This window comes from Acidovorax sp. Q11, assembly GCF_054950075.1.
The window spans coordinates 1-56,668 of record NZ_JBUDZG010000010.1 but is presented as its reverse complement, the minus strand read 5'-3'; the positions used below and the strand labels follow the sequence as shown (position 1 = coordinate 56,668).

The following is a 56,668-nucleotide window of genomic DNA, read 5'->3' as shown; positions in this document are numbered from 1 at the left end:
TGGCTGCAGCAAGGCGGTCGTCCTCAACCCCGCTGGCGACATCGCTGCGCAGCAAGGCCACATGGTCATCCAGGCCACGCTGCTGATGCTGATCATCATCGTGCCGGTGATTGCCCTGACCCTGTGGTTTGCCTGGAAGTACCGCCAGAACAACACCGCCAACACCGAAGACGACTACGACCCCGACTGGCACCACTCCACCTCGCTGGAGCTGGTGATCTGGACGGTGCCCCTCCTGATCATCATCGCCCTGGGTGCGCTGACCTGGATCGGCACCCACAAACTCGACCCCTACCGCCCGCTGGACCGCATCTCGGCCACCAAGTCGCTGGATGCGCAGTCCACGCCGCTGGAGGTGCAGGTGGTGGCCATGGACTGGAAGTGGCTGTTCTTCTACCCCGAACTGGGCATTGCCACGGTGAATGAACTGGCCGCGCCGGTAGACCGCCCCATTCTGTTCAAGCTGACGGCCACGTCCACCATGAACGCTTTCTACGTGCCCGATCTGGCCGGCATGATCTACGCGATGCCCGGCATGCAGACCGAACTGAACGCCGTGATCAACCAGCCCGGCGTGTACAAGGGCATGTCCTCGCACTACAGCGGCTCGGGCTTCTCGGGCATGACGTTCAAGTTCCATGGCCTGAGCCAGGTCGACTTCGAGCAGTGGGTGGCCCGGAACAAGTCCGAAGGCAAGCCCCTGACGCGCCAGGCCTACCTGGACCTGGTCAAGCCCAGCGAGCGCGACCCCGTGCAACGCTTTGCCAGCGTGGAAAACGGCCTGTACGACAAGGTGCTGAACCGCTGTGTCGAGGACGGCAAGATGTGCATGCACCACATGATGTCCATCGACGAGCGCGGCGGCGAGGCCTTCATGAAGGCCCAGGGCCTGAACCTGCCCCAGGACGTCTGCACCGTGGACAACGCCGCCCAGGTGGTAGCTGCCCTCGAAGCGCGCCACGCCACGGTCTACGACCGCACCCTCTCCCGCCAATGATCCGCGCATAAGAGACTGACGAACATGTCCACCTCACCCGTTGTAACCGAACCGCATTGGGCCCTGGGCCGAATCACCTGGGATTCCATACCGATGGCGCACGAGCCCATCGTGCTGTGGACCTTCATCGCCACCATGCTGGGTGGCCTGGCCGTGATGGCCGCCATCACCAAATTCAAGCTCTGGGGCCCGCTCTGGCGTGACTGGATCTGCAGCATCGACCACAAGCGCATCGGCATCATGTACATGATCCTGGGCCTGGTGATGCTGCTGCGCGGCTTTGCCGACGCCGTGATGATGCGCCTGCAACAGGCCATGGCCTTTGGCGACAACATGGGCTACCTGCCGCCACACCACTACGACCAGATCTTCACGGCCCACGGCGTGATCATGATCTTCTTCGTGGCGATGCCACTGGTCACGGGCCTGATGAACTACCTCGTGCCACTGCAGATCGGCGCGCGCGACGTGTCGTTCCCGTTCCTCAACAACTTCAGCTTCTGGATGACCACCGCCGGCGCCGTGCTGGTGATGGTGTCGCTGTTCTTGGGCGAGTTCTCCACCGCTGGCTGGCTGGCGCTGTCGAACCTGGGGGCCCAGAACCCGGGCGTGGGGCTGGACTACTACATCTGGGCGCTGCAGATAGCGGGGGTGGGCACGACGCTGTCGGGCATAAACCTGATCGTCACCATCATCAAGATGCGTGCGCCCGGCATGAACCTGATGCGCATGCCCGTCTTCACCTGGACGGCCCTGTGCACCAACGCGCTCATCGTGGCATCCTTCCCCGTGCTGACCGCTGCCCTGGTGCTGATGTCGCTGGACCGCTACGCGGGCACCAACTTCTTCACGAACGACCTGGGCGGCAACCCCATGCTGTACGTGAACCTGATCTGGATCTGGGGCCACCCCGAGGTCTACATCCTGATCCTGCCCTGCTTCGGCATCTTCTCCGAAGTGGTCGCCACGTTCTGCCGCAAGCGCCTGTTCGGCTACACCTCCATGGTGTACGCCACGGTGGTGATCACCATCCTGTCGTACCTGGTGTGGCTGCACCACTTCTTCACCATGGGCTCCGGCGCCAGCGTGAACACGTTCTTTGGCATCACGACGATGATCATCTCGATCCCCACGGGCGCGAAGATCTTCAACTGGCTGTTCACGATGTACAAGGGCCGCATCCGTTTCGAGCTGCCCATGATGTGGACCGTGGCCTTCATGGTGACGTTCGCCATCGGGGGCATGACCGGCGTGCTGCTGGCCGTGCCCCCGGCCGACTTCGTGCTGCACAACAGCCTGTTCCTGATCGCCCACTTCCACAACGTGATCATCGGCGGCGTGCTGTTTGGCCTGTTCGCGGGCATCAACTACTGGTATCCCAAGGCCTTCGGCTACAAGCTCGACCGCACCTGGGGCGTGCGCTCCTTCTGGCTGTGGGTGGTGGGCTTCTGGGTGGCGTTCGGTCCGCTGTATGTGCTGGGCCTGATGGGTGTCACGCGCCGTGCCAACCATTTTGAAGACCCGTCGCTGCAGATCTGGTTCGTGATCGCCGCCATCGGCGCCGCGATGATTGCTGCGGGCATCGCCTGCTTCCTGATCCAGATCGTGGTGAGCTACCTCAAGCGCGACCAGCTGCGCGACCACACGGGCGACCCCTGGGACGCACGCACGCTGGAGTGGGCCACCTCCTCGCCCCCGCCGAACTACAACTTCGCCTTCACGCCCGTGGTGCATGAGATCGATGCCTGGTGGGACATGAAGAAACACGGCTACCAGCGCCCGCTGAACGGTTTTGCGCCCATCCACATGCCCGCCAACACCGGCTCGGGTGCGGTGATCTCGGCGCTGTCGCTGGTGCTGGGTTTTGCACTGATCTGGCACATGTGGCTGCTGGCCGGTGTGTCGTTCGTCGGCGTGGTCCTGGCGTCCATCATCCACACCTTCAACTACAAGCGCGACTTCTACATTCCCGCCTCTGAAGTGACAGAGACGGAAAACCTCCGCACCCAACAACTGCGCGCCAGCCATGTCTGATATCCGTTACACCCCTGGCGCGGCAGGCGCCGCGAGCGCAGCCCTGCCGCTGCGCCAATACCACCCCGCACACGAGCCGCACCCCGAGAACGGCACGGCCCTGGGTTTCTGGCTCTACCTGATGAGCGACTGCCTCATCTTCGCCGCCCTGTTTGCCACCTATGGTGTGCTGGGCCGCAGCTATGCGGCGGGCCCCACAGGCGCGCAGCTGTTCGACCTGACGCTGGTGGCCATCAACACGGCCTTCCTGCTGCTGTCGTCCATCACCTTCGGCTTTGCCATGCTGCGCAAGCAGCAGAACGACGTAAAGGGCACGCTGGTGTGGCTGGCCGTGACGGGTTTCTTCGGTCTGTGCTTCCTGAGCCTCGAACTCTATGAGTTTGCCCACCTGATCCACCAGGGTGCCACGCCCCAGCGCAGCGCCTTCCTGTCGGCCTTCTTCACGCTGGTGGGCACCCACGGCCTGCACGTGACCTTTGGCCTGATCTGGCTGGTGGTGCTGATGGTGCAGATCGGCAAACACGGCCTGATCCACGAAAACAAACGCCGCCTGATGTGCCTGTCCATGTTCTGGCACTTTCTGGACGTGGTCTGGATTGGCGTCTTTACCTTTGTCTACCTGATGGGAGTGCTGTAAATGAGCGCCGCACAACACACGGCACATGCCGGACATGACCACCACGATGACCATGGCGACCACCATGGTGACGTGGGCCCCCACAGCAGCCTGCGCGACTACACGATCGGTTTTGTGCTGTCGGTCATCCTCACCGCCATCCCCTTCTGGCTGGTCATGGCCAAGGTGATTGCCGACCGCAATACCGCCGTGCTGGTGCTGGGCGCATTTGCCGTGGTGCAGATCCTCGTGCACATGGTGTATTTCCTGCACATGAACGGCAAGGTCGAAGGCGGCTGGACCATGCTGTCCACCATCTTCACGGTGGTGTTTGTGGCCATCGCCATCGCCGGCACGCTGTGGGTGATGTTCCACATGAACGCGAACATGATGCCCGAACACCCCACCCCCACACCACCGACGCACGAGGCGCCGGGCCACTCGACGCCCTGATGCCGTCCCACCCCACAGCCCCGGCCCCCCAGGCCCGGCGGCTTCGCCAGGCGGTGCTCGCGGTCGTGGGCATCGCCTTGTTTTTGGGCTTCATCGCGCTGGGCACCTGGCAGGTGCAGCGCCGCGCCTGGAAGCTTGCACTGATAGAGCGCGTGGAGCAGCGTGTGCATGCTGCCCCCGTGGCCCTGCCCCTCAGCCCGGAATGGCCCCAGGTGAGCGCAGCCAGCCACGAATACCTGCCCGTCACCGCGCAGGGCCTGTGGCTGCCCGAGAAAACCGTGCTCACCCAGGCCCTGACCGAGCTGGGCTCGGGCTTCTGGGTGATGACGCCCCTGCAGCTGGCCGATGGCACCCAGGTAGTGGTGAACCGGGGTTTTGTGCCGCAGGAGCAGCGCGCCCAGTGGCTGGCCACACCCCTGCCCGCCTCCGCTCCCACCACAGCAACCATTCAGGGCCTGCTGCGCATGAGCGAGCCGGACGGCGGATTCCTGCGCGCCAATGCCCCGGCCGAGCAGCGCTGGTACTCGCGCGACATCGCTGCCATGGGCCGCGCGCTGCAGCTGCCCCAGGCCGCCCCGTTCTTCATCGATGCGGGGTTGCCTCCAGCACCGGGTAACTCGGCCACCGACACCCGCTGGCCCCGCGCGGGCATGACGGTGGTCCGCTTCTCCAACAGCCACCTGGTCTACGCACTGACCTGGTATGGCCTGGCGCTCATGGTTGCGGGCGCAGGCTGGTATGTGGCACGCTACGAGCGCCGCCTGCGCGATGCACGCAGCAACGCACAACAGCCCGCCAGCCGCCACCCATGACCACCGCCCCGCGCGCAGAACCCGCCGCCACGCCGCCGCAGCAGCAACAGCAGCGCAGCCCGCGTGCGGCCGATGCAGCAGCGGGCATCAAGAACCTGCAGCAGTTGATCGAGCTGCGCTGGATTGCCGTGGTGGGCCAGGTGTTCACCATCGAGATGGCGCACTACAGCCTGAACCTGGCCCTGCCCCTGCGCGAGATGCTGCTGGTGGTGGGCTGCCTGGCCATGTTCAACGTGGTGAGCCTGCTGCGTCTGCGCACGGGGGTCACTGTGCGCACCGTCGAGCTTTTCCTGGCCCTGCTGATCGACGTGGCCGTGCTCACCGTGCAGCTGTACCTGAGCGGCGGCACCACCAACCCGTTTGTGTTCCTGTACCTGCTGCAGATCACCATCGGCGCCGTGCTGCTGCGCGGGGCCTACATCTGGTCCATCGTCGTCATCACGCTGTTGTGCTTTGGGGTGCTGGCCACGCACCACCTGCCGCTGGAGCTGCCGCAGGACCTGCACCAGGGGCTCTCCAGCCTGTATGTGCTCGGCCTGCTCGTGTGTTTTGTGCTCAACGCCACGCTGGTGGTCGTGTTCATCACCCGCATCAACCTGAACCTGCGCGAGCGCGACGCGCGACTGGCGGCTGCACGCCGCCGCCGCGTGGAAGAAGAACACATCGTGCGCATGGGGCTGCTGGCCTCGGGCGCGGCGCACGAACTGGGCACGCCGCTGTCCACCCTGGCCGTGATCCTGGGCGACTGGCAACACGACAAGCGCCTGGCAGACAACACCCCGCTGCAAGAGGACATCCGCGAGATGCAAGCCCAGGTGCAGCGCTGCAAGAGCATCGTGAGCGGCATCCTGCTGTCGGCGGGCGAAGCGCGTGGCGAGGAGTCGGTGCAGACCACCGTGTGCACCTTTGTCGATGCGTTGGCGCGCGAGTGGCGCAGCACGCGGTCGATGCCCACGTTCGAATACGACAACCAGTTCGGCGCCGACACGCCCATGGTGTCGGACACCACACTGCAGCAGATGGTTTTCAACGTGCTGGACAATGCCCGTGACGCCTCGCCCGACTGGGTGCGGCTGGCCGTCACGCGCAATGCCGATGTGCTGAACATCACCGTGACGGACCGGGGCCCTGGTTTTGCACCCGACATGCTGGCCAAACTGGGAACCCCGTACCAGTCCACCAAGAACCGCCCCGGCCACGGGCTGGGCCTGTACCTGGTGCTCAACGTGGCCCGCACGCTGGGCGGCAGCGTGGCGGCACGCAACCTGCCCGAGGGCGGGGCACAAGTGACCATCGAGCTGCCGCTGGCCGCCATTGCCCTGCCCGGCACAAAGACCTGAGAGGCTGAGAATCTTTTGTCCCAACCCGCCATGCACGCCAAAACACTCCTGCTCGTCGTTGCAAATGCTCGCCATAGCCCGAGCTATGGCTGTGCTTTACGCCTAGATCCGAAGCGTTTTCGCGCGCCTTTCGGGCTCGGCCAAAAAACTCTCAGCCTCTGAGCCATGCACACCGAAGACAACGCACACGATGACGACGACGGGCGCCTGCTGCTGATCGTGGAAGACGACGAGGCCTTTGCGCGCACGCTCACCCGCTCGTTCGAGCGGCGCGGCTACCGCGTGCTGCAGGCCGCCAGCCTGCCCGAGGTGGAAGCCCTGCTGGCCGACCACACGCCGGGCTACGCCGTGGTGGACCTGAAACTCAAGGGCGACGCCTCGGGCCTGGCCTGCGTGCAGCGGCTGCACGCGGCCGATGCCGACATGCTCATCGTGGTGCTCACGGGGTTTGCCAGCATTGCCACGGCGGTGGAGGCCGTGAAGCTGGGCGCCTGCCACTACCTGGCCAAACCTTCCAACACCGACGACATCGAGGCAGCCTTCGGGCTCAAGGAAGGCAATACCGAGGTGGAACTGACCAACCGCTCCAGCTCCATCAAGACGCTGGAGTGGGAGCGCATCAACGAGGTGCTGGCCGAGACGGGCTTCAATCTGTCCGAAGCCGCCCGTCGCCTGGGCATGCACCGGCGCACGCTCACCCGCAAGCTCGAAAAGAAGCAGGTGCGATAACGCCCACCGGCTCTACGCGGAGGCCGGTGCTGCCTCCAGCATCTGCCGCTCAAACGCCCGCAGGCGCTTGTAGATCGAGATCTGCTCCACCACCGTGCTCCAGTTGAGCACCAGGAACTGGAACGACTCCAGCACCTTGTCGAACGCCCGCGCAATCTGCTGCATCACGCCCAGCGTGATGGCACCCGCAATCAGCGTGGGGCCGAGCGCAATCAGCGGCACCAGCACACTCACCTGCAGGTAAGACCACTTCACCACGTCAAAGTACAGGTAGTGGAAGAACAGCCTGAAGTAGTTGCGCCGCACGGCTGCAAACAGCTCGGCCGCCGTGGGTGGCGCGGCGCGGGCATGGTGTCTTCCTGCACACGCTGCGCCGCGCCCTCGATGTGCCGCAAACGCGGCCAGGCGGCCATGTAGTGCTCGTTCATCGCCTGCCGCCAGCGGAAGATGTAATGCTTGCTGAAAAAATCCACCAGCACCGCCGTGGTCACATAGATCATGGCGATGCGCGCAAAGGTGAAGAGCTGGCCCCAGAACTGCTCGGCCGTGATGCTGCCAGGCTTGCCCAGCGCCTCCTGAATCAGGTCGTAAAAGCTGCCAAACCATTCGTTGATCTGCACATCCAGCTGCACCCGGTAGGCCGTGGCCAGCAGGATCACGGCAGAGCCCAGAACAGACCAGGCCCACCAGCGGCGGGCAAAAAAGAAGGACTTGAACATCGTGGGTGGGGTGTTGTTGTGGTGAAAAGGTTCGCCCGGCTCTGACAGCCACCGAGCCCGAACGTTCCGCAGCGGCTGCTGCCAGACGGGACATGGGGCGCACGCGTGGCGGCGGGGTGCCGAGCTGCGCACCAAAGCAGAAACAGTGCGAAAAATAGGGCAAAAATGGCCGTTACCGAGCGATGGGTCTCAAGCATCGCTTCAAAAACAATAGCAAATACTACCTACGGTCCGCTGAAGCCCGCCCCCGGGTCTTCCCGCAGCCATCGCAGTGCAAGCAGGGCTTGTACGGGGGGCGGCTTCGGCCATGCAAAGCGCCCCTACCGCTGGGGCCCCAGGTGCTCTGCCAGCCAACGCTCGGCATCGGCCTGCCCACGCCGCTGTGCCCAGTCCTGTGCATTCCGGCCCTGCCGGTCGCGCCAGGCCAGGTCCACACCACGCGCCTGCATCCACTGCAGCACCGCCACACGGCCCTTGGCAGCCGCCAGCATGGCTGGGGTTTCACCCCGGCTCGCGGGCGCGGGCTCGTCCAGAGGCTGGCCCTGTTCGGCCAGCCATTGCAGGCACGGCACACAGCCGCCTTGCGCCGCCATGTGCACACCGCCCCAGTCCCAGCGGTTGCGCACCTGCAGGCTGGCACCGGCCTGCACCAGCCGCTGCGCCACGGCCAGGTGGCCGCCATACAAGGCCCGCAGCAGCGCCGTGTCGCCGCGCTCGCTGTCTTTCTGGGTCTGGCGCAGGTCCGGCGTGACGCCCGCCTGCAAAAGCAGCTCTACATGCGCCATCTGCCCCCGGTGCGAGGCGAGCATAAGCACCGACGAGCCGTTGTCGGCCAGCAGGTTGGGGTTGGCGCCAGCGCGCAGGGCCCGTACCAGCGCGGCGGCATCGCCTGCGTTCTGCGCATCCAGCAGCTGCGCATCCGCTGGCGCCCAGACCCGCGCAGGCGCTGCGTCCCTGCGGGGGCCACCCACTTCCAGTGCACCCCGTGGCGCCCACAGCGCCGCCGCCATCAGGGCAACCACCACGAGCCAGCCCCAGGTGGGGCGTGCGTGGTCACTGGTGGTGTACCGCTGCGCCCCGGGCGCAAAGCGGCCGCGCCGCTCCTGCCAGGCCTGCGCGATGGCGCGCCCCACCGTGTCGGCAGCATCGGCGCCCCTGAGCCCCGGGGTAAGACGCACCAGCCCCCCACGGGCATGCCGCGCATACACCGCGTGGTAGCGCTGCTCGCTGCTCCCGCTGCCTGTCGCATACAGCAGCTTGTGCACCAGCGCCTGGCTGGCTTCGCCCGGGACGGATTGCACCGACGACCACCACCAGGACCTGCGCTGCAACCGCACACCATCGTCGTGCACGCACAGCGTCCAGCGCCGGGTGCCAGCATGCAGCGCAAACGCCACCAGCACCACCATCACGCCCAGCCCCCCGGGGGAGCGTGGCAACACCAGGCCCTGCACGCCCACACGGCCCTGCAGGACCCACTCCAGCCCCAGCAGAGCCAGCGCCACCCCAGCGGCCCAGCGCCATCCCGTCTGCGAAAAGTGCAGTTGCCAGGCGTCGGGTGTCTCGTGCACCCGCACACCTTGCGGCCACAGCGCGGTACTGTGATCACTCTCGACGCGCGTGTTGTCCGGCAGCGCAACAGGCACTGCCTGCTCCCACGCCACACGGCGGTCAAACCGGTCGGGAGTGGAGGCCACCAGGGCCGACGCATCAGCCTGCACCTGCAGGTCGTACGAAAGCTCCAGGGAGCCGCCGGGCCGCTGCAGCTCCACCCGCCAGTCCACACGCTCGCCCGACCGTTGTGCGCCGTGGGTGGGCGCGTCCTCGGGCAGTTCAAAACGGGCAGACAGGTGCAGGCCGCCGTCGGGAGTAGGTTGTAGTGAAGTGCTGGCCGCCACCACTTCCACCAGCCGCTCGGGCGATCCCGAGCTGGATTCGTCCACCCGGTACTGCGCCAGACGCAGGCGCAGGGCCTGCGCACCGTCTTGCCCCGCCGCCCGGCCGGGCAGCCGCAGGGTGACGGCCACCGCCCGCCCCGCCTGGGGCCGGTGCGGCAGGGCCGTGAACGCCGAGCCCCGGTAGCGCCACACCTTGCGCGTCTGCCCTGCAGCCAGGCACAGCAGCATCAGCCCCACCCCCACAAACACCCCCATGAAGGCCTTGGCCCACCCCGACGCGCCCCGGTCGGACCAGAGAGCCCCCGCCATGGGGAACGCGATGCCACACCAGAACAAGGCAAAAAACCAGGCTCTGGCGGCCGCGCCCTGCAAGGAGCTGCGCGCACCGGTATCCAGGCTCGGCCCCTGCGCATTGCCCCCCTCCGGCGGCTGTTGGGCCACAGCCGCCCCGCCGCACCCCAGCAGCACCCACACAAAGGCCCAGGCTGCCGCCAGCCCCACCCCGGTGAAAACAAATGCGAACGGCAGCCGCACCATCAGCAGCGGCCAGCGGATGTGCGGGTCGATCAGGGCGCGGGACGGCCGGGCCGGGTCTACCCAGACCGTGATGGCCTGGTTGCGCGACTGCGCCTCCTGCAGCCGCTGATGCCACTGCTGCTGCCAGTCGCCCAGGTTGTCGGCACCGCCTTGCGCGTCGAGCCCCACCTGCGTGCTCTCGTAGCGGGCCCCGCCGAATTCGTAGCGGTAACGCGCCTGCAGCTCGTAGGTGATGCCCCCTTCGCTGCTCCGCCGCTGCCGCAGGTCCGCCTGGAGCACCTGGGCTGGTATGGCCACCCAGCTGCGCACCTGCCACGCCACCTGCAGGGTCTGCGCCAGCGGTCGCAAGCCCGCCCAGTAACCCCCGAGGCCAAAGCCGATCGCAAACACGGCACTGAAAAGCAGCGCCCCCACCCGCCCCCCCATGGATGCCATGCCAGCCTCTCTTTCTTTTTTTTTTGTTGTTGTGGCCGCAGCATAGGAACGGTTTCATGACAAAACCGTGACTGTCACATTTTTGCCTTCAGGGCCAAGAGACGAAGAACAGCCCCAGAAGCAAAAAAACGGCCCCGAAGGGCCGTTTTTGTCTGGGCCGGAGGCGGTCTACACCACCATCCAGGCATCCGCAGCGCGTCAGCAGGACGCGACCGCCGCACCCTTGGCGGCTTCTGCGTACTCTTCGATCTGGTCGAAGTTCATGTAGCGGTAGACGCTCGCCTTGTCGGCATCGATCACGCCCATTTCCTTGAGGTACTCCTCCCGCGAAGGCAGGTAGCCCAGGCGCGAGGCGATGGCGGCCAGCTCGGCCGAGCCCAGGAACACGTTGGTGTTCTTGCCCAGGCGGTTGGGGAAGTTGCGGGTGGAGGTGGAGATCACCGTCGCGCCTTCGCGCACCTGCGCCTGGTTGCCCATGCACAGCGAGCAGCCGGGCATTTCGGTGCGCGCACCGGCCGTGCCGAACGCCGCATAGTGGCCTTCCTTGATCAGCTCGCTCTCATCCATCTTGGTGGGCGGTGCCACCCACAGCTTGACGGGGATGTCGCGCTGGCCGCCCAGCAGCTTGGCGGCTGCGCGGAAGTGGCCGATGTTGGTCATGCACGAACCGATGAAAGCTTCATCGATCTTGGTGCCCGACACTTCGGACAGGAACTTGGCGTCGTCCGGGTCGTTGGGGCAGCAGACGATGGGTTCCTTGATGTCGGCCAAGTCGATCTCGATCACGGCAGCGTATTCGGCGTCCTTGTCGGCTTCGAGCAGGTCGGGCGTGGCCAGCCAGGCTTCGACCTTCTCGATGCGGCGCTGCAGCGTCTTGGCGTCGGCATAACCATCGGCGATCATGTTCTTCATCAGAACGATGTTCGAGGTCAGGTACTCCTTGATCGGCTCGGGGTTGAGCTTGATCGTGCAGCCAGCGGCAGAGCGCTCGGCCGATGCGTCGGACAGCTCGAACGCCTGCTCGACCTTCAGGTCTGGCAAGCCTTCGATCTCCAGGATGCGGCCCGAGAAGGCGTTGATCTTGCCGGCCTTGGCCACGGTCAGCAGACCGGCCTTGATGGCGTACAGCGGGATCGCGTGCACCAGGTCGCGCAGAGTCACGCCGGGCTGCATTTCACCCTTGAAGCGCACCAGGATGGATTCAGGCATGTCCAGGGGCATCACGCCCGTGGCGGCGCCGAAGGCCACCAGGCCGGAGCCTGCGGGGAAAGAAATGCCGATGGGGAAACGCGTGTGCGAATCGCCGCCGGTGCCCACGGTGTCGGGCAGCAGCAGGCGGTTGAGCCAGCTGTGGATCACGCCGTCGCCGGGACGCAGGGCCACGCCACCACGGTTGGAGATGAACGCAGGCAGTTCGCGGTGCGTCTTCACGTCCACGGGCTTGGGGTAAGCGGCCGTGTGGCAGAACGATTGCATGACCAGATCGGCCGAGAAGCCCAGGCAGGCCAGGTCCTTCAGCTCGTCGCGGGTCATGGGGCCGGTGGTGTCTTGCGAGCCCACGGTGGTCATCTTGGGTTCGCAGTAGGTACCAGGGCGCACGCCCTGGCCTTCTGGCAGGCCCACAGCGCGGCCAACCATCTTCTGTGCCAGCGTGAAACCGGCATTTGTCGCCACGGGGGCGGTGGGCAGGCGGAACGCGGTAGACGCTGGCAGACCCAGGAATTCGCGGGCCTTGCTCGTCAGCGAGCGGCCGATGATGAGGTTGATACGGCCACCGGCGCGCACTTCATCGAACAGCACATCGCTCTTGAGCTGGAACTCCGCCACGGTGGCACCGTTCTTCACGATTTTGCCGTCGTAGGGCAGCACGTCGATCACGTCGCCCATTTCCAACTTGGACACGTCCACTTCGATGGGCAGCGAGCCCGAGTCTTCCTGCGTGTTGAAGAAGATGGGAGCAATTTTGCCGCCCAGCGTGACGCCGCCGAAGCGCTTGTTGGGCACGAAGGGGATGTCCTGACCGGTGGCCCAGACGATGGAGTTGGTGGCCGACTTGCGCGAAGAACCGGTGCCCACCACGTCGCCCACGTAGGCGACCAGGTGGCCCTTCTTCTTCAGGTCGTCGATGAACTGCATCGGACCGCGCTTGCCGTCTTCTTCGGGCTTGAACGCCGCGTCAGGACGGGTGTTCTTGAGCATGGCCAGGTAGTGCAGCGGGATGTCGGGACGGCTCCAGGCATCGGGCGCGGGCGACAGATCGTCGGTGTTGGTCTCGCCGGGCACCTTGAACACGGTGACGGTGATCTTCTTCTCGACTTCGGGGCGCGAGGTGAACCACTCGGCGTTGGCCCAGCTCTGCATCACTTCCTGGGCCTTGGCGTTGCCGGCCTTGGCCTTGGTCGCCACGTCGTTGAAGAAGTCGAACATCAAGAGCGTCTTCTTGAGCGCATCAGCAGCCACACCAGCCACTTCGGCGTCGTCCAGCAGCTCGATCAGGGGGTGCACGTTGTAGCCGCCCACCATGGTGCCCAGCAGCTCGGTGGCATTGGACTTGGAGATCAGGCCCACCTTCACGTCGCCATGCGCCACGGCAGCCAGGAAGCTGGCCTTGACCTTGGCAGCGTCGTCCACCCCCGGAGGCACGCGGTGCGTGAGCAAGTCCAGCAGGAAGGCATCTTCGCCAGCAGGTGGGTTCTTGATCAGTTCGATCAGTTCGGCCACTTGTTTGGCATCCAGCGGCAGCGGCGGGATGCCCAGGGCGGCACGCTCGGCCACATGGTCACGGTAGGCTTTCAACATCATTTTTCTCCGGTTGCGTTCTAAAGTGGGGCGGTATGCCGGTCTGCAAGGGCCTCAAGGGACCTCGCGCCAGCACACACAAGGGGTTCGTGGATTTCTCGGGGGCGGCGGTGCAAAGAGCGAGCGGACTACTTGGCCGCAGGCAGGGGCTCCAGAACACTCACAGGGGGGTTCTTCTTGATGGCTTCGGCCACCACCACCTGCTCGGCGCTCATGCATTCATCGGCCAGGCGCTGGCCGAGCTTCTGGTTCATCAGCATGGACTTGTTGGCGATCTGCAGCCAGACGGCGCCGCCCTTCTGGTCTTCCAGGCGCACCGTGCCAGTGGTCGTGGCCACGGGCGACATGAAGTACTTGAAGCCCTTGCCTTCCACATGGAAGTGGCCGGGCGTAGCGGTGTCGGCCGTCACCGTGACAAAAGCGCCCAGCTCGCAGGGCATGCGGCCCGTGTGCACGCGCTCGGCGATGGCCAGTTCGGCGGGCGAGAGGGCGGCTTCTGCGGCGATGATGCCCGCTGCCACCTGGTTGGTGGCGCTCTTCAGCTGGGTGCGGCTGCTGGTGGGCTCGGCTTTGGCAACAGTGGCCTTCTTGGCCGCTGGTTCCTTGGCCGCAGCCTTGGCGGGCTTGGCCTCGGACTTGGCGGCCGTCTTGGGAGCCGGTTTTGCGGCGGGCTTGGCTGCAGCAGCCTTGCTTTCGGACTTGGCTGCCGGCTGGGCCGACGCGGTTTGGGCCAGGGCGATGGCCGGGGCCAGCAACAGGAGAGCGGAGGCAATGATGGATTTCATGGAGGGTCCTGCGTAGGGGTGTTCAGGAAGGTGGTTCACGATGGAACAGCCGCCGATGCGCCAAACCAGGGGCGCACAGACGGGGGAAGCGCGCGCCCGGTGTGGTGGGCGCGCTCAAGGATCTGCCAGTAGAAACGGTAACTGGCACGGTCATGCAGCACACCTTCAAAACTGATGGGAGCCCAATCAGCCTGAGCGGCGGCCGCTATTATTTTTGAAGCGTTTTCGATATCGTCCTGCTGCGGTGCAAAGGCCTGCAGGATGGGACGTATCTGCGCGGGGTGGATGCTCCACATGCGGGTGTAGCCCAGTTCCTGCGCAGCACGGCGGGCCGCGCCCTGCATGGCCACGGTGTCAGAGAACTCGGTCACCACACAATGCGAGGGCACCTTGCCATGGGCATGGCAGGCGGCGGCAATCTCCAGCTTGGCGCGCACCACCAGGGGGTGGGCAAACTGCCCGGCCGAGGTCATACCCTGGGCCGGGATCGCACCGCCGTGGGCCGACACAAAGTCCATGAGGCCAAAGCTCAGGCTCTGCACCCGGGGGTGGGCGGCAATCTCGAAGGCCCGGTGCACGGCAGCGGGGGACTCGATCAGCACGTGGATGGGAAGCTGGGGGGCCGAGGCGCGCTCCAGCGCACGCTCCACCTGCAGCACATCGTCCACGGACTCGACCTTGGGCACCATGATGTGGCAGAGCCTGTGGCCCGCTTCGCCCGCAATCGTGGCAACATCATTGGCAAATGCCGGGTGGTCCACCGCATGCACACGGGCGGCGACCCGGGCCGTGGGCGCGGCGCCCAGCGCCAGGCTGGCGACCAGCCGCGCATGCTCGGACTCAAAACCGACCGGGGCACCGTCTTCACAATCGAGGGTCACGTCAAAGACGCAGGTGCCCAGCTCCTGCGCCATTTCGGCCTGCAGCTGCAGGCTTTTGCGCATGCGTGCTTCCACACCGCTGTAGTGGTCGCACACGGACAGGAATCCTGTCTGCGCCTGCGCCCCCAGCAGCACATCCCGTGGGTGCGCGCTGCCGGAAGGCGGGGCAGAAGAGAGCGCAGCGCCCTGCCCCTGCGCGGGGACTGGGGCGGCCCGAAGGCCCGATGCCAGGGGCGTCGGCTGCATTGCGTTCACCAGGCTTGTTTACAGCAGGTGCTTGACGCCGTCTTGCTCGCCTTGCAGTTCGGCCAGCGTCTTGTTGATGCACTCTTGCGAGAAGGCATCGATCTCCAGGCCTTCGACGATCTTGTACTCGCCGTTTTCCGTGGTGACGGGAAAGCCGAACACGATGCCGGCAGGAATGCCGTATTCACCGTTCGAAGGCACGCCCATCGTCACCCATTCGCCGCTGGAGCCCAGGGCCCAGTCACGCATGTGGTCGATGGCGGCGTTGGCAGCCGAAGCAGCCGACGACAGGCCGCGAGCGGCGATGATGGCCGCACCACGCTTGCCCACGGTGGGCAGGAAGGTTTCAGCATTCCAGACCTGGTCGTTGATCATGGTCTTGATGGACTGGCCGTTCGTGGTGGCGAAGCGGTAGTCGGCGTACATCGTGGGCGAGTGGTTGCCCCACACGGTCAGCTTGCGGATATCGCCCACCTTGGTGCCGGTCTTGGCAGCCAGTTGCGAGGCAGCGCGGTTGTGGTCCAGGCGCAGCATGGCGGTGAAGTTCTTGGCTGGCAGGTCAGGCGCCGACTTCATGGCGATGTAGGCGTTGGTGTTGGCGGGGTTGCCCACCACCAGCACCTTGACGTTGCGCGAAGCCACGGCATTCAGGGCCTTGCCCTGGGCGGTGAAGATCTGGGCGTTGGCGGCCAGCAGGTCGGCGCGCTCCATGCCAGGGCCGCGAGGACGGGCACCCACGAGCAGGGCGTAGTCGGTGTCCTTGAAGGCTTGCAGCGGGTCGCTGTGGGCTTCGATGCCGGCCAGCAGCGGGAAGGCGCAGTCTTCCAGCTCCATGATCACGCCCTTGAGCGCGTTCTGGGCCTTTTCGTCAGGGATTTCGAGCAGCTGAAGAATGACCGGCTGGTCCTTGCCCAGCATTTCGCCGGAGGCGATACGGAACAGCAGGGCGTAACCGATTTGACCAGCGGCACCGGTGACGGCTACGCGAACAGGCTTCTTGCTCATGATGAAAACTCCAGGGAAGTAAGGAAAACAGGTGTGTGTGCAACGCAAGCACCAGCGCCTGTTACCAGCAGCCCGTGCCCCGCAAAACAGCCTTGGAGTTTACCCCCGATTGGACGCCTCGGTCAATTTGTCTTATGTCTTATATAAGATATGATTGCGACCCGTTTGTCGTCCGGTTGTCATGTGGCAACCGGCGCGCCACACCACAAACCACGCGCCACCCGCCATGTCATCCCTGCCGTTCGCCGCCGACACCCCCGCCACGCCCTCCGGCGCTGCGGGCGCCACCACGCCGGCGTTCAGCCCGCTGTACCAGCAGATCAAGGGCCTGATCCTCCAGAGTCTGCAGCAGGGCGAGTGGAAGCCCGGAGAAGCCATTCCGAGTGAGATGGAGCTGGCCGCGCGCTTTCGGGTGAGCCAGGGCACGGTGCGCAAGGCCATCGACGAGCTGGCCGCCGAGAACCTGGTCATGCGCCGCCAGGGCAAAGGCACTTTCGTGGCCACCCATGCCGAGCAGCATGTGCAATACCGCTTCCTGAAGCTGCTGCCCGACACCGGCGACGCCCGGGTCGAAGGCCCGGCCCAGCGCCGCGTGATCGATTGCCGCCGCGTGCGCGCCAGCGCCGATGTGGCGCGCACCCTGGCGCTGCGCAGCGGCGACCCCGTGATGCAGGCCAAGCGCATTCTGTCGTTTGCCGGGGTGCCCACCATCCTCGAAGACATCTGGCTGCCCGGGCAGGCCTTCAAGGGTCTCACGGCCGAGCAGCTTGCCAACTACCAGGGCCCGACCTACGCCATGTTCGAGCTGGATTTCGGCGTCCGCATGGTGCGTGCCGAAGAAAAGATTCGCGCCGTGCTGCCCGACGAGGAGCAGGCCCAATTGCTGCAGATCACTCCCGCCACACCGCTTTTGAGCGTGGAGCGGATCGCCTACACCTACAACGATGTTCCCATGGAGTTACGCCGGGGCCTCTACCTCACCGATACCCACCACTACCGTAATGAATTGAGCTGACAACAAGCTGGCACCCGAGCAAACACGTCGAAAATTCCGACGGGGTCAAACCCCTCATTGTTGCGTTGCAATAGAATTTTGCGTTCTTTGCATCTCCGAATTACAAAGAAGTTACATCCACGAAAGCACTCAACATGACCGAGCTTGCCAAAAAACGGCCTGAATTCCGCAACATCAATGCCTTCAAGGACCTCACCACCTACCGCATGACCCCTGCGGCATGGGTCTCGATCCTGCACCGCGCCAGCGGGCTGATCATGTTCCTGCTGTTGCCTTTCATCATCTGGATGTTTGACACCTCGGTGTCGTCCGAAATCTCGTTTGCCAAATTCTCGGCGGCCTTCAACATCGGCATCGGCTTCGTGCCCGGCTGGTTCATCAAGCTCGTGGCCCTGGCACTGATCTGGTCGTACCTGCACCACTTCTGCGCCGGCCTGCGCCACCTGTGGATGGATGTGAGCCACAGCGCCGTGAACAAGCAGTTCGGCAAGACCTCGGCCCTCTCCGTGTTTGCGGTGAGCATCGCCCTGGCCCTGGTGCTGGGCGCCAAGCTGTTCGGCCTGTACTGATCGGTCCCCATACAAGGCAGCGGCCGCTGCCTCCCAGTGCCCCACAAAACAAGAGGAATACATCCATGTCCGTCAATTACGGTTCCAAGCGCGTCGTCGTAGGCGCCCACTATGGCCTGCGCGACTGGCTCAGCCAGCGTGTCACGGCAGTCCTGATGGCCCTGTTCACCTTGGCGCTGCTTGCCCAGGTGATCTTCTCCAAGGGCCCTATCGGCTATGACAAATGGGCCGGCATCTTCTCGGCCCAATGGATGAAGGTGCTGACCTTCACCGTGATCATTTCGCTGGCCTGGCACGCCTGGGTCGGTGTGCGCGAAATCCTGATGGACTACATCAAGCCCGTGGGTCTGCGCCTGGCACTGCAGGTGTTCACCATCGTCTGGCTGGTCGGCTGCGCCGGCTGGGGCATCCAGGTTCTGTGGCGTCTCTGATTGATCCCCGCGACTGAAGGCAAACAACAATGAGCTACACCAACGCTAACATCACCAAGCGCAAATTCGACGTCGTCATCGTCGGGGCCGGCGGCTCCGGCATGCGCGCCGCGCTTGAACTCTCCCGCGCAGGCCTGAACGTGGCCTCGCTGTCCAAGGTGTTCCCCACCCGCTCGCACACCGTGGCGGCCCAAGGTGGCGTGTCCGCATCGCTGGGCAACATGAGCGAGGACAACTGGCACTACCACTTCTACGACACCATCAAGGGCTCTGACTGGCTGGGTGACCAGGACGCCATCGAGTTCATGTGCCGCGAAGCACCGAACGTGGTGGTGGAGCTGGAACACTTCGGCATGCCGTTTGACCGCAACCCCGACGGCACCATCTACCAGCGCCCCTTTGGCGGCCACACCGCCAACTACGGTGAAAAGCCCGTGCAACGCGCCTGCGCTGCCGCTGACCGCACGGGCCACGCCATGCTGCACACGCTGTACCAGCAGAACGTGAAAGCCAAGACGAACTTCTTCGTCGAATGGATGGCCCTGGACCTGATCCGCGACGCCGACGGCGACGTGGTGGGCGTGACGGCCCTCGAAATGGAAACCGGCGACCTGTACATCCTGGAAGCCAAGACCGTGCTGCTGGCCACCGGTGGTGCCGGCCGCATCTTCGCCGCATCGACCAACGCCTTCATCAACACCGGTGACGGCCTGGGCATGGCCGCACGTGCCGGCATCCCGCTGCAGGACATGGAGTTCTGGCAGTTCCACCCCACCGGCGTGGCCGGCGCGGGCGTGCTGCTGACCGAAGGCTGCCGTGGCGAAGGCGCCATCCTGCTCAACAGCAACGGTGAACGCTTCATGGAGCGCTATGCGCCCACGCTGAAGGACCTGGCCCCCCGCGATTTCGTGTCCCGCTCGATGGACCAGGAAATCAAGGAAGGCCGTGGCTGCGGCCCCAACAAGGACTACGTGCTGCTCAAGCTCGACCACCTGGGCGCCGACACCATCCACAAGCGTCTGCCCTCGGTGTACGAAATCGGCGTCAACTTCGCCAACGTGGACATCACCAAGGAACCGATCCCTGTGGTGCCCACCATTCACTACCAGATGGGTGGCGTGCCGACCAACATCAACGGCCAGGTCGTCACGCACGACGGCAGCAGCAACCAGGTCGTCAACGGCCTGTACGCGGTGGGTGAATGCTCCTGCGTGAGCGTGCACGGCGCCAACCGCCTGGGCACCAACTCGCTGCTGGACCTGCTGGTGTTCGGCAAGGCCGCTGGCCGCCACATCGTCGAGTTCAACAACAAGAACAAGGAGCACAAGCCCCTGCCAGCCGATGCGGCCGACCGCACGCTGGAGCGCCTGAACCAGCTCGACAAATCCACCGGCGGCACCTACTCGCAGGCCCTGGCGGGCGACATCCGCGCCGCCATGCAGCAACACGCTGGCGTGTTCCGCACCCAGGCCAGCATGGACGAAGGCGTCAAGAAGATTGCCGAGCTGCGCACCCGTGTGGCCGGTGTCACGCTGCAGGACAAGTCCAAGGTGTTCAACACCGCGCGCATCGAAGCGCTGGAAGTGGACAACCTGATCGAAGTGGCCCAGGCCACGATGGTGTCGGCCGCAGCCCGCAAGGAATGCCGTGGCGCCCACACGGTGTACGACTACGAGCAGCCTGCCGACCACCCCACGGCACCGCTGGGCCGCAACGATGCCGAGTGGATGAAGCACACCCTCTGGCACAGCGCCGACAACAGCCTGACCTACAAGCCAGTGAACCTCAAGCCCCTGACGGTGGACAGCGTGCCGCCCAAGGTCCGGACGTTCTAAACAGTAGCCCCACGAGAGCAGAACCATGCAAAAGCGCACATTCCAAATCTACCGCTACGATCCGGACAAGGACGCCAAGCCCTACATGCAGACCATCGAGATCGAACTCGACGGCCAAGAACGCATGCTGCTGGACGCCCTGGTCAAGCTCAAGGAACAAGACCCCACGCTGTCGTTCCGCCGCTCCTGCCGCGAAGGCGTGTGTGGCTCCGACGCGATGAACATCAACGGCAAGAACGGCCTGGCCTGCCTGACGAACATGAACACCCTCAAGGGCACGATTGTTCTGAAGCCCCTGCCCGGCCTGCCGGTGATCCGCGACCTGATCGTGGACATGACGCAGTTCTTCAAGCAGTACAACTCGATCAAGCCCTACCTGATCAACGAAGGCCTGCTGCCCGAGAAGGAACGCCTGCAAAGCCCCGAAGAGCGCGAAGAACTCAACGGCCTGTACGAGTGCATCCTGTGCGCCAGCTGCTCCACCAGCTGCCCCAGCTTCTGGTGGAACCCCGACAAGTTCGTGGGCCCTGCCGGTCTGCTGCAGGCCTACCGCTTCATCGCCGACAGCCGCGACGACGCCACCGGTGCACGCCTCGACAATCTGGAAGACCCGTACCGCCTGTTCCGTTGCCACACCATCATGAACTGCGTGGACGTGTGCCCCAAGGGCCTGAACCCCACGAAGGCCATCGGCAAGATCAAGGAACTGATGGTGCGCCGCGCCGTTTGAGCCTGCCCCCCCTGCCAAGCACCAGGCCATGGAATCCACGTCCACCCCATCCATCACGATCACGCCAGCGGCGGCTTCGCCGCTGCTGGATGCGCGTGAACTGAGCAAGCTGCACTGGCGCTGCCGGCGCGGCCTGCTGGAGAACGACCTGTTCATCGAACAGTTCTTCACCCGCTACGAATCGTCGCTGACCCAGCGCCATGCGCAGGGCATGCGCGCACTGATGGACTTGGCGGACAACGACCTCCTGGACCTGCTGCTGCAGCGGCGCGAGCCAGCAGGCGAGCAAGACACAGAAGAAGCACGCGAAGTGCTCGGCATGCTGAGACAAAGTGGTGGCACCCCCACGGCCCTGCAGGCCTGACACCGCCCACAAGCACGCCCAAGACCGGATCACTATCGGCAACCTACCCAAGGAAAGTAACAATGAAGCTAGCTGACAACAAAGCCACCCTGTCCTTCAGCAATGGCAGCCCCAGCGTGGACCTGCCGGTCTACCAAGGCAGCATTGGCCCGGATGTCATCGACATCCGCAAGCTGTACGCGCAGACGGGCATGTTCACCTATGACCCCGGCTTCCTGTCCACGGCAGCCACCCAGTCCGCCATCACCTACATCGATGGCGACAAGGGCGAGCTGCTGTACCGCGGCTACCCCATTGAGCAGCTGGCTGAAAACTGCGACTTCCTGGAAACCTGCCACCTGCTGCTGTACGGTGACCTGCCGAACGTGGCGCAAAAGACCGACTTCACCAGCCGCGTGACCAACCACACCATGGTCAACGAGCAGATGCAGTTCTTCCTGCGTGGCTTCCGCCGCGACGCGCACCCCATGGCTGTGCTGACCGGCCTGGTGGGCGCCCTGTCGGCCTTCTACCACGACAGCACGGACATCAACAATCCGCAGCACCGTGAGATCGCCGCGATCCGCCTGATCGCCAAGATGCCCACCCTGGTCGCCATGGCCTACAAGTACGGCATGGGCCAGCCCTACATGTACCCGCAGAACAACCTGTCCTACGCAGGCAACTTCCTGCGCATGATGTTCGGCACCCCCTGCGAAGAGTACAAGGTCAACCCCGTGCTGGAACGCGCACTCGACCGCATCTTCATCCTGCACGCAGACCACGAGCAGAACGCCTCGACCTCCACGGTGCGCCTGTGCGGCTCGTCGGGCACCAACCCGTTCGCGGCCATCGCTGCGGGCGTGGCCTGCCTGTGGGGCCCTGCCCACGGCGGCGCCAACGAGGCAGCCCTGAACATGCTGTACGACATCCAGGCCCAAGGCGGCGTGGAAAAGATCGGCGACTTCATCAAGCAGGTCAAGGACAAGAACTCCGGCGTCAAGCTCATGGGTTTTGGCCACCGCGTGTACAAGAACTACGACCCCCGCGCCAAGCTCATGCAGGAAACCTGCAATGAAGTGCTGGCCGAGCTGGGCCTGGAAAACGACCCGCTGTTCAAGCTGGCCAAGGAACTGGAAAAGATTGCTCTGGAAGACGACTACTTCGTGCAGCGCAAGCTCTACCCGAACGTGGACTTCTACTCCGGCATCGTGCAGCGCGCCATCGGCATCCCCGTGAACCTGTTCACCGGCATTTTCAGCCTGGCCCGCACCGTCGGCTGGATCGCCCAGCTGAACGAAATGATTGGCGACCCCGAGTACAAGATCGGCCGCCCCCGCCAGCTGTTCACCGGCTCCGTGCGCCGCGACGTGCCCCCGCTGGCCAGCCGCTGACCGCTGGCACGGCGCCCAGCGCGCCGTCCGCCCCTCCCCAAGCCCGCAGGCCTTGTGCCTGCGGGCTTTTTTCATGGGCGCCCCACACAGGCCAAGCCCTGCTGGATGCACATACTCCCCCCTAGTTAAAAGGTTTTTTAACGGCCTACCGCGCGACCAGCATGGGGCTATCTTTTATACTGCCACCCAGTACACAGGCAGCACCCGCACTACACACCCCGCCGCCCATGCCCCACACCCCCGAAGACAAGCAACGCGCCATCACCCGCCTGCGCCGCATCAAAGGCCAGGCCGAGGCGCTGGAGCGCGCCGTGGAGGCAGGCAGCGACTGCGCCCCCATCCTGCAGCAGCTCGCCGCCATGCGTGGCGCCGTGCACGGGCTGATGGCCGACCTGCTCGACAGCCATGTGCGCGAGACGCTGGCGGAGAAACCCGCCCCCTCGCAGCAAGCCATCGACGAAACCCTGGCCCTGCTGCGGTCGTACCTCAAATAGACAGACCGAACCCCACCTCACCCGATTGACCGAAAGGACCACCCCATGAAATCCCGCGCCGCCGTCGCCTTCAAAGCCGGAGAACCCCTGCAGATCGTCGAAATCGACGTCGCCCCGCCGAAAAAGGGCGAAGTGCTCATCCGCATCACCGACACAGGCGTGTGCCACACCGACGCCTTCACCCTGAGCGGTGACGACCCCGAGGGCCTGTTCCCCGTGGTGCTGGGCCACGAAGGCGCGGGCATCGTGGTGGAGGTGGGCGAAGGCGTGACCAGCGTGAAGCCCGGCGACCACGTGATCCCGCTCTACACCGCCGAATGCGGCGAATGCCTGTTTTGCAAGAGCGGCAAGACCAACCTGTGCGTGAGCGTGCGCGCCACGCAGGGCAAGGGCGTGATGCCCGACGGCACCACCCGCTTCAGCTACAACGGCCAGCCCATCTACCACTACATGGGCTGCAGCACCTTCAGCGAATACACCGTGGTGGCCGAGGTCTCGCTCGCCAAGGTCAACCCCAAGGCCAACCCCGAGCAGGTCTGCCTGCTGGGCTGCGGCGTGACCACCGGCCTGGGTGCCGTCAAGAACACCGCCAAGGTGCAAGAGGGCGACACGGTGGCCGTGTTTGGCCTGGGTGGCATTGGCCTGGCCGTGATCCAGGGGGCAAAAATAGCCAAGGCCGGGCGCATCATCGCCATCGACACCAACCCGAGCAAATTCGACCTGGCCCGCACCTTCGGCGCTACCGACTGCATCAACCCCAAGGACTTCGACAAGCCTATCCAGCAGGTCATTGTGGAGATGACAACCTGGGGCGTGGACCACAGCTTTGAGTGCATCGGCAACGTCAACGTGATGCGTGCCGCACTGGAATGCGCGCACCGGGGCTGGGGCCAGAGCGTGATCATCGGCGTGGCAGGCGCGGGGCAAGAGATCAGCACCCGCCCCTTCCAGCTCGTCACTGGCCGCAAGTGGCTGGGCACGGCGTTTGGTGGCGTCAAGGGCCGCAGCGAGCTGCCCGGCATGGTCGAAGACGCGATGGCCGGCAAGATCCAGCTGGAGCCGTTTGTGACCCACACCATGGGCCTGAAGGACATCAACGAAGCGTTTGACTTGATGCACGAAGGCAAGTCGATCCGCTCCGTCGTCAAGTACGCCGCTTGAGGCTCTGCTGATCATGTCCACTGCGTTTGAACTACTCAGCAGCCACGCCTGCTTCGGCGGCGAGCAGCGCTTCTACCAGCACGCCTCCACCACCATCGGCCTGCCGATGAGGTTTGCGGTCTACCTGCCGCCGCAGGCGCAGCAGGGCCCCGTGCCCGCCGTGGTGTACCTGGCGGGCCTCACCTGCACCGAAGAAACCTTCATGGTCAAGGCCGGCGCCCAGCGCCTGGCCGCCGAGCTGGGCCTGGCCCTCATCGCGCCCGACACCAGCCCGCGTGGCGCCAACGTGCCGGGCGAGGCCGACAGCTGGGACTTTGGCGTGGGTGCAGGCTTCTACCTGGACGCCACCCAGGCGCCCTGGCGCACCCACTGGCGCATGGAGAGCTATCTGCTGGACGAGCTGCTGCCCCAGGTGGCCGCCCAGTTGCCCATCGACGGCAGCCGCCTGGGCATCACCGGCCACTCGATGGGCGGGCATGGCGCGCTCACGCTGGCGCTGCGCCACCCGGGCCGGTTCCAGTCGCTGTCGGCCTTTGCGCCCATCTGCGCCCCCACCCAGTGCCCCTGGGGCGACAAGGCCTTCACCGGCTACCTGGGCCCGGACCGCAGCACCTGGATCGAACACGACGCCACCGTGCTCATGCAGCACCAGCCCGTCGCCCCCTACCCGGCGGGCATCCTCATCGACCAGGGCCTGGCCGACAAGTTCCTGCCCGACCAGCTGCACCCCCACCTGCTCGAAGCCGCCTGCACCGCCATTGGCCAGCCGCTCACGCTGCGCCGCCATGCGGGATATGACCACGGCTATTACTTTGTGCAAAGCTTCATGGCCGACCACCTGGAGCACCACGCGCGGCAGCTGGCAGCGCCGTCTACAGGGGCGTCCGCGCGTTAATACGCCCTTAAGTCTGGGGCGCCACAGTGCGCCCATGCCTCTGATCCTGCAGCGCCTGCTGCTCCCCCACCTGGCTGTTGGCGCTGCGCCGCAAGCCCCGTCCACCGCCCCCCAACCCGCGCCACCCGCGCACCTGCACCCCGTGTGGGTGGTGGTGCTCATCAGCACCTGGCTGGCCACGGCGTGCAACGTGCCGCTGTGGCGCGAGGTGGCCCAGCTGCCCGGCCACGGCAGCCTGCGCGGCTGGGGGTTTGCCATGGCGTTTGCCGTCATCGTGGCCGCAGGCAATGCCGCACTGCTGAGCCTGCTGGCCTGGCGCTGGACGCTCAAGCCCGCCGCAGCGCTGATGGTGGTGATGGCCGCCTTCGGCGCCTACTTCATGCTCGCCTACGGCATTGTCATCGACGCCAGCATGCTCACCAACGTGCTGCAGACCGACGCCCACGAAGCCACCGACCTGCTGAGCTGGCGCATGGCCGCCACCGTGCTGGCCCTGGCCGCGCCGCCGCTGGTGTGGCTGTACCGCCGCCCCGTGCGCCGCCTGGGCGCCTGGCGCCACGCCGCCCACAACGGCCTGCTGCTGGTGGGCGCGGTGGCGCTCATCGTGGTGTGTGTGCTGGCGGTGTTCCAGGACTTTGCCTCCACCATGCGCAACCACACGCGCCTGCGTTACCTCATCAACCCGCTCAACAGCGTGTACGCCCTGGGCCACATCGCCACCCAGCCCCTGCGCACCAACACCCGCACCCTGCTGCCCGTGGGGCGCGACGCCCAGCTGGGCGCCAGCTACGCGGGCCAGGCCCAGCCGCCTCTGTTGGTGCTGGTGCTGGGCGAAACCGGCCGCAGCGGCAACTTCGGCATCAACGGCTATGCGCGCAACACCACGCCGCTGCTCTCGGCCCGCACCGACCTGGCGAGTGCAGGCAACGCCTGGTCCTGCGGCACCAGCACCGCCGCATCGGTGCCCTGCATGTTTTCGCACCTGGGCCGCACGGGCTACGAAGCACGCGCCGCCAATTTCGAAAGCCTGATCGACGTGCTGCAGCACGCAGGCCTGGCCGTGCTGTGGGTAGACAACCAGTCCGGCTGCAAAGGCGTGTGCGACCGTGCAGGCCAGACCAGCACTGCCAGCTGGAACGACCCCGCCCTGTGCCCCACCCCGGGCGAATGCCTGGACCGCGTGATGCTGAAGGACCTGGACGCACGCATCGCCGCCCTGCCCGCCGAGCAGCGCCAGCGCGGCACCGTGGTCGTGCTGCACCAGATGGGCAGCCACGGCCCGGCATATTCCAAACGCTCGGCCCCCGAGCACAAGCGGTTCCTGCCCGAATGCACCTCCACAGCGCTGCAAGAGTGCGAGCGCCAGCAGGTGGTGAACGCGTACGACAACAGCATCGTCGAGACCGATGCCTTCCTCGACGGAGTCATCCAGTGGCTCTCTGCGCGCGGCGGCAAGGCCCAGACCGCCATGATGTACGTGGCAGACCACGGCGAATCGCTGGGCGAAAACAACCTCTACCTGCACGGCCTGCCCTACAGCATCGCGCCCAACGTGCAAAAACACGTGCCCTGGATTACCTGGCTCTCCCCCGCCATGCAGGCCCGCACCCACATCACCACCGGCTGCCTGCAGCACGACCTGGCCCAGCGCCGCATCACGCATGACCACTACTTCCACTCGGTGCTGGGCTTGATGGACGTGAAGACCGGGGCATACAGCGCGGGGCTGGATATGTTTGGGGGATGCAGGCAGGGGCTGGGGGCTGGGATGTCGATGGGCTGAAGGGTAGGGCCACCTGACGCAGACCTAGCGGCCTATCAAACAGGGGGCGCTGATGAGGACTCGCAGCGCAAAGCAACGAAAACACGAACGGCATGTTCAGGCTGTACATGCCCAAGCGCTTCAACCTCTCCGATCTCTCACAGCTTCAGCTCAACGCCATTCCGAGACAATTAAAAGAGAGGCCGCGCAAGACGATCGGCTTCCACACGCCCGCTCAAAATGTTCAGCGACATGTGCAGTATTCGCTGGGTTAGAGTGCGTGAATGAAGTTGCCCGTGTATCTGCAATCGCTCGTGACAGACCCTCTCTTCATGAGGGTGTGCATGGCTCTCTGGGGACTGCCTTTTGTTGCTCTTGGCATCTTTGCGGGGATCGAGTGGAAATCTGAGACCGTTTGGGAGTTGATGGGCTTCGCTGTAGTAGTGCTGATTGGTCTGTATGGCGCATATCTTTTGTACACAGCAACCTTTGGCAATCGAAGGCAGGTGGCGCAGTCCGCCGACCTGCTTTCCGACGGCGGCGATTTACTCGGCGTCTTTTTTGCGCTTCTGGTTGCGGGGTTGGCAATACCGATAACTATTCTGTTGCGCTCTGCTATTAAACGGAGTGAGCAGCATGTCGATTGAGTAAGCCAACATGACAATCCACGCGGCTACCCACCCCGACAAGTGAGCTTCTGTGTCACCCCCGCCCCATCCACCCCTCCACCTCCCCCATCAAGTGCCCGCGAAACACCTCGGCAATCGGTGACAGCTGTTTGCCCTTGGGCCAGACCAGGTGCCATTGCGAGCGGATGGGGAAGCCCGCCACGTTGAGCACGGCCAGGCCCTCGTGGTGCGGGCCCAGGGCGTGGAGGGAGACGATGGAGAGGCCCAGCTGGCCCTCCACCGATTCCTTGATGGCTTCGTTGCTGCCCAGCTCCAGCACGGTGCGGGGAGCAAAGCCCGCCTGGCGCAGGTGGGCGTCAGTGGCCATGCGGGTGCCCGAGCCTTTTTCTCGCAAGATGAATCGCTCGGCCTGCAGCTGCTCCAGCCTGATGCGCTTTTTGGCGGCCAGCGGATGGCCTGCGGGGGCAATGACGACCAGGGGGTTGGGCATGAGGATCTGGTCCTCCAGCGGCAGGTCGGCGGGCGGCATGGACATGACGTAGAGGTCGTCCTGGTTGGCGCGCAGGCGGCCGATGACGTGGTCGCGGTTGAGCACTTCCAGCGAGATGTCGATGTGCGGGTGCAGCTTGCAGAAGCTGCCCAAAAGGCGGGGCACAAAGTATTTGGCGGTGCTGACCACGGCGACCTTGAGGCTTCCGCTGGTCAGGCCCTTGGCGCCTGCGATGCGCTGCTCGAACGCGTCCCACTCGCCCGCGATGGCGCGCGCGGTGCGCGCCAGGGCGTGGCCCGCGTCGGTGAGGTGCACGCGGCGCGATATGACTTCGTACAGCGGCAGGCCCACGGCCTGCGCCACCTCGCGCAGCTGCATGGAGGCGGTGGGCTGCGTGACGTGCATGACCTTGGCGGCCGCGCTGACGCTGCCGGTTTCGGCCAGCGCCAGAAAAAGCCGGAGCTGGCGGAAGGTGATGTTCATAGATTTTTATCTATAGATAAGCACATTCGAATCGATTTTACTTTGCACCTTGCGCTGCATAACATTGGCGCCCAAGGAGTTGAATGATGCAAAGCTTGCTGGACCCTGCGATCCTGTTTTTTGCGTTGGGCGTGTTTGCGGGCCTGGTGCGGTCCAACCTGGAGATGCCTGCGGCGATCTCCAAGTTCTTGTCGATCTACCTGCTGATGGCGCTGGGCCTCAAGGGCGGGTTTGCGCTGGCGGCATCGGGCTTTACGTCCAGCGTGGCCACCAGCCTGGGGCTGGCGGTGCTGCTGGCCATCGTGGTGCCGCTGGTGGGCTACGCGCTCTTGCGGCGGGTGCTGTCGGGCTTCAATGCGGCGGCGGTGGCAGCCACCTATGGATCGGTGAGCGCGGTGACGTTTGTGACGGCCACGCAGTACCTGGAGTCGCAGCACATCGCCTACGGCGGCCACATGGCGGCGGCGATGGCGCTGATGGAGTCGCCCGCCATCATCCTGGCAGTGCTGCTGGCCAATGCGCTGAGGCAAAAGCAGCAGGCGGTGGCCGTGGCCACCGCCGCCACGCCTGTGGTGGCGATGACCAGCGGGGGCGCCGCCACGCTGGGCGGTCATGGCCCGGGCAACGTCAGTGGGAAGACCGGCCCGCACCTGTCGGTGGGCAAGATCCTGCACGAGTCGTTCACCGATGGCACGCAGTTGCTGCTGCTGGGCGCGATGCTGATTGGCCTACTGACGGGCGATGCGGGCAAGGCGGCCATGCAGCCGTTTTCGGGTGATCTTTTCAAGGGCATGCTGTGCCTGTTCTTGCTGGACATGGGCCTATCGACCGCACGCAACCTGCCTGCGGTGCGCCAGCAGTCGCCCTGGCTGCTGGCCTATGCGGTGCTGGGCCCCATCACCCACGCCACGCTGGCGCTGGGCCTGGCCTGGCTGGTGGCGGTGCCTGCAGGCGATGCGGTGCTGCTGATGGTGCTGGCGGCCAGTGCGTCTTACATCGCCGTGCCTGCGGTGGTGCGCTATGCCATCCCTGAGGCCGACCCGTCGCTGTATGTGAGCCTGTCGCTGGGGCTGACGTTTCCGCTCAACATCGTGCTGGGCATTCCGCTGTACACGCAGGTGGTGCAAAGCCTGTGGGCCGTGTGAGGGGCGATGCATACAGCCCACACGTGGCCCCTGGCGTGCGCTTGCAGAGCCTGCTTCGATTGCTACCATTTAGATAGCTATTGAGGCATACCGGATGCGCGATAACGGCCATTTTTATTCAAGTTTTCAACCCACTGCGCCACACAGCCGGGTCAGAACAGGCTGCTTTGCCCCTGCAGCAGCCCGGGGCGGAACTGGCCCAGGTCCAGCTCCACGCGTTCGCGGTTCAGGCCCAGCCTGCGGCAGGTGGTGGCAAAGCGCTGGCGCACCAGGTCGGCCCACAGGCCTGTGCCTTTCATGCGGGTGGCGAAATCGCTGTTGTAGGTTTTGCCCGCGCGGCGCTCGGCGTCGCTCAGGTGGTGCAGGTCTTGCACGCGGGCCATCACGCGCGCGGCGCGCTGGGGGTAATGCACCTGCAGCCATTCGCGAAACAGCGTATCCAGCTCCCAAGGCAGCCGCAGCACGGTGTAGAAGGCACTGCGCGCGCCCGCCTCGCGTGCGGCCTCCAGCACCTGCTCCATGTCTTCGGTGATGAAGGGGATCTGCGGCGCCACGCTCACGCCCACGGGCACGCCCGCATCGGCCAGCGCGCGGATGGTGCGCAGGCGCCGGTGGGGCGCGGCGGCGCGGGGTTCCATGCGGCGGGCCAGGGTGGCGTCGAGCGTGGTGATGGTGACGTACACAGCGGTCAGGCGCTGTGCGGCCAGCGGGGCGAGCAGGTCCAGGTCGCGCTCCACGCCGCTGGACTTGGTGATGAGCGAAAACGGGTGGCGCGCGTCGCGCATCACCTCGATGAGGCTGCGGGTGAGCTTCAGCTCGCGCTCCACGGGCTGGTAGCAGTCGGTGGCGGAGCCGATGTTCAACAGGCGCGGCACATAACGCGGCTGGGCCAGCTCGTGCCGCAGCACGCTGGCGATGTTGTGCTTGGCCACGATCTGCGCCTCAAAGTCCAGCCCCGGCGAGAAGTTGAGGTAGCTGTGCGTGGGCCGGGCGTAGCAGTAGATGCAGCCGTGCTCGCAGCCCCGGTAGGGGTTGACCGAGAGTTCAAAGAAGATGTCCGGCGAGTCGTTGGCGCAGATGGCGCTGCGCGCGGTTTCGAGGTGCACGCGGGTGGCGGCGGGGGTGGTGGATGCATCGTCGTCCGCATCATTGCCCCCCGGTAGTTGGCCCCAGCCGTCGTCGGCCACCTCGCGCACATCCCGCGCAAACCGGTGTGCCAGGGCCGTGGCCGCGCCCCGACCACGGATGGCCTGCAGCGGGATGCGGACCTCTTCAGGCGGCGCGGGGATGTCGGACTTGTCTGTGAAGGTGCGGGGCATGGCTGCTTGCCTCCGTGTAACGCGTGTCTGCTGGGCTCCAGCTGTCTGGATTTATTGGATAAATAAAAGGGTATCTATTTAGCTCCAGCAACCCCATCAATACTGCGTTTTCATCCAGCAATGATATCCGATTGCCTCTCCCCAGTGTTCTTGCTCACGACATCCCCATACGTCACTGGCGGCGTAACCACCGCTTGCTGCAGCAAGCGGTAAAACAGCATCCCGCGTGAGCTGGATGTGCGCCGGTTGAAGCGGAACACGAATTCATCGAGATAGGCGTCCAGGTGCTCGGGTTGCACAGAACCGTGGTGCGTTCCCAGCACCCAGCGCTGTACCAGTGAGGCGACCCGGTGCACTCCCGCCATGGAGACATGGGCAGGTACGCCTGAGCCGAGCATGACGGTGCGCTGGTGGGTGTAACCCAGCTCTCCCAGTGCGCGGTACGCCGCCGAACCATCCGTTCGCACCTGGGCTCCGGGCTCGACCATCTCCTGCACAAAGGGGATGACGTGCGTGGCGGAGTCTCGGTCAATGCGGCGCAGCCGAATGCGCCCAAATCCCTTGGGCTCTACGATCTCCACCGCCATGACCATCAACACTTTGGTGGTGCTGCTCTTGCGCCCTGCTGGGGTGGCGGGATTTTTTCGATCCGAAATGGACAGATACGTTTCATCCACCTCGACAAGCCCTTTGAGCTTGTCCCGGCCCGGGCGAACCATGGCGCGTCGGAACCGGTGCAGCATGGTCCAGGCGGTCTGGTAGCTCCCCAACCCCAATACGCGCTGCAGCCCCAGGGCGCTCACGCCTTGTTTCTGATTGGTCAGGTATCAAGCTGCCGCCAGCCAGACACACAGCGGTGTGCGCGTCTTGTTAAAGATGGTCCCAGAGGTCACTGTGCCTTGGTACTGGCATGAGCGGCACATCAGGCGGGTGCGGCTGGCGCGGTACACATCACCAGCGTTGCCGCAACGTGGGCAGACGAAGCCATGGGGCCAGCGAAGCTTCTCCAGGAACGACTGGCAGGCCTCTTCGGTGAAAAACCAGTCAAGAAAACCGTTCCAGGTGCGGGGGTAGTCCTGTCCAGGAGTTGGCGTTAGCAACTGGGTTTTCATCCAGCTATTTTGACGCCACCGGAGCTAAATAGATACCCCATGTATTTATGCAGCATTCATGCCAGCCACCGCCAAACCCAAGCGCTACAACCCCCGCCACCCCGAACGCACTCTGCTCTACCAAACCGTGGCCGAGCACGACGAGAGCTGGCTGGAGCTGGCTTGCGAGGGTCAGTATGAGGGCCAGGGCGACCACCACACACCCAAGCCCTACGTGCGCAAAGCGTTCGAGAAACATCTGGAGTGCGGCATCTTCGCCCACGTCTTTGCCCGCGCCCGCAGCGACGACTGCGGACACGACTTCCTGGTCGCCTTCTCGTGCAAGGGCCGGGGTGTCTGCCCCTCATGCAACACGCGGCGCATGGCCGAGACGGCGGCGCACCTCACCGACCATGTGTTTCCCCGCTTGCCGGTGCGCCAGTGGGTGCTGTCGGTGCCGAAGCGGCTGAGGTACTACATGCAGCGCGATGGCCCGGTGCTCAACATGGTGTTGCGCATCTTCCTACGGGTCATCGCGCGAACACTGCAAGCCAGCAGCCCTGGTGCGGCGAATATGGATAAGCAGGCCTTGCACATTGGCGCAATCGCCTTCATCCACCGCTTTGGCTCCAGTCTGAACGAGCATGTGCACTTCCATGCCTGCGCAGTCGATGGGACATTTGAGGAAGTGGCGGGCGAGGAGCGCGACGCTGCTGACGCAGCTTCTCAAAGCTCACCACCGCGCATCATTTTCCACCCGACCACCTGCGTGACTGCGGATGCCGTCGGCCAAGCGCAGGCCAGCTTGCGTCGGCGCATCTTGCGTGCCTTCGTTGGGCGCGGTCTGCTGGAGAGTTTTGAGGCCCAAGAGATGCTGGGCTACAAACACAGCGGTTTTTTGGTGGACACCAGCGTGTACATAGCGGCGCACGACCGCGCCGGGCTGGAGCGGCTGCGCAAAGCGGGCAGCGAACTGGTCTACCGCTGCGCCAAGCAGTACAGCGGGCCCGGCAGCCTGCCTCACAACAAGCGCGGCGTAAAGGCCGATGTGATCACCCCCACCCCGCTGGAGCTGATTGCCCGCATCTACGAAGTGTTCCCGCTGCTGCGCCCCATCTGCGGCGGGGAAATGCGCATCATCGCCTTCATTGCCTACAGCGTCGACATCAGCCAAATACTGGAGCACATCGGGGTAGAGCCCGAGCCACCGCGTATCACCCCGGCACGGGGCCACCACCGTGGGATGAGTGCGACACGCAGATGGGCGATGGTGTCCATGGGGAGCCAGATTGGGACGTAGCGGCCCAACCGGCCCCGGACTTTGAGGTCGATCAGCGCGTCAGTTGGCAAGCGGTGGCAACAGCGGTTTTTGCCAACGCTGTGAGGCGGGGCTGCGCCTGTCTCCGCAAAAAAACGGGTCATATCGAAAAATCTCGGGCAACTGGCCTTGAGAAATCACCCCAGAAGCCCCCAGTGCGCACACCTGGGATGCCCCAAACGTGGTACGCATAGTTGCGCTCATCCGGTTGGATTTCCTATCCTCCTCTCCTCCGCATCGGGATGACCGAGAAGGGCTTCCACTTCCTGATGTGGGACGACCGCGACTGGATCGACGGCCAGGTGCGTGAGTTCCTGCGCGGAGCCACCTGTTCAAGACCCGCTAATCAGCCAGCGCTGCGCCCGCGCCACGCCGGGGTCGTGTTTCAGCGCCAGCAGTTCGGGCGTCAGGAAGGGCTGGGGCAATTGCACGGGCACGCCCTGGCCCTCGAACCAGTCACCATCTGGCGACAGGAGGAACTCGTTGGACAACGTGAAGCGCAGGCCGCTCGGGGTGCGGCGTACAAGGGCACTGGACAGGGCGCCGGCGCTGGCTTCGCCAATCAGCCTGGCCTGTGGCAACGCACGCATCGAGAGCGCCAGCAATTCGCCGGCGCTGATGGTGGTGGGGCTGGTGAGCACCGCCACCGGGCCGCTGTAGGTGGTCTGGCCCTTGGGGTCCAGGAAGACCTTGCGCAAAGGGGTGCGCTGGGCACCGGATCGGGCCTGCGTGGCATAGGCTTGCAGACGACCCGGTGCAAAGCGGGAGGCGATGGACACCGCCGCCTCGTCGTTGCCGCCCAAGTTGAAGCGCAGATCCATGATGAGGCCTCGGGCTCCCTGCGCGTCTTGCATCAGCTCATCCATCGCGCTTTGCAAAGCCGGCATCTCCTTGCTGTTGTCGTCTTCCGCGCTGAAGTTGGCCAGTCCTCGCAGCAGCACATAGACGATGCCATCGGCGCCGTGCTGCCAGGCCAACTGATGGTTGCCGCGCAGCTTGATTTCTGAGGTCTGTGCTCGTGTCCGAAACGCCGCGGCCTGCATGGCCTGTATGACTTCGTCAACATGCGCTTTCACGGCCATGCGCTGAGCGCGGTCGAGCGGCCTGCTCCAGCCCAGCTGCTGCAATTTCTGGTCTTCCAATATGTGCGGCAATATCGCCTTGCGCGTGCTGACGAACATGCGCTCGCCGTGCCACACCTGAGCGTGCCCGTCCCCCAGGGGGGCCACCAGTTCGCTGAGCACCTGGAACAGTTCCTCCGGACTGCTGTTGGCGCGTAGCCTTGCGCGCAGGGCCTTGGCCTGCTGCCAGTTACTGCCGCTGAGCCTGAAGTCGTGGTACAGCTCGTTGAAGCTGTGCCAGACCCAATCGAAGTCACGTTGACTGTCGGCTTGGTAGCCGTCCTCCTCAGCGGTCTTGTGGCGTGCCGTGGTGCAGCTGCTGGGCAGCACCGCCAGGCGCTGGGCCGGGATGCCGAGCGTCAGCTGCTGGCCTGGGATTCGCTCCTCCATGCTCTGCCCATCCGCCGACAAGATCAGCATCTGGGACAGTTCGCCGCCGCTCAACTCGGTGGAGGCCGCGCTGCGCAGGCAGGCGCCGCCGGCTTGCTCGTAGCGTGTGAGTCGCCAGTGCCCACCGGCCAAGGCTTCGACCTGCGTCACGGCGCCGTAGCCGGTTTGTTGCCACACGCCTTCCAGCGTTGCCGGACGCTTGGGCTTCTCTTCGGAATTGCCACCGCAGGCGCTCAGCAGGGCCACAGCCAGCAAAGTGGTGATCAGGATAGGGGTCGGGGACATGCGGGAACTCCGTGTTGATTTTGAGGACGCTGCGTACTGTGCAGGCCCACCGCTTTCCCTCCGCCTAAATCCGTCTTCAGCAAGCCTTCAGCCAAGGCCGACGGTGCCGCACGATAATGCGCCCATGCATCTACTGCTTGTTGAAGACGACTTGGATCTGGGCGCTGCGCTGCAGCAGGCGCTGCGGCAAGCCGGCCTGACCAGCGAGTGGTTGCGCAGCGCGGTGGACGCGCGACGGTTCGTTGCCACGCAGAGCTACGACTGCGTGCTGCTGGACCTGGGCCTGCCCGATGGCCATGGTCTGAGCCTGCTGCGCGAGTGGCGCAGCGCTGGACTGACGCAGCCCTTGATGGTCATCACCGCCAGCGACTCGCTCGGCGATCGCCTGGCCGGTCTGGACGAAGGGGCCGACGATTTCCTGGTCAAACCCTTTGCCATGCCCGAGCTGCTGTCGCGCGTGCGCGCCGTGACGCGCCGCGCCGCGCAGCAGGCGGCCAGCCGCTGGGTGCTGGGCGCGCTGGTGCTGGATCTGGCGCGGCGCGAATGCCTGCTGGAGCACCAGAGCGTGGCGCTCTCGCCGCGCGAGTTCGACATCTTGGCCGTGTTGGCGCGCGCGGCCGGCAGCGTGGTCGCCAAGCACCGCCTGGCCCAGGCCCTGGCGCCGCTCGGTGAGGCGCTGGACTTCAATGCCATCGAGGTGCATGTGCACAACCTGCGCCGCAAGGTGGGGGCCGCGCGGGTGCAGACCGTGCGCGGGGTGGGCTACCGCCTGATTACCAGCGAGCCGGCGTGAACTCGCGCGCCGCAGGCCTGCCCGCGCTGGGAACGCGTGTGATGCAGACCACGCTGGTGGCCTTTGTGGGCGTGTTTCTGCTCATCCTGGCGGTGCAGTTGTTCGAGATCCTGCGCAGAGGATCGGGCGAATGGGACCGCGAGGTCTTGAACTCAGCCCAAGTGTTGGCAAACGCTCTGGACGACACCCGCAGCGAAGCGGAGGCCCAAGGCGCCTTCGCGCTGGCCCATCGCCTGGTGCTCGAATCCCTGAAGGACACAACCCAGATGCCGCCACTGGGCCTGCACATGGAAGCGCTGGACGGACGCTTTGTGCAGTCCTTTCAAGTGGACTCGCCCCTGTCGCTGCGGCGGTGGGGCGACGGCCTGACGGCAGACCCGCGGGGCCCGCGCCTGCTGTACGTGGCCAGCGGTCAGCGCTGGCGGGTGGCCGTGGTAGACGAGCAGCTCGCAGCCCGGCGCCGCTGGGCCCTGGTCGAGCTGGCGCGTGGCCTGGCCTACTACCTGCTGCTGGCGCTGCCGGTGGTGGTGTTGCCGGTGTGGTGGGCTGTGCGTCGGGGGCTGCGGCCCTTGCGCCAACTCTCCCAGCAAATCGCGCAGCGCAGCCCGCACGATCTGAGCCCCCTGTCAACGGCCCGCAGCTACCGCGAGATGCTGCCGCTGGAGCAGGCCCTGAACCGCCTGTTCGACCGCGTGGCTCAGGGCCTGGCCCGGGAGCGGGCCTTTGTGCACGATGCCGCCCACGAAATGCGCACCCCGCTGGCCGTGCTGGCCACCCAGGCGACGGTGCTGATGCGCAGCGAGGGCCAGGCGCGCGAGCAGGCCGCCGAACGCCTGCAGGCCGCCGTCACGCGCAGCTCCCACCTCACGCAGCAATTGCTGGACCTGGCCCGCGCTGATGGCGAGGCCCTGTGCAGCCAGGGCGCGAAGCAGGCCGACTTGATGGACCTGGTGCGCGATGCCATGGCCTTGCTGGCCGAGCAGGCGGCGGCCCAGGGCACGGAGCTGGAGCTGGATGGCCCCGACCAGGCGCCGCTGCAGAGCGACCCGCGGGCCTTGCGCAGCATCGTGGACAACCTGCTGGACAACGCGCTGCGCTATGGCGGCGCCGGAGGCCTGGTGAAGGTGGACGTGAGGCCTGAAGCCGGGGCCTGGCTGCTCTGCGTCAGCGACCAGGGGCCGGGCATTGCCGCCGAACACAGCGAGCGCGTGTTCGAACGCTTCTGGCGCGGCAGCGACCGGCCGGGTACCGGCCTGGGTTTGGCCATCGTGCGCCAGACCGCCCGCGCCATGGGCGGCGAAGCCTGGGTGGAAAACGCGTCGCGCGGCGCCGAGCTGCGCGTGCGTTTGTCGATCCTTGAGCATTCTCATAGCATCTGCCACCCGGATCACCCGTGCTGAAGCTGCGCTGGCGCAAAGAACCAGCTACTCCGAACGCTTGGCCACTGCGCTTGAGAGAGGCGAGGCTTTGTTGCACAAACCGACCCCATAGCACTGGTAGTCTCAGTGTATGAGTGAACCCCAAGGGTCAAAGGCCCGCTACAAGACCACCAACTGGACGGAGTACAACGCGGCGCTCAAGGCCCGAGGGTCGCTGACGATCTGGCTGGACCAAGACATGCAGTGGTACGCACCTGCCAGTGGCAAGCGGGGTCGCCATCACACGTTCACAGATGCCGCCATCCAGTTTTTCCTGAGCATCAAGTGCTTGTTTGGCTTGGCACTGCGCCAGAGCCTGGGGCTGATTCAAAGCCTGCTGGAGTTGGCCAAGCTCAATTGGCGGGTACCCGACTTCAGCACCCTCAGCCGCCGTCAAAGAACACTGCAAGTGCAACTGCCTTACCGGCGCAGCAGCACAGCGCTGGAGTTGCTGGTGGACAGCACGGGCATCAAGTTCCTGGGTGAAGGGGAATGGAAACGCAAGAAACACGGGGCTGAATACCGACGGCAGTGGCGCAAGGTGCACTTGGGCATTGATGCCAGCACGCTGGAGATACGGGCCAATGAAGTCACAGACAACAGCGTGGGCGATGCGCCCATGCTGCCCGGCCTTCTGGCGCGGATACCACCGGATGAGCCGATCGCCAGTGTGAGCACGGACGGTGCCTATGACACCAAAGACTGCCATGCGGTGATAGCGCAAAGAGGCGCGCAGGCGGTAATACCCCCGCGCAAGAACGGCAAGCCGTGGAAGGAAACCAGGCAAGGAGCAGCAGTGCGCAACGAAGCGCTGCGGGCCTGCCAAAGGCTGGGGCGCGGGATTTGGAAGAAATGGAGCGGCTACCACCGAAGAAGCTTGGTAGAGACCAAGATGCACTGCTTCAAACGCCTGGGCGAGCGGGTGATGGCGCGCACGTTTGAGCGTCAGGTCACAGAGTTGCATGTGCGGGTGGCTTTGCTCAACCGCTTCACGCAACTTGGACGCCCGACAACGGTGCCTGTGGCGGCCATGGCATAGCTGCGTCTGGGGTTGGGGTTATCTCGGCCTGACTGGGGTTTGTGCAACAAAGCCGGTGCGTGCTTGCCTCCCCCTGGCCCTGTCTACTCCTTGAACAGCCGCTCGATCAGCCCCCGCATCCACTGGTTGCCGGGGTCGCTTTCAAAGCGGCGGCTCCAGTGCAGCGACACCGTGAAGTCACGCAGCGGCAGTGCGGGCTCGATCAGGGTGTAGCCACCGTCGGCCGCAAAAGTGCGTGCGATGTTGCGGGGCATGACCACGGCCAGGTCCGTGGCCCGCACGATGGCGGGCAGCACCATGAAGTGCTCGGTGGTCAGGCGGATGCGATCCTGCAACTGTTGCATCTCCAGAATGCGCAGGGTGTCGGAGTGGGTGCGCACGGCCACAAACTCCAGCTGGCGCAAGGCGCTGAGCAGGACGGGGCCGCTGCGCCTGGTGGCGGCGAAGGGGTGGCCTGCGCGCAGCAGCACCACGTAGCGGTCCTGGAGGAGCTGCACACGCTGCGTGTCCTTCACCGTGGGCAAAAAACCAAAGGCAAAGTCGATGGCGCCACTGTCCAGCCGCTGGGGAATCTCGTGGCGCGGCACGGGCAATGTCTCCAGTCGCACGCCGGGTGCCTGGCGCTGCAGCGCCACCATCAGGTCGGGCAGAAAGCGGCCCTCGCCAATATCGCTCATGTGGATGCGAAAGACCTTGCGCGACTGCAGAGGGTCGAACAAGGCCGACTCGTTGAGGGCCTCTTCCAGCAGGCCCAGCGCGCTGCGCACGGCGTTGGCCAGCCGGTCGGCCTTGGGGGTGGGCTGCACGCCGCCGCCTGCGCGCACAAACAACGGGTCTTTGATAAGCAGGCGCAGCCGCGTCAACGCCTGGCTGGCAGCGGGCTGGGTCAGGTCCAGCAGGTCGGCGGCGCGGCTCACATTGCGTGTGCGGTAGACCGCATCGAACAGCCGCAGCAGGTTGAGGTCGATGTCCTTGATATGCATTGAGTGAATACCGATTAGTCATTTCATTGTATTGATGGATGAAGCAAGCCCCCCGAAGATGGCGGGATGCCTTCTGAAGAAACCCCTCTGCCCACCGTGCGCGAGGCCGTGCTCGACCTGCTGCGCGGCTTTCACATCGATACCATCTTTGGCAACCCGGGCTCCACCGAGCTGCCGCTGTTCCTCGACTTCCCCCCGGACTTCCGCTACATCCTCGGCCTGCAAGAGTCGGTGGTGGTGGGCATGGCCGACGGCTACGCCCAGGCCACGCACAACGCGGCCTTTGTGAACCTGCACTCGGCCGCAGGCGTGGGCCACGCCATGGGCAATATCTTCACGGCGCACAAGAACCGCACGCCCATGGTCATCACGGCCGGGCAGCAGGCACGCTCCATCCTGCCGTTCGACCCCTTCCTGTTTTCGGGCCAGGCCACCGAGCTGCCCAAGCCCTACGTGAAGTGGAGCATCGAGCCCGCGCGCGCCGAAGACGTGCCCCTGGCCATTGCCCGCGCCTACTACATCGCCATGCAGCAGCCGCGCGGGCCGGTGCTGGTGTCCATCCCCGCCGACGACTGGGACAAGCCTTGCGAGCCGCTGCAGGCCCGCACCGTGAGCACCGAGTCGCGCCCTGAGCCCCGCGTGCTGCAGGCCATCGGCGATGCGCTGGATGGCGCACAGCGCCCCGTGTTTGTGGTGGGCGCCGCCGTGGACCGCGACCGCGCCTGGGACGGCGTGCTGGCGCTGGCCGAGCGGCACAACGCCGCCGTATGGATCGCGCCCATGTCCGGCCGCTGCGGCTTTCCGCAGGACCACCGCCTGTTTGCAGGTGTGCTGCCTGCCATGCGCGAGAAGATCGTGGCGCTGCTGGGCGGGCACGACCTGGTGTTCGCACTCGGCGCCGCGGCCTTCACGTACCACGTGGAAGGCTTTGGCCCCCATGTGCCGCCCGGGGCGCAACTGGTGCAGCTGATTGACGACCCGGGCACGGCCGCCTGGACGCCCGAGGGCACCTCGGCCGTGGGCAGCGTTCGCTTGGGCGTGCAGGACTTGCTGGCGCGCCCGGCGCCTGCAGCGCGCGCACTGCCCCCGGCCCGCGCCGCGCGGCCACGGGCCGAGGCTTCAGCCCCCGGCGCCTTGATGAGCGTGCCCTACGTGATGCAGACACTGGCCGAGGTGCGTGATGCAGCGTCCATCGTGGTGGAGGAAGCCCCCAGCTCGCGCGCCGCCATGCACGCCTACCTGCCCATTGTGCAGAGCGAAACCTTCTACACCATGTGCAGCGGCGGCCTGGGCTATGGTCTGCCTGCCGCCGTGGGCGTGGCACTGGCCAAGCCCGATCACAAGGTCATCGGCCTCATCGGCGACGGCTCGGCGATGTACTCCATCCAGGCGCTGTGGAGCGCGGCGCAATTGCAGTTGCCCATCACCTTCCTCATCCTGAAGAACCGCCGCTACGCAGCGCTGCAGGAGTTCGCGCCCACCTTCGGGTTTCATGAAGGCGACAAGCTCGAAGGCACAGACCTGCCCGACCTGGACTTCCTGGCGCTGGCGCGGGGCCAGGGCTGCGACGCCGTGCGCGTGAGCGATGCCCGCCAGCTGGCGCCGGTGCTGCGCGACGCGCTGGCCCATCCCCGCGCCATCCTGGTGGAGGTGGATGTGGCCTGACACAGCACCCCGCCGGAGCGCACATAGCCCGCCAGAATTTTTGGTTCATTGCACAAGACCCGGCACACCCGGGCTTTACCGGAGACACGCATGCATTCCTACTCCCTTCGCTCCAAACGCCACCTGCTGAGCGCGCTGGCCCTGGCTAGCACGGCCTTCGGCCTGCTGATGCTGCAGCAGCCCGCCCACGCCCAGACCGAGGCCTGGCCCGGCAAGCCGATCAAGGTGATCGTGAACTTCCCGGCGGGCGGCGCGGCCGACCAGATTGCACGTGCGGTCACCGTGCCGCTGCAGGCTGCGCTGGGCCAACCCGTGGTGGTCGAGAACCGGGGCGGTGCCGGCGGCAACATCGGAGGCGAGGCGGTGGCCAAGTCACCGGCCGACGGCTACACCCTGCTCATGAGTTCGGGCGGCATGGTGTCGGTCAACCCGCACCTGTACCCCAAGATGCCGTTCGACCCCGCCAAGGACCTGGTGCCCGTGGCGGCGGCTGCGCGCGTGCTGGTGTTCCTGGAGGTGCGACCCACACTGCCGGTCAACAACATCCAGGAGTTCATGCAGTACCTCAAGGCCCACCCCGGCAAGCTGAGCTTTGGCACGCCAGGCAACGGCAGCTCGCCGCACCTGGCTGCCGAGATGCTCAAGGCCCAGGCCAATGTGTTTGCCGTGCATGTGCCCTACCGGGGGGCGGCCCCCGCCATGCAGGACCTGCTGGGCGGGCAGGTGGACTTCATGTTCGACCCCGGCATCGGTCTCTCGCATGTGAAGGCTGGCAAGCTCAAGCTGCTGGCGGTGGGCAGCGCCAAGCGCTCGCCCTTGTTCCCCGATGTGCCCACGCTCGATGAAGTGGGCCTCAAGGGCTTTGATGCTGACACTTGGTTTGGCTTTTATGCCCCCGCTGGCACACCGCCCGAGGTAGTGACACGCCTGAACCGCGAGATCAACAAGGTGCTGGCCACCGCCGCCGTGAAGGAGCGCATCACCGCGCTGGGCGGCGTGCCCGCGCCCATGTCACCCGCCGACTTCCATGCGCGCGCCGCCATCGACAGCACACGGTTTGGCGCGCTCATCCAGGCCCGCAACATCAAGGGAGACTGAGAACATATGGAGGCCATCCAGCTGCCGCCGAATGACCGCGCACGGCAGTGCGAGATTGCCAATGGTCTACAGTCCCGCGCTTTGTCACAACCATTCCAGAGGTACTGCCATGGCGCGCAAGCCCCAGATCATCCTGTCGTCACTCGACGTTGACCGCATCGAGGCCCTGCTGGCCGCGATTCCGGCCAGCGTCTTTCCAGGCAGGGCGGATCTACAGGCAGAGCTGGACCGGGCGGACGTGGTGCCGCCCGAGGAGATCCCGCCCAATGTGGTGACCATGAACTCCACCGTGCAGTTCTCCATCCTGGAGACGGGCAAGGAGTTCTGCCTGACCCTGGTCTACCCGCGCGACGCGGATGGCACGGCGGACCGCATCTCGATCTTTGCCCCCGTGGGCAGCGCCCTGCTGGGCCTGGCGGTGGGCGACGAACTGGCCTGGCCCGGGCCGGGCGGCAAGTCGATGACGGTGCGGGTGAAGGACATCCTGTACCAGCCCGAGAGTGCTGGCGAACTGCACCGTTGAATTCGGAACACCCCTCTGAGCGGCTGCGCCGCTGCGCGCTGCGGGCAGGGGGACGCAGCCCTCGCTGCGGGGCGGCCCTTGCTTGGCTGCCCTGGCCTTTGGGCACGCCAGTTTCTGAGGTTGCGGGTGGCAGGAGCCTCCTGGAGCGTTGGGCGCCGTCTGTTCCCATTGACCCCGTCTGGATGGCGTGGGTGCCGTGGATTGGGGTGGTGCAAAGCGCCATGAGCCGCGACAATGGCAGCCGCCATGACCACACCGCCCGCACCGCACACGCCAGACCTGCCCCCGTCCATCGACCAGTTCGACCCGGACTCCACCCTCGCCTTCCAGAGCCGCATGGAGCGGGCGCCCGAGTGGTTCTGCTCGTTCCTCGCGGGTAATAGCCGTGAAAAGAGCCGCCTCAAGCGCGAGATGGCCACCATGAAGGGATCGGTGGTGTGGCTGGTGCAGCAGCGCCGCCAGGGCAACTGGACGGCCGATGAACGCGCCCATCTGCGCGATGTGATGCGGTCGGCATCGTCCGTGAGCCCCTACCTGTTCATCTGGGTGATCCCGGGCTCGATGCTGATCCTGCCCTTCATGGCCTGGTTTCTGGACCGGCAGCGCAAGCGGCGCGAGCGCAAGCTGCAGCGTTGAAGGGCTCTTGGCGAGCCCTCAGGCCCAGTTGTTGGACACAGCCACCAGCATGCCAGCGCCCACCAGCCCCGCCTGCCAGCGCAAGGCGGTGGACCAGGTGGGCACATGCTGCTCCACCCGCAGGTACAACAGACGCCCGGCCGCGAGGGACAGCACAAACGCCAGCAGCATGCCCAGCGCATTGAGCACAGGCGACGCCGGCCACAGGTGGCTGACCACCGCGTTGACGAGCAGGCACACGGCAAAGTGCACAAGGAAGATGGAGTAGGACATCTGCCCCACGCGCACCAGCGGCGCAAAGCCCCCCCAAGCCCGCACACGCTCGGACCGCAGCGCCACCACCAGGCACAGCGCCGTGACCAGCGCCACCACGATGCGCCCGCGGAAATCCATCGCCAGGGCCCCACCGCCCAGCAGCACGATGGCGCTGAGCCACCCCACCGGGCTGGGCGAGCGCACGGCCCAGAAGGCCAGCATGCCCAGGCCATAGGCGCCAAAGAAGTAGATCGCCCACATGTCGAGCCCCGTCATGCGGTTGAAGACCCACAGCGATGCGGCCACACCGGCCACGATGATCGCATGGGCCAGCGCAGCCCCATGCCGCTGGGCCCACGCACCCGGCAGCGCCCGGACGCCCGCCCAGACCAGCACGCTCAGTGCAAACAGCTGGAAGTCGATGGCCACGTACCAGACCCCGGCCGACAGGGCATCTTCGTCCACGATGTCCTGCAGCAGCAGGGCATTGGCCAGCAGTTGCGCCAGGGTCGGCTCCTCGGGCACCGAAGGATGCGCCATCCAGGGCCGCACCAGCGCAGCCACCACCACGGTCAACAGCAGCGCCACCGCATAGGGCACGACCAGCCGCACAAAGCGCTTGGCCACCGCATTGCCCGCATGGTCAAACCGCGCCACACCCTGGGGGGCCAGGCTGGCGGCAGCCAGGTAGCCACCCAGCACCAGAAACACCTGCACCGCCATGCGCCCATAGTCATACAGCCACGCCATCAGGGCCGGTGCCAGGGGCTGGGCAATGTCCGACATGGGCCCGTAGAAGGCCAGGTGGTGCCAGACGATGGTGATGCACGCCATGGCCTTGACCATGTCGATCAGGGGTGTGCGGGAGGGAGAGGACGACATGGCTGCGCGGGATCGGTGAGGTGCCGGGGTATGGAGCCTTGCCAAGGCCGGAAAGGGCCGCAACAGCAGGCAAAAGCCTCTATTGTCCTCTGTCGGCACGATTTGTGGGGAGCCGCCCTGCGCTGGCGGCGACACCCGCCTGTCCCGCACAGGCCCCCGCACCCTTGCGGGCTCAATACCGCAGGCTGCCTTCCGCATCCACGATCGCCAGCTCGACGTAGCTGGAGCCGTTGTGGCTCTTGGGCGAATACTTCACGCTGAAGCGGCCAAACGAGATTTCGCCCGCGTCTTCCATGGTCTTGGTGAACGATTCGGTGGTCAGGTTGCGCCCGGTGCGCCGCAGCCCCTCCACCAGCAGGCGTGCATGCACAAACCCTTCGAACTGCGACGCAGATGGTTGCGCGTTGGGCGACTTGGCGCGCAGCAGGCCCAGGTACTCGGCCACCACCGGGATGGTGGTGTTGCGCAGCGACGGCATGATCTGCGCGAGGATGATGCCGCGCGCCTTGTCCTTGAGTTCGCGGTTGATCACATCGAGGCTGGCGACCGAGAAGCCGTAGTAGGCCGGCCGCGCGGCCGTGGCCTGCACCGCCTTGATGTAATGGGTGAAGGTGGTGCCCGCCGTGGCCACGATCACCGCCTGTGGCTGCGCCTTTTCGGTGGCGGCGGCCGCAACGGCAAAGTCGGGTTGTTTAGGGTCTACCTTGATCTCGGCGACGAAGGGCAGCTTTTCGTCGTCCGACGCTTTCTTCAGCTCGGCGGCCAGGGTCTTGCCCAGGCCGTCCTCCTGATAGAACACCGCCACCCGGCTGATGCCCTGCTGGCGCATCTGCGAAACGATTCTGCTGGCTTCGCTGGCATACCCCGCGCGCACATGGAACACATAGGGGTTGAAGGTTTCGCGGAACACCGATGCACCGGTGACCGGGCCGAACAGCGGCGTGCGGTGCTCCTTGATCAGCGGCAGGATGGCGGCCGTCTGCGCCGTGCCGGTGCTGTTGTAGATCACGAAGACCTTGTCGGCCTCCAGCAGCTGGCGCGTGTTCTCCACCGCCTTTTGCGGATCGAAACCATCGTCCAGCGTGGTGTAGCGGATCCTGCGGCCATGCACGCCGCCCTGCGCGTTCACTGCGTCGAACATGAGTCGCGAGCCCTCACCATACTGCGCCGTCTGCGGGCCCAACGGCCCCGACAGCACAACCGACGCCCCGAGGCAGATCTCGTCGGCGGTCACCCCCCGTCGCGGGCATGGCCCAGCCCGGTGGCGCACAAGGCCGCCAGCAGCGCTACCAAAGAACGAACCATCACGCACCTGCCTTGCAAAGAATGTGCTGAACCAGACACCAAAGCCGGCTTGCTTTGGTTATTGCTCATCACCATTATCCGCAGCCACCAGGGCCCGGTTTATGGGGGTTTGCCCTTGCGTGAAGGTGCCTGAAACAACTTCGCCCACCGTGCGCGTGGCGCACTGGGTGGGCGAAGCCGGTGTCTTTCGGGCCGCCGCTACGCCATGCAACTGACGTGGCGGCGGCCAGAAAAAAGAAAATCAGCGCAGCGTCAAAGCTTGAGGCGCGCGCGTGCCGCTTCGTACTCGCTGCGCAGCTTGGCCACCAGCTCGGCCGTGCTCGTCACGGCGTTGATGGCGCCAATGCCCTGGCCGCAGCCCCAGATGTCCTTCCAGGCCTTCTTGGCGTCGCCGCCAAAGTTCATCTTGCTCGGGTCGGACTCGGGCAGGTTGTCCGGGTCCATGCCCGCCGCGCGGATCGACGGCGCCAGGTAGTTGCCGTGCACACCGGTGAACAGATTGCTGTAGACGATGTCGTCCGAGCTGCCTTCCACAATGGCCATCTTGTAGGCGTCACTGGCACGCGCTTCGTGCGTGGCAATGAAGGCCGAGCCGATGTAGCCAAAGTCCGCCCCCATGGCCTGCGCGGCCAGCACGGCGTCGCCGCTGGCGATGGAGCCGCTCAGGGCCACGGGGCCGTCGAACCACTGGCGGATTTCCTGGATCAGCGCAAACGGGCTCTTCACACCTGCATGGCCGCCCGCGCCCGCTGCCACAGCGATCAGGCCGTCGGCGCCCTTCTCGATGGCCTTGTGCGCGAACTTGTTGTTGATGATGTCGTGCAGCACCACGCCGCCCCAGGCATGCACGGCCTGGTTCACGTCCTCGCGCGCGCCCAAAGACGTGATGATGATCGGCACCTTGTATTTGGCGCAGACCTGCATGTCGTGCTCCAGGCGGTCGTTGCTCTTGTGCACGATCTGGTTGATGGCAAAGGGCGCGGCCGGCTTGTCGGGGTTCGCCTTGTTGTAGGCGGCCAGCGTCTCGGTGATCTCGGCCAGCCATTCGTCGAGCAGCTCGGCGGGGCGGGCGTTGAGCGCGGGCATGGAGCCCACCACACCGGCCTTGCACTGCTCAATCACGAGCTTGGGGTTGCTGATGATGAACAGCGGCGAGCCGATGACGGGCAGCGACAGGTTTTGCAGCACGGGAGGCAGTTTGGACATGGCAACAACTTCCAGGACAAAAAATTAGGATGAAATTGGCCGCTACCGCCTGATGTATATGCGTTAGCAGCTATTATTTTTATAGCACCCCTGCAACACAGGGGTGCGTCTCCTCACAGCACGCTCGTCACGCCTCAGAAGGCATCGAGCGCCAACTCGGTCACGCTGGCTGCGCCTTCCACAATGCTGTCGCGCAGGCCAGGGGCCTTCACCAGAATGTGGTCGGCGTAGAACTGCGCCGTGGTGATTTTTGCGCGCATGAAGGCTTCGTCCTGTCCCTTTTGCAACAGGTCCTGCGCCACCAGCAGGCTGCGCGCCAGCTGCCAGCCCGCCACCACATTGCCCGCGAGCATCAGGTAGGGCACGCTGCCCGCAAACACGGCGTTGGGCTGGGCCTTGGTGCCACCGGCCACGAAGTCGATCACATCGAGCAGCGCCTTGCGTGCGGCCGTCAGGCGCTTGGCCACGGCCAGGGCGGCAGGCGTGCCGCTGGCCAGCAGGTCGGCGTCGGTCTTTTCGATCTGCGCGGCGATGCCCTTGGCCGTCTGGCCGCCGTCGCGCGCCGTCTTGCGGCCCACCAGGTCATTGGCCTGGATGGCGGTGGTGCCTTCGTAGATGGTGAGGATCTTGGCGTCGCGGTAGTACTGCGCGGCGCCGGTTTCTTCGATGAAGCCCATGCCGCCGTGCACCTGCACGCCCAGGCTGGTGACTTCCAGGCTCATCTCGGTGCTGTAGCCCTTGACCAGCGGCACCATGAATTCATAGAACGCCTGGTTCTGCTTGCGCGTGTCGGCGTCGGGGTGGTGGTGCGCGGCGTCGAACGCGGCAGCCGCCACCGTGGCCATGGCGCGGCAGCCTTCGGTGTAGGCGCGCATGGTCATGAGCATGCGCTTCACGTCAGGGTGGTGAATGATGGGCGCGCTGGCGGCGATGCTGCCATCCACGGGGCGGCTCTGGACGCGGTCCTTCGCGTACTGCACGGCCTTCTGGTAGGCGCGCTCGGCGATCGCGATGCCCTGCATGCCCACGGCGTAGCGCGCGGCGTTCATCATGATGAACATGTATTCAAGGCCCCGGTTTTCCTCGCCCACCAGGTAACCGACGGCACCACCGCTATCGCCGAACTGCAGCACGGCGGTGGGCGATGCCTTGATGCCCAGCTTGTGCTCGATGCTCACGCAGTGCGCGTCGTTGCGCGCGCCCAGCGAGCCATCCTTGTTGACCAGGAACTTGGGCACCACAAACAGGCTGATGCCCTTCACGCCCTCGGGCGCGCCCTGCACACGGGCCAGCACCAGGTGCACGATGTTGGCGGCCATGTCGTGCTCGCCATAGGTGATGAAGATCTTGGTGCCAAACACCTTGTAGCTGCCATCCGGCTGCGGCTCGGCGCGCGAACGCACCAGCGCCAGGTCGGAGCCCGCCTGGGGTTCGGTCAGATTCATGGTGCCGGTCCACTCGCCCGTCACCAGCTTTTCGAGGTAGGTGGCCTTGAGTTCGTCGCTGCCAGCGGTGAGCAGCGCCTCGATGGCGCCGTCGGTCAGCAACGGGCACAGCGCAAAACTCATGTTGGCGCTGTTGGTCATCTCGATGCAGGCCGCGCCAATGGTCTTGGGCAGGCCCTGGCCGCCAAAATCGGCCGGATGCTGCAGGCCCTGCCAGCCGCCCTCGCCGTACTGGCGGAAGGCGTCCTTGAAGCCGGGAGTGGTGGTGACCACACCGTCTTTCCAGCTTGACGGGTTCTTGTCGCCTTCAAAGTTGAGCGGAGCCAGCACGCCCTCGTTGAACTTGGCGCACTCTTCCAGCACGGCGGCGGCCGTGTCGAGGCCCGCGTCTTCAAAGCCGGGGATTTGGGCGATCTGTTCGATGCGGGCCAGGTGCTCGATGCCGAACAGCATGTCCTTGACGGGGGCGGTGTAGCTCATACGGAGTCTCCAGGGAAGCAGAAAATTCTGAAAAAAAACGACTCAAAAAAAAGGCATCGCAAGCGATGCCTTTTCAGGGCGTTGGTGCCGGTGCGCAGCCTTACAACGCCTTGACCAGTTCTGGCACAGCCGTGAACAGGTCGGCTTCCAGGCCATAGTCGGCCACGCTGAAGATCGGGGCTTCGGGGTCCTTGTTGATCGCCACGATCACCTTGGAGTCCTTCATGCCGGCCAAGTGCTGGATGGCGCCCGAGATGCCGGCGGCGATGTACAGCTGCGGAGCCACGATCTTGCCGGTCTGGCCCACTTGCAGGTCGTTCGGTGCGTAGCCCGCGTCCACTGCGGCGCGGCTGGCGCCGATGGCGGCGCCCAGCTTGTCGGCCAGGGGGGTCATGACTTCGTCGAACTTTTCCTTGCTGCCCAGCGCCCGGCCACCGGAGACGATGATCTTGGCGGCGGTCAGTTCGGGGCGGTCGTTCTTGGCGATTTCGCTGCCCAGGTAGCTGCTCTTGCCGGCGTCGGCCGTTGCGGCTGCGGTGTCGACAGCGGCAGCGCCACCGGTGGCGGCTGCGGCGTCAAAGCCCGTGGCGCGCACGGTGATGACCTTCACGCTGTCGGCGCTTTGCACGGTGGCAATGGCGTTGCCGGCGTAGATGGGGCGCTCGAAGGTGTCGGCAGCCACCACCTTGGTGATGTCGCTGATCTGGGCCACATCGAGCTTGGCTGCCACGCGGGGGGCCACGTTCTTGCCGCCGGCGGTGGCGGGGAACAGGATGTGGCTGTAGTTCGATGCAATGGCCAGCACTTGTGCGGCCACGTTCTCGGCCAGGCCGTGGGCCAGGCCTGCTGCGTCGGCGTGGATGACCTTGGCGACGCCCGCGATCTGGGCTGCGGCGGCTGCGGCGCTACCGGCGTTGTGGCCCGCCACCAGCACATGCACGTCGCCACCGCAGGCCACTGCGGCCGTGACGGTGTTCAGGGTCGCGCCCTTGATGGATGTGTTGTCGTGTTCAGCAATAACGAGTACCGACATGTCAGATCACCTTCGCTTCGTTCTTGAGTTTCTCGACCAGGGCGGCCACGTCGGCCACCTTGACGCCAGCGCCGCGCTTGGCGGGCTCGGCCACCTTCAGGGTCTTCAGGCGAGGGGCCACGTCCACACCGAGGTCTTCGGGCTTGACGGTGTCCAGCTGCTTCTTCTTGGCCTTCATGATGTTGGGCAAGGTGACGTAGCGGGGCTCGTTCAGGCGCAGGTCGGTGGTGATGACGGCAGGCAGCGACAGGGCCAGGGTTTCCAGGCCGCCGTCGATTTCGCGGGTCACGTTGACCTTGTCGGCAGCGAGGTCCACCTTGCTGGCGTTGGTGGCCTGGGGCAGGTCGGCCAGGGCCGCCAGCATCTGGCCGGTCTGGTTGGCATCGTCGTCGATGGCCTGCTTGCCCAGGATCACGAGCTGGGGCTGTTCCTTGTCCACCAGGGCCTTGAGCAGCTTGGCCACGGCCAGGGGCTGCAGTTCCACGCCGGTCTCAACCAGGATGGCACGGTCGGCGCCAATCGCCATGGCAGTGCGCAGGGTTTCCTGGCACTGGGCCACGCCGCAGGAGACAGCGATGACTTCGGTCACCAGGCCTTTTTCTTTCAGGCGCACGGCCTCTTCGACGGCGATTTCGTCAAAGGGGTTCATGCTCATCTTCACGTTGGCGATGTCCACACCCGTGTTGTCCGATTTCACGCGGACCTTCACGTTGTAGTCCACCACGCGCTTGACAGGGACCAAGACCTTCATTGCTGCGGCTCCTAGAGAGTTGGTTGAATTGACGTTTACGTAAACTGGAACATTCTATGCCGCACTGCAACGCAAGTGCTACAGAGCCGGGGCAGAGACTGCACGATCAAAAAAGAACGATCGTGCTTTTTGTCGATTATAGGCGAGTGCGCCGGGCGGCTGTCCAGTGTTTGTTGTCGCCTGCGGCACCCGACACCCGGGCTGCAGGCCGGACTCACTGTGCAGACGCAGACGCAGGTGCCGCCGGAGCGCCGGGCGAGATCGCCGCCGCCAGCCCCCCATCGACCTGCACATGCATGACCCGTTGGGGGTACGGGATTTCGATCTGGTGGGCACGCAAGGCGCTCAGGATGGCGCGGTTGATCTCCGAGCGCAGACCCAGGGCACCGTTCTCGGGGTCCGCAATCCAGAAGCCCACCGTGAACTCCAGCCCATCGGCACCAAATGCCGACAAGGCCACGCTGGGCGCCGGATCGCGCAGCACCCGGCTGCTGGCCAGGGCCGCCTCGCCCAAGAGGCGGGTGACCAGGTCCACATCGCTTTCGTAGGCCACGCTCACCACGGTGGACAACCACACGCGGGGGTCGGCCAGCGAGAGGTTCTCCACCCGCTGGGTGATCAGCATCTCGTTGGGCACGATGGATTCGCGGCCCGTGGAAGAGCGCACCACGGTGTAGCGGGCGTTGATGTTGGTGATGCGGCCTTCAAAGTTGTCCACGCGCACGTTGTCGCCAATGCGCATGCTGCGCTCGGCCAGGATGACAAAACCGCTCACATAGTTGGACGCGAGCTTCTGCAGGCCAAAACCGATGCCCACGCCCACCGCGCCGCCCAGCACCGACAGGGCCGTGAGGTCGATGCCCACGGCCGACAAGGCCATCATCAAGCCCACAAACACCAGCAGCGCGCGCACGGCGTTGCTCACGGCCTTGCGCAGCGACAGCTCGGCACCGGTGGCCGAGCGCAGCAGCCGCGACTCGATGGCCGCAGAGACCCACAAGGCAATGAGCAGCACCGCACCGGCCGTCACGGCCCCTTCGATCATGGTGCGCACCGACAGCGTGGCGCCCCCCACCTTCCAATGGATCTGGTCCAGTTCATCGAGCACCAGCGGCAGGAGCCCCGTGACCCACAGCACCATGCCCAGCCAGGCCAGCCAGGAGATGGACCGTTCGATGGGCCGCACCCAGGAAGCATCGGGGTAGGCCACCTGCAGCACCTTCACGCCAATCCGTATCACGACCAGCGCCACCAGCACTGGGATCGCCACCTTGAAGGCGGCCAGTGCCATCCAGTGGTGCAGCACGGTGCGCGCCACATAGGCCAGGCCCAGCAGCAGTAGCGGGAACAGCGCGCCGTCCACGATCCGCACGCCAAACAGGATGGAGCGCGGGTCGCCCCGCTGAAGGCCCCGCTGCAGCAGTGCCACCAACCCCCAGGCCAGGGCCACGCAGCCCGCCAGGGCCGCCAGCTCCACCAGCACCGTGGGGCTCAAAAAGGCCTGCACCCACAGGCCCACATCGTCCAGCATCGGTTTGTCCATTGCCATCGTTCGGGCCCTCAGCGCTTCCAGCGGGGCTGGCGTTTTTCAGCAAAGGCGCGCGCGCCTTCCTGTGCGGCCTCATCCATCATGTTGGTGGCCATGGCCTGGCCTGCCAGCTGGTAAGCAGCGTCCATTCCCAGCTCGCGCTGCTGGTAGACCAGCGCCTTGCCCATGGCCACGGCCACGCGGGGCTTTTGCAGGATGGCCTGCACCAGTTGCTCGACCTCGGCATCCAGCGCATCGCCCGGTACCACGCGGTTGACCAGCCCCTGTGCCAGCGCCGTGGGGGCGTCGATGAAATCGCCGGTAAGCAACATCTCCATCGCCCGCTTGGCAGGCACGTTGCGCACCAGCGGCACGCTGGGCGTGGCACAGAACAGGCCGTAGTGGATGCCGCTGGTGGCAAAGCTGGCCGTGTCGGCCGCCACGGCCAGGTCGCACTGCGCCACTAGCTGGCACCCCGCCGCCGTGGCCATGCCCTGCACCCGCGCGATCACAGGCACGCTGAGCTTGTGGATGGTGAGCATCATGCGGCTGCATTGTGCAAACAGCTTCTGGTAATACGCCAACTCCGGGTTCGCGGCCATGTCCTTGAGGTTGTGCCCCGCACAGAACGCCTTGCCCGCCGCTGCCAGCACTACCACACGCACGGACTCGTCGCGACCGGCATCGTCCAGCGCCTGCTGCAGGGCTGAGAGCATCTCGCTGCCCAGCGCATTGAAGCGCGCGGGATCGTTCAGGGTCAGGGTGACCACGCCACGGGCGTCGCAGGTGGTTGTCAGCACATCATCGAAGTTCTTTGTCGTCATAGTTTGCTCCTGTCAGCCATCTGCACGCCGACTGAAACTGGCACTGCCCAGGCGGGGGCCGCCGCGCAAGGGCCGCCCCGCCGCGCTGGCGGCGTCCCCCTTCCGCATCGCGCAGCGATGCAAGAGAAGGGGGAAGCGGCGAAGCCGCTCAGGGGGTTGGTCACAAATCCGCAAGGACCCGCAGGTGCGTCTCCACACTGCGCGCCAGCGGCCCCATCACGTAGCCACCCTCCAGGCAGGACACGATGCGGCCCTTGGAATAGCGCCGCGCCACATCCTTCACACGCTGGGTGATCCAGGCGTAGTCCTGTTCGGTCAGGCCGAGCTGGCCCATGTCGTCTTCGCGGTGGCCGTCAAAGCCTGCGCTCACAAAAATCATCTCGGGCTTGAAGGCTTCCAGCCGGGGCATCCACATCATCTCGATGATCTCCCGGATGTCCATGCCCCGCGTGTAGGCGGGCACGGGCACATTCACCATGTTGGGGGCAGGATCGTGGTCGCCGCTGTAGGGGTAGAACGGGTGCTGGAAAATGCTGACCATCAGCGCCCGGGGGTCATTGGCGAGGATGTCCTCGGTGCCATTGCCGTGGTGCACGTCAAAGTCCACCACCGCCACGCGCTGGAGGTTGTAGCGCTGCAGCGCATATTTGGCGGCCACGGCCACGTTGTTGAAGAAGCAGAAGCCCATGGCCTTGTCGCGGCAGGCATGGTGGCCCGGCGGGCGCACGCTGCAGAACGCGTTCTCGACCTCGCCCGCCATCACGGCATCGGTGGCGGCCAGGGCTGCCCCGGCGGCGCGCAGGGATGCCTTCCAGGTGTGGGCGTTGATGGAGGTGTCGGTGTCGATCTGCGCGTAACTTGGGCCACCGGCCATCAGCTCTTCATTCAGCCGGTCGGACAGGCCCCGCAGCGCCGCAATGTGCATGCGGCCGTGGGCCAGCTCGATGTCGGCCAGCGAGGCCTCGGGGGCCTCGTAGCGCTCCAGCGCATCGGCCACACCGGTGATCAGCAAACGGTCTTCGATGGCATCGAGCCGTTCAGGACATTCGGGGTGCCCCGGGCCCATCTCGTGCTTCCAACAATCCCGGTGGGTGAAATAGCCCGTCTTGCTCACAGTCAATCCCCGTGTCTCAATTTTTTAGGATAACGTCGCGCCATGAATGCACAGCACAAGATCAAATCGCTTCTGGACCAGCTTAACACGGTGATTGTGGGCAAACAGGCCCAGGTGCAGGACTGCGTGGCCTGCCTGCTGGCGGGGGGCCACCTGCTCATCGAAGACGTGCCGGGTGTGGGCAAGACCACGCTGGCGCACGCCCTGTCGCACACTTTTGGCCTGCAGTTTTCGCGTGTGCAGTTCACGGCCGACCTGATGCCCAGCGACCTGACCGGCGTATCGGTGTACGAGCGCGGCAAGGAAGCCTTTGTGTTCCACCCAGGCCCGGTGTTTGCCCAGGTGCTGCTGGCCGACGAAATCAACCGCGCCAGCCCCAAGACCCAGAGCGCCCTGCTCGAAGCCATGGAGGAAAAGCAGGTGTCGGTGGAGGGCGAAACCCGCGCCCTGCCCCACCCCTTCTTCGTGATCGCCACCCAGAACCCGCACGACCAGCTGGGCACCTTTGCGCTGCCCGAGTCGCAGCTCGACCGTTTCCTCATGCGCATCTCCATCGGTTACCCCGACCGTGCGGCCGAGCGCCTGCTGCTGTCGGGCGCCGACCGGCGCGACATGGTGAGCAGCCTGCTGCCCCTGCTGTCCAGCGACGAACTGACCGAACTGCAGCGCCAGGTGCAGGCCGTGCACACGGCCGAGCCGCTGCTCAACTACGTGCAGGACCTGATCGCCGCCACCCGCTCGGGCCGCTGGTTTTTGCAGGGCCTGTCGCCCCGCGCTGGCATTGCCATGCTGCGCGCCGCCAAGGCCCAGGCCCTCATCAGCGGGCGCGACTATGTGGCGCCCGACGACGTGCAGGCCGTGCTGCCCCAGACCATCGCCCACCGCCTGGTGCCCGTGGGCGACGCCGGGCGTGGTGCGGTGGAACAGGTGCGCGCTATGGTCGATGCCGTCCCTCTGCCCTGAGAAGGTGTGAGCACACCGTGGCAATCCCCATGGACCCGGCTGCCCCCGCCCCCTGGCGCACCGCCCTCGCCCGGCTGAGCCCGCTGGCGCCCTTTCGCAAGCGCTTCCAGAACTGGTGGCAGGCGCGCCTGCCGCTGAACGACACCCTGCTGCTCACCCAGCGCAACGTCTACATCCTGCCCACCAGCTCGGGCTGGATGCTGGCTCTCACGCTGGTTGTGCTGCTGGTGGCGTCCATCAACTACCAGCTCAACCTGGGCTACCTGCTCACCTTCCTGCTGGCGGGCAGTGCGGCGGCCGGCATGCACATCTGCCACGCCAACCTGCGGGGCCTCACGCTGCACCTGAAGGCGCCCGAGCCCCATTTCATGGGCACCAGTACGGCGTTCGAGCTCCAGCTGTCCAGCGACCGCAAGTCGCCGCGCTATGGGATTGCGCTGTCGGTGCACGGCACGGGCAAAGCCGAACACCACTGGGCCTGGACCGATGTGCCCGCCCAGGGCCAGGCGAGCGTGCAGGTGGCCTTCCGCCCCACGCGCCGGGGCCTGCACCGCGTGCCCACGCTCACGGCCGAGACGCGGTTTCCGCTGGGCACCTTCCGCGTCTGGACCTACTGGCGACCGGCCTCCGAGGTGCTGGTCTACCCCGCGCCCGAGGTGCCCGCGCCCCCCCTGCCCCCGGGCGAGCCCCGCGCGGGCGGCACGGGCAGTGCGCCGTCGCAGGGCATTGGCGAATTCGATGGCGTGCGGGCCTACCGGCGCGGCGACCCGCTCAAGCTGGTGGTGTGGAAGAAAGCCGCCAAGTCGCTGGCCACCGGCACCGACGACCTGGTGAGCCGCGACGCCCAGCAGGCCCAGCGGCATGAGCTGTGGCTGGACCTGGCCCGCGCCGCCCTGCCCGACCACGAAGCCCGCGTCTCGCGCCTGACGGCCTGGGTGCTGCAGGCCGACCGGCTGGGCCTGGACTATGGCCTGCGCCTGCCCGGAGTCGAGATTGCCCCCGACACCGGCGCCGCCCACCGCAGGCGCTGCCTGGAGGCACTGGCCCTGTGTTGATAGAGGACACCCCCCTGAGCGGCTCCGCCGCTTCCCCCCGCTCTCGCAGCGCTGCGCGCTGCGGGCAGGGGGACGCAGCCCTCGCTGCGGGGCGGCCCTTGCTTGGCTGCTCTGGCGCTGGGCCGCGCCAGTTTCGTGGGCTACGGGTAAGCGCAGCGCAGTGGGGAATGGAAATGACAGACAGTGAAGCGTTGATAAAAAATTCAATGGCGGTTTCAACAACGAAGTGCGCCAGTCCCCAGTGTAAGTGGGCTCACTTTGTAGCCATGGAACACCTCATGCGGAGTCTTCCAGCCCAGGCATCTGCGGGGCCTGTGGTTGAGCCGGTACACGGCGTGGAGCACCTGCTCTTCGCTGGCCGTGCCCAGATCACTGCCCTTGGGGAAGTAGTGGCGTAGCAGCCCATTGTGGTTCTCGTTGAGCCCACGCTGCCAAGGGCTGTGCGGATCGGCGAAGTACACCTTCGTCTTCAGGCGTCTGTGCACC

General features: G+C 65.6%; 50 protein-coding genes and 3 pseudogenes (1 of these 53 cut by a window edge). 31 read left to right on the top strand and 22 right to left on the bottom strand.

Annotated elements, in window-relative coordinates; all coding sequences use genetic code 11:
* From cyoA to ACYZGB_RS10570, 7 genes are all read left to right on the top strand, one after another.
* A protein-coding gene (gene cyoA, locus ACYZGB_RS10600) for a ubiquinol oxidase subunit II (RefSeq protein ID WP_462388174.1) crosses the window boundary here: on the top strand, positions 1 to 997 show its 3' portion. Its footprint begins 68 nt before the window's first position; 997 of the gene's 1,065 nt are visible here — the last part of the coding sequence; its start codon lies off the left edge, out of view; the stop codon is at positions 995 to 997.
* Between the two features lie 24 nt (positions 998 to 1,021).
* Positions 1,022 to 3,031, top strand: a complete 2,010-nt coding sequence (cyoB, locus tag ACYZGB_RS10595) for a cytochrome o ubiquinol oxidase subunit I (protein WP_462388173.1) — start codon at positions 1,022 to 1,024, stop codon at positions 3,029 to 3,031.
* Positions 3,024 to 3,668 carry a cytochrome o ubiquinol oxidase subunit III gene (gene cyoC / locus ACYZGB_RS10590; protein WP_462388172.1) on the top strand — a complete coding sequence of 215 codons (645 nt, stop codon included), beginning with the start codon at positions 3,024 to 3,026 and terminating at the stop codon, positions 3,666 to 3,668. The genes cyoB and cyoC overlap by 8 nt, the downstream gene beginning before the upstream one ends.
* Complete coding sequence (gene cyoD / locus ACYZGB_RS10585) at positions 3,669 to 4,100, top strand: cytochrome o ubiquinol oxidase subunit IV (protein WP_291507349.1); 432 nt, start codon at positions 3,669 to 3,671, stop codon at positions 4,098 to 4,100.
* A complete protein-coding gene (locus ACYZGB_RS10580; RefSeq protein ID WP_462388171.1) occupies positions 4,100 to 4,912 on the top strand; it encodes an SURF1 family protein in 813 nt (270 codons plus the stop codon). Before cyoD ends, ACYZGB_RS10580 begins: the two co-directional genes overlap by 1 nt.
* A complete protein-coding gene (locus ACYZGB_RS10575) occupies positions 4,909 to 6,252 on the top strand; it encodes an ATP-binding protein (RefSeq protein ID WP_462388170.1) in 1,344 nt (447 codons plus the stop codon). The genes ACYZGB_RS10580 and ACYZGB_RS10575 overlap by 4 nt, the downstream gene beginning before the upstream one ends.
* Positions 6,253 to 6,417: 165 nt before the next feature.
* The gene (locus tag ACYZGB_RS10570; RefSeq protein ID WP_462388169.1) at positions 6,418 to 6,981 is read left to right on the top strand and encodes a response regulator transcription factor; all 564 of its coding nucleotides are present in this window, start codon (positions 6,418 to 6,420) and stop codon (positions 6,979 to 6,981) included.
* A gap of 12 nt (positions 6,982 to 6,993) precedes the next feature.
* Here ACYZGB_RS10570 and ACYZGB_RS10565 read toward each other — a convergent pair whose 3' ends face one another.
* The 7 genes from ACYZGB_RS10565 to ACYZGB_RS10535 all read right to left on the bottom strand — a co-directional run bounded on the left by ACYZGB_RS10565 (position 6,994) and on the right by ACYZGB_RS10535 (position 16,286).
* Positions 6,994 to 7,287: an SbmA/BacA-like family transporter gene (locus ACYZGB_RS10565; protein WP_462388168.1), complete on the bottom strand. Its 294-nt coding sequence runs from the start codon at positions 7,285 to 7,287 to the stop codon at positions 6,994 to 6,996.
* Positions 7,233 to 7,700, bottom strand: a complete 468-nt coding sequence (locus ACYZGB_RS10560; protein ID WP_462388167.1) for an SbmA/BacA-like family transporter — start codon at positions 7,698 to 7,700, stop codon at positions 7,233 to 7,235. The genes ACYZGB_RS10565 and ACYZGB_RS10560 overlap by 55 nt, the downstream gene beginning before the upstream one ends.
* A gap of 320 nt (positions 7,701 to 8,020) precedes the next feature.
* A complete protein-coding gene (locus ACYZGB_RS10555; protein ID WP_462388166.1) occupies positions 8,021 to 10,570 on the bottom strand; it encodes an ankyrin repeat domain-containing protein in 2,550 nt (849 codons plus the stop codon).
* A gap of 198 nt (positions 10,571 to 10,768) precedes the next feature.
* Positions 10,769 to 13,369, bottom strand: coding sequence for a bifunctional aconitate hydratase 2/2-methylisocitrate dehydratase (gene acnB / locus ACYZGB_RS10550; RefSeq protein ID WP_462388165.1), 2,601 nt, complete (start codon positions 13,367 to 13,369; stop codon positions 10,769 to 10,771).
* A 128-nt stretch (positions 13,370 to 13,497) separates the two neighbouring features.
* Positions 13,498 to 14,154 carry a hypothetical protein gene (locus tag ACYZGB_RS10545; protein ID WP_462388164.1) on the bottom strand — a complete coding sequence of 219 codons (657 nt, stop codon included), beginning with the start codon at positions 14,152 to 14,154 and terminating at the stop codon, positions 13,498 to 13,500.
* A 35-nt stretch (positions 14,155 to 14,189) separates the two neighbouring features.
* Positions 14,190 to 15,281, bottom strand: a complete 1,092-nt coding sequence (locus ACYZGB_RS10540; RefSeq protein ID WP_462388163.1) for an HpcH/HpaI aldolase/citrate lyase family protein — start codon at positions 15,279 to 15,281, stop codon at positions 14,190 to 14,192.
* 18 nt (positions 15,282 to 15,299) lie between these two features.
* Positions 15,300 to 16,286 (bottom strand): malate dehydrogenase, encoded by a 987-nt coding sequence (locus ACYZGB_RS10535; protein ID WP_462388162.1) that lies wholly within the window; start codon positions 16,284 to 16,286, stop codon positions 15,300 to 15,302.
* Between the two features lie 226 nt (positions 16,287 to 16,512).
* Here ACYZGB_RS10535 and ACYZGB_RS10530 point away from each other — a divergent pair, with 226 nt between their 5' ends.
* The 13 genes and pseudogenes from ACYZGB_RS10530 (at position 16,513) to ACYZGB_RS10470 (ending at position 27,562) form a co-directional block, all read left to right on the top strand.
* Positions 16,513 to 17,301: a GntR family transcriptional regulator gene (locus tag ACYZGB_RS10530; protein WP_462388161.1), complete on the top strand. Its 789-nt coding sequence runs from the start codon at positions 16,513 to 16,515 to the stop codon at positions 17,299 to 17,301.
* 134 nt (positions 17,302 to 17,435) lie between these two features.
* On the top strand, positions 17,436 to 17,870 hold the full coding sequence (sdhC, locus tag ACYZGB_RS10525) for a succinate dehydrogenase, cytochrome b556 subunit (RefSeq protein WP_094287186.1): 435 nt from the start codon (positions 17,436 to 17,438) through the stop codon (positions 17,868 to 17,870).
* Positions 17,871 to 17,935: 65 nt separating this feature from the next.
* Positions 17,936 to 18,301 (top strand): succinate dehydrogenase, hydrophobic membrane anchor protein, encoded by a 366-nt coding sequence (gene sdhD, locus ACYZGB_RS10520; RefSeq protein WP_094287184.1) that lies wholly within the window; start codon positions 17,936 to 17,938, stop codon positions 18,299 to 18,301.
* A 29-nt stretch (positions 18,302 to 18,330) separates the two neighbouring features.
* Positions 18,331 to 20,136 (top strand): succinate dehydrogenase flavoprotein subunit, encoded by a 1,806-nt coding sequence (sdhA, locus tag ACYZGB_RS10515; protein ID WP_462388160.1) that lies wholly within the window; start codon positions 18,331 to 18,333, stop codon positions 20,134 to 20,136.
* Between the two features lie 25 nt (positions 20,137 to 20,161).
* Positions 20,162 to 20,866 (top strand): succinate dehydrogenase iron-sulfur subunit, encoded by a 705-nt coding sequence (locus tag ACYZGB_RS10510; RefSeq protein WP_063462849.1) that lies wholly within the window; start codon positions 20,162 to 20,164, stop codon positions 20,864 to 20,866.
* Positions 20,867 to 20,894: 28 nt separating this feature from the next.
* Complete coding sequence (locus ACYZGB_RS10505; RefSeq protein WP_462388159.1) at positions 20,895 to 21,230, top strand: FAD assembly factor SdhE; 336 nt, start codon at positions 20,895 to 20,897, stop codon at positions 21,228 to 21,230.
* 62 nt (positions 21,231 to 21,292) lie between these two features.
* A complete protein-coding gene (locus tag ACYZGB_RS10500) occupies positions 21,293 to 22,603 on the top strand; it encodes a citrate synthase (RefSeq protein WP_137749579.1) in 1,311 nt (436 codons plus the stop codon).
* A 227-nt stretch (positions 22,604 to 22,830) separates the two neighbouring features.
* On the top strand, positions 22,831 to 23,097 hold the full coding sequence (locus ACYZGB_RS10495; protein WP_055402789.1) for a metal/formaldehyde-sensitive transcriptional repressor: 267 nt from the start codon (positions 22,831 to 22,833) through the stop codon (positions 23,095 to 23,097).
* A 45-nt stretch (positions 23,098 to 23,142) separates the two neighbouring features.
* The gene (locus ACYZGB_RS10490) at positions 23,143 to 24,258 is read left to right on the top strand and encodes an S-(hydroxymethyl)glutathione dehydrogenase/class III alcohol dehydrogenase (RefSeq protein WP_462388158.1); all 1,116 of its coding nucleotides are present in this window, start codon (positions 23,143 to 23,145) and stop codon (positions 24,256 to 24,258) included.
* A 13-nt stretch (positions 24,259 to 24,271) separates the two neighbouring features.
* Positions 24,272 to 25,153, top strand: coding sequence for an S-formylglutathione hydrolase (fghA, locus tag ACYZGB_RS10485; protein WP_462388157.1), 882 nt, complete (start codon positions 24,272 to 24,274; stop codon positions 25,151 to 25,153).
* 34 nt (positions 25,154 to 25,187) lie between these two features.
* Positions 25,188 to 26,936: a phosphoethanolamine transferase gene (locus ACYZGB_RS10480; RefSeq protein ID WP_462388156.1), complete on the top strand. Its 1,749-nt coding sequence runs from the start codon at positions 25,188 to 25,190 to the stop codon at positions 26,934 to 26,936.
* Positions 26,937 to 27,007: 71 nt separating this feature from the next.
* Positions 27,008 to 27,190, top strand: a pseudogene (locus ACYZGB_RS10475) (IS30 family transposase); the annotation flags it as partial.
* 9 nt (positions 27,191 to 27,199) lie between these two features.
* On the top strand, positions 27,200 to 27,562 hold the full coding sequence (locus ACYZGB_RS10470) for a hypothetical protein (protein WP_462388155.1): 363 nt from the start codon (positions 27,200 to 27,202) through the stop codon (positions 27,560 to 27,562).
* A gap of 55 nt (positions 27,563 to 27,617) precedes the next feature.
* On the opposite strand, the gene ACYZGB_RS10465 is transcribed toward ACYZGB_RS10470, so the two are convergent.
* Positions 27,618 to 28,517: a LysR family transcriptional regulator gene (locus ACYZGB_RS10465; protein WP_462388154.1), complete on the bottom strand. Its 900-nt coding sequence runs from the start codon at positions 28,515 to 28,517 to the stop codon at positions 27,618 to 27,620.
* A gap of 86 nt (positions 28,518 to 28,603) precedes the next feature.
* Here ACYZGB_RS10465 and ACYZGB_RS10460 point away from each other — a divergent pair, with 86 nt between their 5' ends.
* Complete coding sequence (locus tag ACYZGB_RS10460) at positions 28,604 to 29,662, top strand: sodium-dependent bicarbonate transport family permease (protein ID WP_462388153.1); 1,059 nt, start codon at positions 28,604 to 28,606, stop codon at positions 29,660 to 29,662.
* Positions 29,663 to 29,814: 152 nt separating this feature from the next.
* Here ACYZGB_RS10460 and ACYZGB_RS10455 read toward each other — a convergent pair whose 3' ends face one another.
* Positions 29,815 to 30,981 carry a PA0069 family radical SAM protein gene (locus ACYZGB_RS10455; RefSeq protein ID WP_462388152.1) on the bottom strand — a complete coding sequence of 389 codons (1,167 nt, stop codon included), beginning with the start codon at positions 30,979 to 30,981 and terminating at the stop codon, positions 29,815 to 29,817.
* A 110-nt stretch (positions 30,982 to 31,091) separates the two neighbouring features.
* Positions 31,092 to 32,093 (bottom strand): annotated as a pseudogene (locus ACYZGB_RS10450) (IS1595 family transposase).
* A gap of 58 nt (positions 32,094 to 32,151) precedes the next feature.
* Here ACYZGB_RS10450 and ACYZGB_RS10445 point away from each other — a divergent pair.
* Positions 32,152 to 33,419 (top strand): annotated as a pseudogene (locus tag ACYZGB_RS10445) (transposase zinc-binding domain-containing protein); the annotation flags it as partial.
* A 303-nt stretch (positions 33,420 to 33,722) separates the two neighbouring features.
* Here the strand turns inward: ACYZGB_RS10445 and ACYZGB_RS10440 are convergent.
* The gene (locus ACYZGB_RS10440) at positions 33,723 to 35,186 is read right to left on the bottom strand and encodes a S41 family peptidase (RefSeq protein ID WP_462388151.1); all 1,464 of its coding nucleotides are present in this window, start codon (positions 35,184 to 35,186) and stop codon (positions 33,723 to 33,725) included.
* Positions 35,187 to 35,310: 124 nt separating this feature from the next.
* Here ACYZGB_RS10440 and ACYZGB_RS10435 point away from each other — a divergent pair, with 124 nt between their 5' ends.
* The 3 genes from ACYZGB_RS10435 (at position 35,311) to ACYZGB_RS10425 (ending at position 38,436) form a co-directional block, all read left to right on the top strand.
* Complete coding sequence (locus ACYZGB_RS10435) at positions 35,311 to 35,979, top strand: response regulator (RefSeq protein ID WP_462388150.1); 669 nt, start codon at positions 35,311 to 35,313, stop codon at positions 35,977 to 35,979.
* The gene (locus tag ACYZGB_RS10430) at positions 35,976 to 37,379 is read left to right on the top strand and encodes a sensor histidine kinase (RefSeq protein ID WP_462388149.1); all 1,404 of its coding nucleotides are present in this window, start codon (positions 35,976 to 35,978) and stop codon (positions 37,377 to 37,379) included. Before ACYZGB_RS10435 ends, ACYZGB_RS10430 begins: the two co-directional genes overlap by 4 nt.
* Before the next feature lie 109 nt (positions 37,380 to 37,488).
* Positions 37,489 to 38,436 carry an IS5 family transposase gene (locus ACYZGB_RS10425; RefSeq protein ID WP_462388148.1) on the top strand — a complete coding sequence of 316 codons (948 nt, stop codon included), beginning with the start codon at positions 37,489 to 37,491 and terminating at the stop codon, positions 38,434 to 38,436.
* 83 nt (positions 38,437 to 38,519) lie between these two features.
* On the opposite strand, the gene ACYZGB_RS10420 is transcribed toward ACYZGB_RS10425, so the two are convergent.
* Positions 38,520 to 39,419 carry a LysR family transcriptional regulator gene (locus tag ACYZGB_RS10420; RefSeq protein WP_462388147.1) on the bottom strand — a complete coding sequence of 300 codons (900 nt, stop codon included), beginning with the start codon at positions 39,417 to 39,419 and terminating at the stop codon, positions 38,520 to 38,522.
* A 66-nt stretch (positions 39,420 to 39,485) separates the two neighbouring features.
* On the opposite strand from ACYZGB_RS10420, the gene mdlC reads away from it, so the two are divergent.
* The 4 genes from mdlC (at position 39,486) to ACYZGB_RS10400 (ending at position 43,341) form a co-directional block, all read left to right on the top strand.
* Positions 39,486 to 41,084, top strand: coding sequence for a benzoylformate decarboxylase (gene mdlC / locus ACYZGB_RS10415; RefSeq protein WP_462388146.1), 1,599 nt, complete (start codon positions 39,486 to 39,488; stop codon positions 41,082 to 41,084).
* Positions 41,085 to 41,174: 90 nt separating this feature from the next.
* Complete coding sequence (locus tag ACYZGB_RS10410; RefSeq protein WP_462388145.1) at positions 41,175 to 42,182, top strand: Bug family tripartite tricarboxylate transporter substrate binding protein; 1,008 nt, start codon at positions 41,175 to 41,177, stop codon at positions 42,180 to 42,182.
* A 109-nt stretch (positions 42,183 to 42,291) separates the two neighbouring features.
* Positions 42,292 to 42,705: a nucleoside diphosphate kinase regulator gene (rnk, locus tag ACYZGB_RS10405; RefSeq protein WP_462388144.1), complete on the top strand. Its 414-nt coding sequence runs from the start codon at positions 42,292 to 42,294 to the stop codon at positions 42,703 to 42,705.
* A gap of 246 nt (positions 42,706 to 42,951) precedes the next feature.
* On the top strand, positions 42,952 to 43,341 hold the full coding sequence (locus ACYZGB_RS10400) for a hypothetical protein (RefSeq protein WP_462388143.1): 390 nt from the start codon (positions 42,952 to 42,954) through the stop codon (positions 43,339 to 43,341).
* Between the two features lie 18 nt (positions 43,342 to 43,359).
* Here the strand turns inward: ACYZGB_RS10400 and ACYZGB_RS10395 are convergent, their stop codons facing one another.
* From ACYZGB_RS10395 to ACYZGB_RS10355, 9 genes are all read right to left on the bottom strand, one after another.
* A complete protein-coding gene (locus ACYZGB_RS10395) occupies positions 43,360 to 44,478 on the bottom strand; it encodes an acyltransferase family protein (RefSeq protein WP_462388142.1) in 1,119 nt (372 codons plus the stop codon).
* 172 nt (positions 44,479 to 44,650) lie between these two features.
* A complete protein-coding gene (locus ACYZGB_RS10390) occupies positions 44,651 to 45,676 on the bottom strand; it encodes an ABC transporter substrate-binding protein (RefSeq protein WP_462388253.1) in 1,026 nt (341 codons plus the stop codon).
* 359 nt (positions 45,677 to 46,035) lie between these two features.
* Entirely contained in the window at positions 46,036 to 46,989 is a 954-nt protein-coding gene (locus tag ACYZGB_RS10385; RefSeq protein ID WP_462388141.1) for an NAD(P)H-dependent flavin oxidoreductase, read from the bottom strand.
* Positions 46,990 to 47,123: 134 nt separating this feature from the next.
* The gene (locus ACYZGB_RS10380) at positions 47,124 to 48,914 is read right to left on the bottom strand and encodes an acyl-CoA dehydrogenase (protein WP_462388140.1); all 1,791 of its coding nucleotides are present in this window, start codon (positions 48,912 to 48,914) and stop codon (positions 47,124 to 47,126) included.
* Positions 48,915 to 49,014: 100 nt separating this feature from the next.
* Positions 49,015 to 49,947, bottom strand: coding sequence for an electron transfer flavoprotein subunit alpha/FixB family protein (locus ACYZGB_RS10375; RefSeq protein WP_462388139.1), 933 nt, complete (start codon positions 49,945 to 49,947; stop codon positions 49,015 to 49,017).
* Between the two features lies 1 nt (position 49,948).
* On the bottom strand, positions 49,949 to 50,698 hold the full coding sequence (locus tag ACYZGB_RS10370; RefSeq protein WP_462388138.1) for an electron transfer flavoprotein subunit beta/FixA family protein: 750 nt from the start codon (positions 50,696 to 50,698) through the stop codon (positions 49,949 to 49,951).
* Between the two features lie 214 nt (positions 50,699 to 50,912).
* The gene (locus tag ACYZGB_RS10365) at positions 50,913 to 52,241 is read right to left on the bottom strand and encodes a mechanosensitive ion channel family protein (RefSeq protein ID WP_462388252.1); all 1,329 of its coding nucleotides are present in this window, start codon (positions 52,239 to 52,241) and stop codon (positions 50,913 to 50,915) included.
* A gap of 17 nt (positions 52,242 to 52,258) precedes the next feature.
* The gene (locus ACYZGB_RS10360) at positions 52,259 to 53,050 is read right to left on the bottom strand and encodes an enoyl-CoA hydratase (RefSeq protein ID WP_462388137.1); all 792 of its coding nucleotides are present in this window, start codon (positions 53,048 to 53,050) and stop codon (positions 52,259 to 52,261) included.
* A gap of 160 nt (positions 53,051 to 53,210) precedes the next feature.
* The gene (locus ACYZGB_RS10355) at positions 53,211 to 54,164 is read right to left on the bottom strand and encodes a histone deacetylase family protein (RefSeq protein ID WP_462388251.1); all 954 of its coding nucleotides are present in this window, start codon (positions 54,162 to 54,164) and stop codon (positions 53,211 to 53,213) included.
* 42 nt (positions 54,165 to 54,206) lie between these two features.
* Between ACYZGB_RS10355 and ACYZGB_RS10350 the strand changes: the two genes are divergently transcribed.
* Entirely contained in the window at positions 54,207 to 55,127 is a 921-nt protein-coding gene (locus ACYZGB_RS10350; RefSeq protein ID WP_063462875.1) for an AAA family ATPase, read from the top strand.
* A 29-nt stretch (positions 55,128 to 55,156) separates the two neighbouring features.
* A complete protein-coding gene (locus tag ACYZGB_RS10345) occupies positions 55,157 to 56,182 on the top strand; it encodes a DUF58 domain-containing protein (RefSeq protein ID WP_462388250.1) in 1,026 nt (341 codons plus the stop codon).
* Positions 56,183 to 56,397: 215 nt separating this feature from the next.
* On the opposite strand, the gene ACYZGB_RS10340 is transcribed toward ACYZGB_RS10345, so the two are convergent.
* On the bottom strand, positions 56,398 to 56,668 hold a 271-nt coding region (locus tag ACYZGB_RS10340; protein WP_462388136.1), incomplete at its 5' end, for an IS30 family transposase.

Bases quoted from the DNA above. Each gene is read 5' to 3' on its own strand.
- ACYZGB_RS10570 (WP_462388169.1), top strand. From the start codon at position 6,418: ATGCACACCGAAGACAACGCACACGATGACGACGACGGGCGCCTGCTG.
- acnB (WP_462388165.1), bottom strand. From the start codon at position 13,369: ATGTTGAAAGCCTACCGTGACCATGTGGCCGAGCGTGCCGCCCTGGGC.
- cyoB (WP_462388173.1), top strand. From the start codon at position 1,022: ATGTCCACCTCACCCGTTGTAACCGAACCGCATTGGGCCCTGGGCCGA.
- ACYZGB_RS10380 (WP_462388140.1), bottom strand. From the start codon at position 48,914: ATGAGCTACACCGCCCCCGTCAAGGACATGCTGTTCGGCATCGAGCAC.
- ACYZGB_RS10455 (WP_462388152.1), bottom strand. From the start codon at position 30,981: ATGCCCCGCACCTTCACAGACAAGTCCGACATCCCCGCGCCGCCTGAA.
- ACYZGB_RS10395 (WP_462388142.1), bottom strand. From the start codon at position 44,478: ATGTCGTCCTCTCCCTCCCGCACACCCCTGATCGACATGGTCAAGGCC.
- ACYZGB_RS10375 (WP_462388139.1), bottom strand. From the start codon at position 49,947: ATGTCGGTACTCGTTATTGCTGAACACGACAACACATCCATCAAGGGC.
- sdhC (WP_094287186.1), top strand. From the start codon at position 17,436: ATGACCGAGCTTGCCAAAAAACGGCCTGAATTCCGCAACATCAATGCC.
- ACYZGB_RS10360 (WP_462388137.1), bottom strand. From the start codon at position 53,050: ATGACGACAAAGAACTTCGATGATGTGCTGACAACCACCTGCGACGCC.
- ACYZGB_RS10530 (WP_462388161.1), top strand. From the start codon at position 16,513: ATGTCATCCCTGCCGTTCGCCGCCGACACCCCCGCCACGCCCTCCGGC.
- ACYZGB_RS10370 (WP_462388138.1), bottom strand. From the start codon at position 50,698: ATGAAGGTCTTGGTCCCTGTCAAGCGCGTGGTGGACTACAACGTGAAG.
- sdhD (WP_094287184.1), top strand. From the start codon at position 17,936: ATGTCCGTCAATTACGGTTCCAAGCGCGTCGTCGTAGGCGCCCACTAT.
- ACYZGB_RS10400 (WP_462388143.1), top strand. From the start codon at position 42,952: ATGACCACACCGCCCGCACCGCACACGCCAGACCTGCCCCCGTCCATC.
- ACYZGB_RS10555 (WP_462388166.1), bottom strand. From the start codon at position 10,570: ATGGCATCCATGGGGGGGCGGGTGGGGGCGCTGCTTTTCAGTGCCGTG.
- ACYZGB_RS10365 (WP_462388252.1), bottom strand. From the start codon at position 52,241: ATGGACAAACCGATGCTGGACGATGTGGGCCTGTGGGTGCAGGCCTTT.
- ACYZGB_RS10420 (WP_462388147.1), bottom strand. From the start codon at position 39,419: ATGCATATCAAGGACATCGACCTCAACCTGCTGCGGCTGTTCGATGCG.
- ACYZGB_RS10490 (WP_462388158.1), top strand. From the start codon at position 23,143: ATGAAATCCCGCGCCGCCGTCGCCTTCAAAGCCGGAGAACCCCTGCAG.
- rnk (WP_462388144.1), top strand. From the start codon at position 42,292: ATGGCGCGCAAGCCCCAGATCATCCTGTCGTCACTCGACGTTGACCGC.
- cyoC (WP_462388172.1), top strand. From the start codon at position 3,024: ATGTCTGATATCCGTTACACCCCTGGCGCGGCAGGCGCCGCGAGCGCA.
- ACYZGB_RS10480 (WP_462388156.1), top strand. From the start codon at position 25,188: ATGCCTCTGATCCTGCAGCGCCTGCTGCTCCCCCACCTGGCTGTTGGC.
- ACYZGB_RS10425 (WP_462388148.1), top strand. From the start codon at position 37,489: ATGAGTGAACCCCAAGGGTCAAAGGCCCGCTACAAGACCACCAACTGG.
- ACYZGB_RS10440 (WP_462388151.1), bottom strand. From the start codon at position 35,186: ATGTCCCCGACCCCTATCCTGATCACCACTTTGCTGGCTGTGGCCCTG.
- sdhA (WP_462388160.1), top strand. From the start codon at position 18,331: ATGAGCTACACCAACGCTAACATCACCAAGCGCAAATTCGACGTCGTC.
- ACYZGB_RS10350 (WP_063462875.1), top strand. From the start codon at position 54,207: ATGAATGCACAGCACAAGATCAAATCGCTTCTGGACCAGCTTAACACG.
- ACYZGB_RS10410 (WP_462388145.1), top strand. From the start codon at position 41,175: ATGCATTCCTACTCCCTTCGCTCCAAACGCCACCTGCTGAGCGCGCTG.
- ACYZGB_RS10545 (WP_462388164.1), bottom strand. From the start codon at position 14,154: ATGAAATCCATCATTGCCTCCGCTCTCCTGTTGCTGGCCCCGGCCATC.
- ACYZGB_RS10580 (WP_462388171.1), top strand. From the start codon at position 4,100: ATGCCGTCCCACCCCACAGCCCCGGCCCCCCAGGCCCGGCGGCTTCGC.
- ACYZGB_RS10465 (WP_462388154.1), bottom strand. From the start codon at position 28,517: ATGAACATCACCTTCCGCCAGCTCCGGCTTTTTCTGGCGCTGGCCGAA.
- ACYZGB_RS10510 (WP_063462849.1), top strand. From the start codon at position 20,162: ATGCAAAAGCGCACATTCCAAATCTACCGCTACGATCCGGACAAGGAC.
- ACYZGB_RS10460 (WP_462388153.1), top strand. From the start codon at position 28,604: ATGCAAAGCTTGCTGGACCCTGCGATCCTGTTTTTTGCGTTGGGCGTG.
- ACYZGB_RS10470 (WP_462388155.1), top strand. From the start codon at position 27,200: ATGAAGTTGCCCGTGTATCTGCAATCGCTCGTGACAGACCCTCTCTTC.
- ACYZGB_RS10560 (WP_462388167.1), bottom strand. From the start codon at position 7,700: ATGTTCAAGTCCTTCTTTTTTGCCCGCCGCTGGTGGGCCTGGTCTGTT.
- ACYZGB_RS10575 (WP_462388170.1), top strand. From the start codon at position 4,909: ATGACCACCGCCCCGCGCGCAGAACCCGCCGCCACGCCGCCGCAGCAG.
- mdlC (WP_462388146.1), top strand. From the start codon at position 39,486: ATGCCTTCTGAAGAAACCCCTCTGCCCACCGTGCGCGAGGCCGTGCTC.
- cyoD (WP_291507349.1), top strand. From the start codon at position 3,669: ATGAGCGCCGCACAACACACGGCACATGCCGGACATGACCACCACGAT.
- ACYZGB_RS10500 (WP_137749579.1), top strand. From the start codon at position 21,293: ATGAAGCTAGCTGACAACAAAGCCACCCTGTCCTTCAGCAATGGCAGC.
- ACYZGB_RS10535 (WP_462388162.1), bottom strand. From the start codon at position 16,286: ATGAGCAAGAAGCCTGTTCGCGTAGCCGTCACCGGTGCCGCTGGTCAA.
- ACYZGB_RS10540 (WP_462388163.1), bottom strand. From the start codon at position 15,281: ATGCAGCCGACGCCCCTGGCATCGGGCCTTCGGGCCGCCCCAGTCCCC.
- ACYZGB_RS10345 (WP_462388250.1), top strand. From the start codon at position 55,157: ATGGACCCGGCTGCCCCCGCCCCCTGGCGCACCGCCCTCGCCCGGCTG.
- ACYZGB_RS10495 (WP_055402789.1), top strand. From the start codon at position 22,831: ATGCCCCACACCCCCGAAGACAAGCAACGCGCCATCACCCGCCTGCGC.
- fghA (WP_462388157.1), top strand. From the start codon at position 24,272: ATGTCCACTGCGTTTGAACTACTCAGCAGCCACGCCTGCTTCGGCGGC.
- ACYZGB_RS10505 (WP_462388159.1), top strand. From the start codon at position 20,895: ATGGAATCCACGTCCACCCCATCCATCACGATCACGCCAGCGGCGGCT.
- ACYZGB_RS10385 (WP_462388141.1), bottom strand. From the start codon at position 46,989: ATGTCCAAACTGCCTCCCGTGCTGCAAAACCTGTCGCTGCCCGTCATC.
- ACYZGB_RS10435 (WP_462388150.1), top strand. From the start codon at position 35,311: ATGCATCTACTGCTTGTTGAAGACGACTTGGATCTGGGCGCTGCGCTG.